We start from the raw sequence: 52,403 nt of genomic DNA, 5'->3' as shown, positions 1-52,403 counted from the left end.
ATAAGTAGACCAAGATATTCCCGTTAGGCGTTTGAACTGAGGATCAGTCAGTTTCTGTATATCAATATATTTCATGCATAAATTATGCATGAAATATCAAAAAATGTCGGTGCACAATTACAGCAAATGATTGTTCGGTTTATGAGTTATGCAAGTTGTCTATTATGAAATGTTAACAGACCCTAGTTTTATATAATTTGAATGGATACTATCCATGCTATTAGAGTTAAATACCTTGTCGCGTCATTTGACTATTGCTACATTCACATGAATTTTACGCGGGTTAAGTAGGAGATTATGTCACATCGTTTTGCCACTATGATTGGGCTATGTGCCATTTTGTTCTGGGCTTCTATTGTCGGGTTATTGAGACAAGTTACGGATGGATTTGGTCCAATTTTGGGTATCTGTTTAATTTACAGCTTAAGTTCTATTATTTTACTAATCTTATTTAAACCACCAAAATTGCATTTATTCCCTAAATCTTATCTGATTTTTGGCTCTATTTTGTTTGTTGCTTATGAATTATGCCTATCACTTTCTTTAGCATTTGCTCAAAACAATCAACAAGCCGTTGAAGTCAGTATTCTGAATTATTTGTGGCCAAGTCTGACAGTATTGCTTTTAATTTTAACCAAAGAGCAAAAGTTCCATCCTTTAGTGATTGTGGGAATGTTACTGACTTTATTTGGTATTATTCAAGTTCAAATCGGAAGTGGCGAGTTTAGTGTAAACCAGATTATACAGAATATTACGGTTAACCCCATCAGCTACGTTCTGGCATTTATTGGAGCTTTTATTTGGGCAGCGTATTGCATTCTCACGAAAAAAATTGGCAATGGTCAGAACGCGATTGCCCTATTTTTTTGTCTAACGGCTCTTGCATTATGGTTTAAATATCTTTGGATAGGCGATTTTGAAATCCCTGATCTTCAAGTCCAAAGTTTTATTTATTTGGCGGTTAGTGCTGCTGCATTTGGATTGGGTTATGCGGCTTGGAACATTGGAATCTTGCATGGCAATATTCAATTACTGACAGCTGCATCTTATTTCACACCGATTATTTCCTCATTAATTGCTATGCAGTTGCTTGATTTAGAGCTGTCATGGGCATTTTGGCAAGGTACTGCTTTGGTCACTTTAGGTTCGTTTTTATGTTGGTGGTCGACACGGACTAGGTCGTAAAAATGGGAGATGTCAGCATCTCCCATTCAGTTGATCAGTAATTGTTATGCAAAATTATTTCGGGAAAATGAAAGAGGCAATTAAACGGCCCCCCCATTCTTTTGCACTACCCGTCGTATCATCCGCCCAGTAACGCACACCACCACCCACACTGATCAACTGCCCATTTAAGTTTACAATTTTGGTTGCTGTCAAATTGATTGGTATAGTTGCATCTTCGCTGTTCCAGTCGTACGTGGCTTCACTATTCAAGCCAATAGTCAAACTACTTGGATAGGTATAACTGACAAAAGGTTGCAAGAATGTACTACTTACACCTTCAGCATTATCTTTATGTTCAACTGCCCAAATATGATTGGCCAATGCCCCAAAGGTCCAACCATCCATTTGTTTAAGTACAACGGCAGTTGGTCCGAGTCCCCATTGATCAGCACCTAAGGTTTTTTCAGAAGCGGTTGGTAATAGCATTGCAGGTCCAATACCCCAAATAATTCCTCCTGGGCCAGATTCAACTGGAGAGAAGAATAGGCTTTGAACGATATCGCCAGTGCCCCAATCATCATATTTAGCGCTATCACCATAAGTTTGATAAACCACGGGAAGGACGGTACGTGAAATTAAATTCCAATCCTCATTTAAACTGATTGGAATGACGGGCTGAATATTGAGTTGGTAGCGTTCAATATTTTCATCTGCACCAATCTTTTCATCATAATTTAACTGAAAAGGTGCGCTGACCATATTGGCGACTGGATTAGAAAGTTGTTTTGCTAAATCAGCAGTATCCGCAGCATGGACCTGGCTGATTGCAGCAAATAGAGAACAAAAACCGAAAAACAAACTTTTTTTCATATTCTACCTCTGGTTAACCTGCTTATATTTTTATCTTCTCACAAGGTATTAAGTGGGGTTAGCTGAAGAAAGCAGTATTAATTTGTTGTTTACTTAAATATTAAAAGGATCCCGTTTTTTGATATCGTCAAAGCATTTTAGGCGAGTGTTTTTGTCCTACCTTTATTTTTGCAGTGTTGTACTTATATAGATCTGAATTGATCATTGTTTGTCGTAGTATTGGTCAAAATTTATTGATTGTCTATAAAATAGACTGACTTTTATTAGAGATTCAGCATTTTCTCTATCTCTAATGCGGTTGGGGGATTTTTGATACACAAAGTGAGGCCGAGTAAGGGGAGTCATGAGTAGCAATAAAGTGGTGCATCTTTTGAGACATAAGCGTGGTTTTAAATGGTCGGATGAACGATGTGTACTGTTAGATAAGCTTTAAAGCATGCGTTTTTATTGTTGCATTGATCGTATTTTATATTTTTATAAGCATTTCTGATGAACGAATCAGTAGTCTATAAATAAAAAAGACATAAGAATTAAAAAATGCGCTAAAAAATGCACTGGATTATGTCATTTGTATTCAAATGCACTATTTTGGTTCCTTTTGTGGTTTGATTAATTTCTTAATAATGAAAATGATTGAATATGGTGCATTTCATTTTTCAAACAGTATAATAGGGTGGAAGCAAAGTTTATAAATCTTGTATTCTGATAAATAATTCAATGTTTTAGCTTTGTTTTTTTAAAGTTGGTATGAGAATTGCTTTATAACTGCCAACTACTAACACGCACTCCACAGGTGCAACAAAAAATCATCGGAGCAAAATGAGCATGGCGAACAAGGTCCTTCAACTCATCCAAGAAAGTGGCGCAAAATGGGTCGATTTCCGCTTTACTGATACTAAAGGTAAGGAACAGCACGTAACTTACCCAGCAGATACAATTGATGAAGATACTTTTGAAGACGGTAAAATGTTTGACGGTTCTTCAATTGCTGGTTGGAAAGGTATCGAAGCGTCTGACATGATTTTACGCCCAGATGCTGAAACTGGTTTTATCGACCCGTTCTTCGCTGAGCCTACAGTAGTTGTTACTTGTGATGTCATCGAGCCATCAACTGGTCAAGGTTATGACCGTGACCCACGTTCTATTGCTCGCCGTGCAGAAGAATACCTAAAATCTACAGGTATTGGTGATACTGCATTCTTTGGTCCTGAACCAGAATTCTTTGTATTTGACGAAGTGAAGTGGGAAATCGATATGTCTGGCGCACGCCATACATTAATCGCTGAAGAAGCTGCTTGGTCAACAAATAAAGACTACGAAGGCGGAAACTCTGGTCACCGTCCACGTGTTAAAGGTGGTTACTTCCCAGTTCCTCCAGTTGATTCTTCACACGACATGCGTGCAGAAATGTGTGCAAAAATTGAAGACATCATGGGCCCAGGTCGTGTAGAAGTACATCACCACGAAGTTGCATCTTGCCAATTAGAAATTGGTGTGAGCTTCAATACTATGGTTCGTAAAGCAGACGAAGTACAACAGTTCAAATATGCTGTTTGGAATGTTGCACACCAATATGCAAAAACTGCGACTTTCATGCCTAAGCCAATGGTTGGTGATAACGGTTCTGGTATGCACGTTCACATGTCAATCTCTAAAGATGGCAAGAACTTGTTTGCTGGTGATGAATACGCTGGTCTTTCAGAAATGGCGCTTTACTTCATCGGTGGTGTGATCAAGCATGCTCGTGCATTGAATGCAATTACAAACCCTTCTACAAACTCGTACAAGCGTTTAGTTCCACACTTCGAAGCTCCGATTATGTTGGCTTACTCAGCACGTAACCGTTCTGCTTCTATCCGTATTCCTTACGTTTCTAGCCCTAAAGGCAAACGTATTGAAGCTCGTTTCCCAGATCCAATGATGAACCCGTACTTAGGTTTTGCAGCATTGTTAATGGCGGGTATCGACGGTATCCAAAACAAGATTCACCCAGGTGAAGCTGCTGACAAGAACTTGTATGACCTTCCTCCAGAAGAAGAAGCAAAAATCCCTACAGTTGCTCATAGCCTAGATATGGCACTTGAAGCACTTCAAGCGGATAACGAATTCTTATTGAAAGGTGGCGTATTCACTAAAGAAATGCTTGATGCGTACATCGAACTTAAAACTGAAGAAGTTCGTCGTCTTAATACGACAACTCACCCAGTTGAATTCGATATGTACTACAGCTTGTAATTCTGAACTGAATTCCACTGTAAAAAACCCGCGCTCGTCGCGGGTTTTTTTTGTATTATCTGTTTTATTTAAAAAATAGATCAGCTTTATGGCACAGCGTAAGAAACATACCAGTTTTTATCCGTGGATTGATCCCAAAGACCATGACAAAGGTTTTAAACTGAATTTTTCAATGGTGACTTATGTTGAAGTTGGGCGTACACCAGAAGGTTATAAGCAGGCAGAGTTTGTTGCCCTGAAAAGCCCTGAGTTGGCACTCGACTATGATTATCCCCAAAGTTTTTACTTGAGCGCTGAAGGGTTTATTTTGGTGAAAACGCCGCAAGGTAAATTTGAAACCATTGCAAAAACAGATAATTGTTAAAGATTGATCCTAGAATTGAATCAACGACATTCTTCATAACGCAAAAAGCGTTTAAGCGCACAGCAGATCAATTAAACAGGTAAGGTTATGCAGCAGCAGATTCCAACTGAACTGAAAACATGGTTGTATGCTACAGGTTCATTGACGCAGCAACTCACGGATTTGGCGGGTGGAAAATTTAGGGTACAACCTATGAAAGAGCATTTTCAACGCCTACATTTTATTGATGCAAAATGGATGGAAATGCCATTTCAGCATACGTCATGGGTTAGAGAAAGTTTTTTATACGGCAATGATACGCAGCCTTGGGTTAAAGCGAAAAGTATTTTTCCGATTCTGAGTTTGCAAGGCCGTGCCAGACTTTTTAAACATATTGGCACAAAACCTATTGGCTGGTTTCTGTTCCAGCGTACCAATCCAGCATGTGAACGCCGTGTGATTTGGTTAGAAGATGGTTGGACACGCCAAAGTTGTTATACTTGGCATGGTTGTAAATTTATTGTGCAAGAAACGTTCTTACCTGCATTCGAGCAGTATCTACGCAAAACCAAATTATGAAATTGTTGAAGGATTTTCATGGCTACGGTGCAACATATTACTTGGCGTGAACGCTTAGAAGCTTATTATTATTTATGTCGTTTTGATAAACCTATTGGTACCGAATTGGTCTTTTGGCCAACCATGTGGGCTTTATGGATTGCGAATAAAGGCATGCCAGGTTTAGGAATTTTAATTCCAATGATTTTGGGCACTATTTTTATGCGTGCTGCGGGTTGTGCCATTAATGACTTCGCCGATCGTAAAGTCGATGCTCACGTAGAGCGAACCAAAAATAGGCCTTTGGCAACAGGTGTCATTAGTGCAAAAGAAGCGATTTATGTCTTTTTAATCTTGGTTTTTGCCAGCGCCTGTATGTTGTTTTTTTTACCGATAGAGACTTTTTATTGTTCTTTTGGGGCATTATTTCTGGCTTTTATCTATCCCTTTATGAAGCGCTATACCCATTTACCGCAGGTATTTCTGGGGGCTGCATTTTCATGGTCTATTCCGATGGCGTATACCGCAGTGGGTGAACCTTTGGGATTAACCTGCTGGTTATTGTATTTTGGGAATTTAGCTTGGACGGTTGCCTATGATACACAATATGCCATTACTGATCGTGAATATGATTTAAAGATTGGGGTGAAATCAACCGCGATTTTATTTGGTCGTTATGATATTCAAATTATTGGCATGTTGCAGTTGTTCAGTGTAATTTTAATAGGGACGGTTTTATTTTTAGAACAGTTATTCATGCCATTTGGCCTGCTTGCTTTAATGATCGTTGCAGGTGATTTTATTTATCAAGCTGCCAAAACCAAAGATCGTGATCCTCAGATTTGTTTTTGGGCATTCCGTCACAATCGTTGGGTAGGATTGGTAATTTTTATGGGAATTTTTTTAGAATTAACGATTTAAAATGACCATATGGTTAAAGAGTGTCCTATACAGGGCACTTTTTTTATGCCTTAATCATTCTGCATGTAGTTTCATGCCCAAAAAATAAAGATTAAAAAAAGGATATTTTATGAAGCACACGAAAATAGCTTTGGCACTTACATTGACACTTTCAAGTCTATTTTTAACAGCTTGTAATGATGATGACGATAATACGGTAGCCGATTCAAATAAAACCTATTTATCTGAAGGGAATTATTCTTTAGATACAGTAGAGAATAGCGCATCGATTAAAGTCATGACCTATAATATGACCAATGTTCAAGGGAAAACCACAACAGCCACTGCCATGGTTTTGTTTCCAAAAGCCATTCAGCCTAAAGATGGTTATCGTGTAGTGGTCTGGGAACATGGAACTGTTGGCGGAGGAGATGACTGTGCGCCAAGTAAAAATCTACTTAACCCTCGCTTTAAAATTCTAGTAGATACTTTATTGGCCGCGGGCTATGTAGTCATTGCACCGGATTATGAGGGGTTGGGTACACCAGGTGTACATCCTTATTTGAACTTATCTAGTCAGGCAAATTCCGCAATTGCATCAGTCAAAGCAGCAAAAGATCATTATGGTAAGCAGCTAAATGGCGCATGGATGTCAATTGGTCAGTCACAAGGTGGACATGCCTCATTGGGTACTGCTGAGTTTGCCAATACCGATAGCAGTTATAAAGGTGCAGTAGCGGGTGCACCAGCATCAAGTTTAGGTCGAATTATTCAAATTTATCTCGATCCGCAGTTGAATCTTGATGAAAATAATCAATCTAAGGGTGTGAATAGATTAGATGAGCAATTACTAAAAGTTCGATATGCAGTTGCAAACAACATCATTACAGCAGAACAAGGACAAGCGGCAATTGATCAAATTGCAGATGGTTATGCTGAATTGTTGGCTTATGCGGCACTGACCAGTTCAGGTATTAAAGCATATCAACCTAATTACGATTTAAAAAATATCTTTACAGCGGGTGCTGCGGATATTGCAGAAAAAGCATATGGCCGTACGGGTGATGATGGTGCATGTTTGGGTTATGCAGACCCGAATAGTGCGAATGGTTTGCAGGAGCTATTCAAAGTCGGCGTACTTGATTTCTTAAAAGATCCTACCCATTTAATTGCTCAATATGGCATTGATTTAAATAAAATTAAAACCGATCCTGTGGTTCAGAAATTTTTGATAGATAATCAACCAGCCACTAATGCAACCGCAGCAAAAGTGATTAAAACCCCTGTATTTATTATTCAGGGAGAGAAAGATCAGGCAGTATTGCCTGTAGTTACACAAGCTTTGTATGCAAATATGCAAGCACAGGCGACAAACTATTTCCCGCAAAATAATTATGCTGATGGTTACAAGCTGACGATCGTACCGAATGCAACACATACGCAAGCAATCGTATGTAAAAATGCAGATGCTGTTGATTTCATTCAGGCAAATATGTCCGCTGCTACAGGTATTGTATTGACTGACGCACAGAAAGACGCAAGTCAAAACCCACAATGTACGGGCAATTTCTAAGTCATTTTTAGATCAATCTTGGTGAAAAAGAGTCTCATTATTGAGGCTCTTTTTTGTTATATTGTTGCGTAATGAAGAATGCAAGATTTGAGTTAAATCACCTATGAGCCAACCAGAAGTGAACAAAAAGCCCATACCTTGGAAATTAATGGCATTTGGACTGTTTATTCCAGTGTTTATTCTTGGCATGGCACTTTTAGCTGCAAAAAGCGATGCAGAGAATAAAAAGCAATATGATTTAGAGCGTGCAGAAATTCAAAAGCGTGTTGAATTAAGGCAACAGCGCGAAGCTGCCGCGCAGGCAAAGAGTGAATAGGCTAAAATCTTTAAAGTTTTTGCAATCATTTTGAAAGGGTAGAGATTCACTATAGCTTGAAAACTTATAGTTATTATTAGTTATGCTCTATATGATAATTTTGCATATCAATATAATAAAACAAGCAATAGTTGTGATTAGTAAATCTCTATAATGAATATCAATTGTTGAATGTGTAATAAGCACGAATTAGTAATCGGTGTTGTCGATGTCAATAAATGAGGAAAGACTTACTCATCTTAAACAGCTTGAAGCTGAGAGTATTCACATTATTCGTGAAGTAGCTGCCGAATTTGAAAATCCGGTGATGTTGTATTCTATTGGTAAAGACTCAGCTGTCATGCTGCATCTTGCCTTGAAGGCGTTCTATCCTGCAAAACTTCCATTCCCACTATTGCATGTCGATACAGGCTGGAAATTCAAAGAGATGATCACATTCCGTGACAACATGGCGAAAACCCATGGTTTCGATTTGATCGTTCATCAAAATAAAGAAGGTAAAGATGCTGGGATCAATCCATTTGATCATGGCAGTTCCAAATATACCGACATCATGAAAACTCAGGGCTTAAAACAAGCACTGGACAAATACGGTTTTGATGCTGCCTTTGGTGGCGCACGTCGTGATGAAGAAAAATCACGTGCGAAAGAACGTGTGTATTCTTTCCGTGATAGCAAGCATCGTTGGGACCCTAAAAACCAACGTCCTGAACTTTGGAATCTTTACAATGGTAAAGTGAACAAAGGTGAAAGTATTCGTGTGTTCCCATTATCAAACTGGACCGAGCTTGATATTTGGCAATATATCTATTTGGAAAGTATTCCACTTGTACCTTTATATTTAGCTGCAGAACGTCCTGTGGTTGAACGTAGCGGTACACTCATCATGGTTGATGATGAGCGCATGCCTTTAAAAGAAGGCGAAGTTCCACAAATGAAATCGGTACGTTTCCGTACTTTAGGCTGTTACCCACTCACGGGCGCGGTTGAATCAACTGCCAATACCTTACCGGAAATTATTCAAGAAATGCTGCTTGCCACAAGCTCTGAACGTCAAGGTCGTATGATTGACCATGATGAAGCAGGCTCGATGGAAAAGAAAAAGCAAGAAGGCTATTTCTAATTTCCTGATGAAAGTCCCTCTTTATTAAAGAGGGATTTAGGGAGATTAAAACGATTTCAACGAATTTGTGGAGTTTGAGCAATGTCTCATCAATCTGACCTGATTAGCCAAGATATCTTGGCATATTTGAAACAACACGAAAACAAAGACTTATTACGCTTTTTGACTTGCGGTAATGTCGATGATGGTAAAAGTACTTTAATCGGTCGTTTACTTTATGATTCAAAATTGATCTATGAAGATCAATTGCAAGCCGTGACTCGTGACTCTAAAAAAGTGGGTACAACGGGCGATGCACCTGACTTGGCACTTCTTGTCGATGGTTTACAAGCAGAACGTGAGCAGGGCATTACCATTGATGTGGCTTATCGTTATTTCTCGACTGAAAAACGTAAATTCATCATTGCTGATACGCCAGGACATGAGCAATATACGCGTAACATGGCAACAGGTGCGTCTACTTGTGACCTTGCGATCATCTTAATTGATGCGCGTTATGGCGTACAAACGCAAACACGTCGTCACACGTATATTGCAAGCTTGTTGGGTATTAAGAACATTGTTGTTGCGATCAACAAAATGGACTTGGTTGAATTCTCTGAAACGCGTTTCAATGAGATTCAAGCGGAATATGGCAACTTCGTTAGCCAATTGGGTGACCGTAAGCCAAGCAACATCATCTTTACGCCTATTTCTGCATTAAATGGCGATAACGTGGTGAATGTTTCGGAACACACACCATGGTACAAAGGCGAAACCTTAATGGGTACGCTGGAGTCGGTACAAATTAACCGTGATACTGCGAAGCGTGATTTCCGTTTCCCTGTGCAATATGTAAACCGTCCAAACCTCGACTTCCGTGGTTTTGCGGGAACGATTGCCCTTGGTGAAATTAACGTGGGCGATAAAGTTGTTGCTTTACCATCGGGTAAGTCTTCAACGGTTAAAGAAATCGTAACTTTTGATGGCAACCTTGAACATGCATTTGCAGGTCAAGCGGTGACATTAACGCTAAACGATGAGATTGATGTATCACGCGGTAATATGTTGGTCCGTGCGGATCAGGGTATTCCTGCAATTTCTCGTTCTGTAAAAGCGACTGTGGTATGGATGGCGGATCAGCCACTCGTGATTGGTAAGTTGTATAACTTAAAAGTGGGTACTCAAACTGTTCCTGCGAAAGTGACTGCCATTAACTTCCGTACGAACGTGAACACACTTGAGCAAATGCAAGTAGATCATCTTGATCTAAATGCGATTGCCAATGTGACTGTTGAATTTGATGCACCAGTGGTGTTTGACCGTTATCAAGACAGCCGTTATACAGGTTCGTTTATCTTCATTGATCGTTTGAATAACGTAACGATTGGTGCGGGTATGGTGGAAGAATCTGTTGAGTGGTCAGCACATGCAAACCCTGTTTCTGCGGAAGATCGTGCTGCACGTTTAGGTCAAAAACCAGCAGTTGTGACTGTAACAGCAAAAGCACTTGAGCAAGCACAAATCTTAGAAAGCTTGTTGATTCAACAAGGTGTTGTGGCAATCGCTAAAGCAGGTTTAACCTCGGAACAAGTTACTTTATTGCGTGAAACGGGTGTGGTTGTGATTACAGACCTTACTGATGCAACTGATGTGAGCTTTACTGCTGAACAAGTAGAAGAACTTGCAGAACAAATTGTAAAATTGGTTCGTTTATAAGATCCAATGCTAAGAAACCCGCCATCTGGCGGGTTTTTTATGCTCTAACATTAGATTTTTTGTGCAAAGAGCGTAGCAAAGCGCTGTTTAATGCGTTGTCCTTGTTCATCTGTACGGTGTAGTTCACCAATATTTTCATTGTATTTAAGGATGGTCCAACTTTCATAATATGCTTTCAGCTCGCCTGCCTTAAAGCTAAAAGGAAAGTCGGACTGCGCTGGGTAATCTTCACTATCCATCGCACATACAATCAAGTTATAACCGCCAGACTTGGTCGCTTGCTGCATTTGTGCGATGAGCGGTGGAATGGTATGTGCTTGTAAAAACATCATCACCACGGTGCAATAGATAAAATCATATTGATCTTGAATCTGCTGATTTTCGTTTAAATCACGGAGCTGGGTATGAACCTGTTGTATGTGCTCAGCCGTAATTATTTGTTCCAAGCATCGTATGCTTTGTACATTTACATCCCATGCATCAACTTCAAAGTCATACTGAGCCAAAAAAAGTGCATTACGCCCTGAACCACAACCGACATCAAGTGCTTTGCCACCTTGAAGATGTGGAAGGGCTGCTAAAATTTCGGAATGGGTTGGCGTAAGTTGATATTTTTGAGTGAATAATTGATTGGCTTGGCAATAGAAACTGAGTTGGCATTCAATATCAGGGCTGAATGCCACAATACGATGCCAAGCTTGAGGTTCAATGAACGGCGGTTGTTTGGTTGGGCTAAAATGAAGTTCAGAAAGGATTTCTCCTTGTTCATTCAGCATGGCGAAGTCTAATTCGCCTTTTAAAATATTGAGTTTTGCCCATGTACCTTGTTTGGTATTATGAGCTTGCTGAAATGCTTGAGGAATGGTGTCATGCTTCCAAATGGGAAGTGTTTTATAGCAAAGCAGTGGTTGCATATTGGTATCCTTCTATTTGGTGCTTGATCTCGGCTAGAAATAAGTTTTATTCAATTATGTTCTTCATTCGATATTAGCTTGATTCAATGGCAAATAAAAACAGCGACCGAAGTCGCTGTTTTTAAATATTTCAATGATTAAGCCTGCTGAATACCAGCAACCAACCAATCTTGGGTTGAACCTGCAGGTTTAACAAAATGCCAGATTTCGGCAAATGGTTGCGGCAAACTGTTGAGGTCTTCACTGACAGTACCTGTAAATCGAACACTTACCACATACTGACCATTTTCAGTCGCAGAATCCGTCACCATTGCATTTAAGTTAGAGAACTCAGCAACATCTTGATCACGGTTGGTCATAATGTCGTTATACATTGATTGGTATAAATCTGGCGTGAGGTAACGACGGATTTCTTCAATATTGCTTGCGGTATTCATAGACTGAATATGATTAAAGCGTTGACGCGCAATACGTAAGAATGCAGCAGGTTCAGTACCATCAGGGAGTTGATTACCACTGTTGGTATAGGCTGAACCAAATGGTGCAGTATTGACAGGTGCTTGAGTTGCCGCACCGCCAGCTACAGATTGACCAAAAATATTGGTGTTGTCAGTAGATGCGCGTGGTGCAGCAGGTGCTTGACCAAATGGCGATGCAGCTTGACCGCCATTATTTGGTGCATACGGGTTAGCGGATGTTAATTTTTTTTTTGCGCCCATCTTGCGGAAAATGAAGAAGGCAGCAGCTGCAGCAAGTAAAATCCAAATCCAGCTTGGAATTCCACCTTTTTCTTCTGCTGGTGCAACGGCTTGGCTTGCTGGATGATCATCTGCAAGTGCATTTGCAGCAACTGCACCAATAGCAGCACCTGCAACACCCGCAGCAACCATACTACCTACGCCTGGACCAGATTTTTGTGGTGCAGTCGCAGGGGCAACAGGTTGTTGTGCAGGTGTCGCTTGACGAGGTTGTTGATAAGACTGGGTTGGTGTGGCAGAACGGCTCATGCCATGACTTTTACCACCACCCGCACGTTTAGCCTCAGCCAAAGGTGCTACCAATAACATCGCTGCTAAAATACCTGCAACTAAACTACGCTGTCGAACTTCCATTCAATTTTCCTATAAAAATGATAAATAGCCCTGTATTTATGCAGGCATTTGTCAATTTTTTCAATAAGAAAAAGCAATTTTTTTGTTTAATTTTGCACAGTTAAATTTTAACAGCGGCGTTTGGCTATTCTGATAGATTCATCGCTTCGGTTAATGCTTCATGTAGTCGTGCCACTGCAATAATCTGTACGCCTGCAATCGTTTTTTGTGGCGCGTTGGCGCGCGGCACAATAATGTATTTAAAACCGTGTTTAATGGCTTCTTTCAAGCGTTCTTGACCGTTAGGTACGGGGCGAATTTCACCAGATAATCCAACCTCACCAAAGACAGCCAATTGTTGTGGTAATGCTTTACCTCTTAAACTAGAAGCACAAGCCAGTAGAACGGCTAAGTCCGAGCCTGTTTCGGTAATTTTCAAACCACCTACGACATTGACATAAACATCTTGTCCAGAGGTTTGCACACCACCATGACGGTGCATAACTGCGAGCAACATATTTAAGCGGTTTTGTTCTAAGCCCAAAGCAACGCGGCGCGGTTGCCCATGTGCATCATCAACCAACGCTTGTACTTCAACCAATAGCGGACGTGTGCCTTCACGACTAATCATCACAATTGAACCTGGAATAGCTTCGTCATAGCGACTCAGGAAAATAGCCGAAGGGTTGGCGACTTCACGAAGACCTTTATCGGTCATGCCGAAAACCCCCAATTCATTCACCGCACCAAAACGGTTTTTAACGGCACGAATCATGCGATAACGTGAGTCGGATTGTCCTTCAAAATACAGCACGCAGTCGACCATATGTTCAAGTACACGTGGACCTGCCAAGGCGCCTTCTTTGGTAACATGACCGACAAGAAAAAGTGCAGTGCCACTGTTTTTAGCAAAACGTGTGAGTAATGCCGCCGATTCTCGAATTTGCGAGACTCCACCCGGGGCAGATTGTAAGGTTTCTGTGTAAAGGGTTTGAATAGAATCGAGAATGGCAACAGCAGGACGTTCTTGTGCTAAAACTTCACAAATGCGTTCTACACAGGTTTCTGCCATGACTTTTAATTGGTCGGTGGGCAAATCTAGACGTTGTGCACGCAGTGCAACCTGCGATAGTGATTCTTCGCCTGTAACATAAAGCGCAGAACTTTTAGCAGCCGCCATGTAAGTTGCTGTCTGTAAGAGAATGGTTGATTTACCAATGCCGGGATCACCACCAATCAACACCACAGAACCTGTCACCAACCCTCCACCAAGTACGCGGTCAAATTCACCAATCCCTGTTGCAAGACGGGTTTCGTGTGAAACGGAGACCTGATTTAAAGTCGTGATATTGGCTGCTTGTCCTGCATAACCTCCGCCTATTTTAGGCTGGGCGCGATGCGTCACCACAGGTTCAATACGGACTTCGACCAGACTGTTCCATTCGCCACATTCAACACATTGTCCAGCCCATTTAGAGTGGTCTGCGCCACATTGTTCGCAGCGATATACAGTTTTAATTTTTGCCATAAATAAAATTGAAAATAATCTGTAAATTAGATAAAAGTAATAGTTGCGAAAACTATTAAATAGAGCGAATGCCATTCTTAAGGAATAAGAGGCGAAGCGGTTTATCGTAATTACGGGTTAAAGGGAATTGCTCAGAAAAATAACATGATATAAGACTTTTACAAGTAAGAAACAGTGTGTTTTTGAGTTAAGAGATTTGTTCAGTTCACTTTTTCCATGGAAGGAGTTTGAGCATTTGATCATTTCTTGTCATGACTTAGAAGTTTGATGGCATAGATATTGCTCATGCTCAGACAAATGAAAATAAAGCAGTTGCAACATTTTCAAATTATATAAAAAGGTAGATGTCTATGAGTGCAGCAGAAATTGTTGATTGGGTTAATAGTATTATTTGGAGCAAAGCTCTTATCTATTTGTGTTTAGGGGCAGGTTTATTTTTCTCTATTTTGACGCGCTTTGTTCAAGTTCGCCAAATGAAAGAGATGGCAAGATTATTAATACACGGTGGCTCTTCAGAACAAGGAATTTCCTCATTTCAAGCATTAGCAGTTTCACTTTCAGGACGTGTGGGTGTAGGTAATATTGCAGGGGTAGCGGCAGCAATTGGTTTTGGTGGTCCAGGTGCCGTGTTTTGGATGTGGCTCGTGGCTTTCTTGGGGGCAAGTACAGCGTACGTAGAATCTACTTTGGGTCAAATTTATAAGGTGGAATACCAAGGTCAGTACCGTGGTGGACCTGCTTTTTATTTTGATAAAGGTTTAGGGCAGCGTTGGTTGGGTGTGGTATTTGCGATTGCTGCCATTGTTGCTTGTGGTTTGTTCCTACCGGGAATTCAAGCCAATGCGGTGGGGAATGCCTTTACACAAATTACAGGTGAAGGGTCTATCGTCTTTGGGAATGTAGGTTCATTCAAATTAGTCGCTTTAGTAGTGATTTTATCTTTGCTGGCCATCATTATTTTTGGTGGTATTAAGCGTATTGCACGTTTTGCTGAGTTTGTCGTTCCATTTATGGCGCTAGGCTATATTTTAATGGCGCTTGTAATTGTCGGAATGAATATTCACGAATTGCCACGTGTGCTGCAACTTATTTTTGACGATGCGTTTAGCCCAATGGCAGGACTGGGTGCTGCCATTGGTTGGGGTGTTAAACGTGGTGTTTATTCGAATGAGGCTGGTCAGGGTACTGGTCCACACGCCGCGGCGGCAGCAGAAGTACAACATCCAGCGCAACAAGGTTTTGTACAAGCCTTCTCAATTTATGTTGATACATTATTTGTTTGTTCTGCAACAGCCTTCATGATTTTAATTACAGGCATGTATAACGTTCAAGGCACTTTAGAAGCAGGACAATTTATTGTTCAAAACGTTGCAGGTACTGTCGAAATTGGTTCACCCGCATTTACTCAAATGGCGGTGAGTACTGTCTTTGGTGGTTTCGGTCAAATCTTTGTTGCTTTGGCGGTATTCTTCTTTGCTTTCACAACGATTGTTGCGTATTACTATATTGCGGAAACCAACATTACTTATCTCAGTTATATCACTAAAGCACCATCGTTATTGTTTATTACTAAATGTTTTATCATGATTTCAGTCGCTTACGGTGTAATTAGTGCAACGGGTTATATCTGGGGAATCGGTGATATTGGCGTGGGCTTAATGGCGTGGATTAACATTGTCGGTATTATTGTGACCTACTTTGTATGGAAACCAACCATCAAAGCATTGAAAGATTATGAGCAGCAACAAAAAGCTGGGGTAACAGAATATACCTTCGATCCTGTGAAACTGGGTATCCGTAATGCAACGTATTGGGAAGAGCGTTTAAAGAAACAACAGAACAATCAACAGAATAATTAAGTGTTGATGTGAAGTAAAACTTAAAAAAGCAGCCAAGCTGGCTGCTTTTTTTATTGAATGGTATAAGATTTATATGAACTGATGTGTCCAAAAGGTGCATTGTATTGCATTGATGTAGTGCGTATTATCGGCCCCAATTGTATAAGGCTTGAATGCTGAACGATACAGATAGAGTTGTTTAGCTTAGATTGACCCAAAAACTTACATGGCGAAGGCGTGCTTAAAAATAGTGCAAATGTGTAATTTGGATTAATTTGGTTAAAAAATCTTAAAGGATTAATAGAGAGTTTTTATAGCGATGTTAAATCAAAACACGAATGAGTCGGCTGCACAAGGCGAACTGCATCGTAGTTTGTCGAATCGACATCTACAACTAATTGCGATTGGTGGTGCAATTGGTACGGGTTTGTTCATGGGGTCGGGCAAAACCATTAGTTTGGCAGGCCCATCAATTTTATTTATTTATATGATCATCGGTTTAATGGTGTTCTTCGTAATGCGTGCATTAGGGGAACTACTATTATCTAACCTCAAATATAAGTCGTTTATTGATTTCTCGACAGACTTGATTGGTCCTTGGGCGGGTTATTTTGTTGGTTGGACTTACTGGTTGTGTTGGATCACCATTGGTATCGCGGACTTGTCTGCCATTATTTATTATCTGCAATTCTTCAACAATGGACTACCATTTAGCCCAGTTGAAGGTGCCATGATCAGTGTTGCTGCCATCGTCTTCATTATGGGTTTAAATCTCATGACGGTGAAGCTATTTGGTGAGCTTGAGTTCTGGTTTGCTTTGGTCAAAATCATAGCCATTGTGGTCCTCATTGCTGTTGGTTTGTGGATGATTTTTACAGGCTTTACCTCAACCACGGGTGAAGTTGCATCATTCACGCACTTATGGGCGAATGGCGGGATGTTCCCGACGGGGATGAGTGGTTTCTTGGCAGGTTTCCAAATTGCAATTTTTGCCTTTGTTGGGGTGGAATTGGTGGGAACTACAGCAGCAGAAACCAAAGATCCTGAGCGCAACTTGCCTAAAGCAGTGAACTCAATTCCAATTCGTATTATCTTTTTCTACGTGTTGGCATTGGTGATTGTGATGTCTGTGACACCATGGAATAGGATCAATCCAGAAGTTAGCCCATTCGTGAATTTGTTTAGTCAGGCAGGTATTGCAGCCGCGGCGATTATCATGAATCTTGTGGTGTTATCTTCTGTGATGTCATCTATGAACAGTGGAGTATTCTCGACCAGCCGTATGCTGTTCGGTTTATCGCGTGAGAAGCAAGGGCCACAAGCTTTTGGTCATTTGAATAAGCGTGCAGTTCCTGCAAATGCTTTATATTTCTCTGCAATTTGTTTGTTGGGTGGTGCTGCCTTACAGTACTTTGTGCCAAATACGGTTGAAGCCTTTACTTTGGCAACGACATTATCAACGATTCTGTTTATTTTGGTGTGGTTGATTATTTTGTGGAGCTATTTGGTTTACTACAAAACACGTCCAGAATTACATGCGAAATCGACTTTTAAATTGCCTGGTGGTCCTTTGACGTGTTGGGTGGTGATAGTGTTCTTTGTTGGCATGATTTACGTGTTGTCATTAGAACCAGATACCATGAAGGCGCTAATGGTCAGCCCAATTTGGCTCATCATTCTTGCCATTGGTTATTTCTGTTTCTATAAGCCAAAACATAAATAATCGCGGCATATACAGAAAAACGTCAGTTTAGAACTGGCGTTTTTTTATGTCTGGGGATAATCTCTAGCGTTTAATGCTTTGGTCAATGCGTTGATCAGGTTATACTTTGTTAAAATTTGAGATAGGTGGTCAGATGCGTCACGTCATTTGCTGCATAAGTGTATTGGTATTGGGATCTTCATTAGTCGGTTGTGGTCAATCGGGTGCATTGCAATTACCAAGCGATTCAAATTATGACAAACGTGCAAAATATTTGTTATATCCAAATGTAGAGTCTGCTCAAGAAAAAGAGCAAGTCCAAACGACTGAATCGGTTGAACAACAGACAACTACAGAATCAAAATCTTCTACCCCTTAACTTGTCATTGAAAGGACATCTTCCATGAGTTTTACCCGCATTAATGGGGTATTGCACGCAGAGCAGTGTTCCCTAGAACAGCTTGTGCAGCAATATGGCACGCCACTGTATGTTTACTCAAAAGCAACTTTTGAAAAGCATTTTTTAGATATGGACCGTGCTTTTGGTTTTATCGATCATCAAATTTGTTTTGCGGTAAAGTCTAACTCAAATATTGCGGTACTCAGCGTGTTAGCCAAATTAGGCTGTGGCTTTGACATTGTGACGGGTGGTGAGTTAGCCCGTGTGTTAGCTGCAGGTGGTGATGCATCTAAAGTTGTCTTTTCAGGTTTAGGTAAAACTGAAGCGGATATTCAAAAATCATTGGAAGTCGGCATTGCATGTTTTAATGTTGAATCTTATGCCGAATTAGATCGTATTCAGAAAGTGGCGGCGGCGTTAGGCAAAAAAGCCCCAATTTCATTACGCGTTAACCCAGATGTCGATGCAAAAACGCATCCTTATATTTCAACTGGATTAAAAGAAAACAAGTTCGGTATTCCTTCAGATACGGTATTTGAAACCTATCAATATGCAGCCAGTCTACCGAATTTAGAAATTATCGGTATCGACTGCCATATTGGTTCACAGTTGACTGAAACCAAACCGTTTGTCGATGCACTTGATCGTGTCATGCTCATGATTGAGCAACTGAAAGAGCTTGGTATTGAATTAAAGCATGTCGATATTGGTGGTGGTTTGGGGGTGACTTATAAAGATGAAGTTCCTCCAACCGTTGAAGAATATGCCAATGCTTTGAAACCGGCTTTAGAAAAGTTAGGTCTAAAAGTGTATATGGAACCAGGGCGCAGTATTTCAGCCAATGCAGGTGTGTTGCTGACCAAAGTAGATTTATTGAAACCGACCAATCATCGTAATTTTGCCATTATTGATGCAGCAATGAACGATTTGATTCGTCCAGCTTTGTATGAAGCATGGATGGATATCCAATCTGTAACGCCACGACACGATGTTGAAACTTTGCAATGGGATGTGGTGGGTGCGATTTGTGAAACGGGCGATTTCTTGGGTAAAGAACGTGATTTAGCACTCCGTGAAAACGATACACTTGCAGTGTTAGGGGCAGGTGCGTACGGTTTTGTCATGAGTTCAAATTACAATACGCGTGGACGTGCGGCTGAAGTCATGGTCGATGGCGCGAACTCACATCTCATTCGTGAACGTGAAACCATCGAATCACTTTGGGAAAAAGAGCGTTTATTGCCTTAAGGAGTCACTAAAAATGTTTTTAGAATTTACTAAAATGCATGGTCTAGGCAATGACTTCATGGTTGTAGATTTAATTAGTCAGCGCGCTTACTTAGATGCACTGACCATCCAACGTCTTGCCGATCGACATTTTGGTATTGGTTTTGATCAATTGTTAATTGTTGAACCACCTGATATGCCAGAAGCGGATTTTAAATATCGTATTTTTAATGCCGATGGTTCAGAAGTTGAACAATGTGGGAATGGCGTGCGCTGTTTTGCTCGTTTTGTACATGAACGACAATTGACGACGAAAACCAAAATTAAAGTACAAACCAAAGCAGGCATTGTTGAACCTGAATTGGGTTCAAATGGTTGGGTACGCGTCAATATGGGGTATCCAAAGTTCCTGCCACAGGAAATTCCATTTTTGGCCGATGAACCAGCAAGTCTGTATGATCTAGAGTTGGCAAATCAACAACAGATTCAAATTGATGTGGTGAATATGGGTAATCCACATGCTGTGACCATTGTTCCAGATGTGATTACGGCTGATGTGGCATCAATCGGACCACAAGTAGAGTCGCATGCGCGTTTCCCTGCACGTGTGAACGCAGGCTTCATGCAGATTATTGATGAAACACATGCACGTTTACGTGTCTTCGAACGTGGTGTCGGTGAAACCTTAGCCTGTGGTACAGGCGCATGTGCTGCTGCTGTTTCAGGCATCCGTCGTGGTTTATTGGCGAATCAGGTTGAAATTGAATTGGCGGGTGGGAAATTACAAATTGAATGGCGTGATGGCGATGTGGTCTGGATGACAGGTCCGACAGCCAACGTTTATGAAGGACGTATTGACCTGCGTTATTTCCAAGGCTAAATCTGTATTGATGTTAAAAAAGCACTGTCTCCATGATGGTGCTTTTTTATGGATTAAAATCGGCTATGCTGAAGCCAAAGATAAATAGATATAAAGTGTAGACATGCCAAATTTAATTTTTCTACCAGGCGCATCGGGAAGTACTACGTTCTGGAATCCCTTAATCAATAAATTATCTCATGCAGAATCTAAACAAGTGATTGCCTATCCGAGTTTTGGTGAGGAACCAAGCCAAGAGAGTGTTTATGATTTTGCCAGTTTGTCGAATTATGTTTTGCAACAGATTCAGTCTGAATCTATTTTGATTGCACAGTCTATGGGCGGAATTTTTGCTGTACAGGCGGCAATAGCACGTCCAGATTTGGTCAAGGGATTAGTGCTTTTAGCAACTTCGGGCGGAATTGATTTAACTCCATTTCAGGTACTGGATTGGCGAACCGCCTATCAACAACAATATCTTAACTATCCAGACTGGTTTATGGCTACACAGATAGATTTATCTCAACACCTTGAAAAGATCAGGATACCAATATTGTTATTGTGGGGTGATCAAGATCTAATTAGTCCCATAGCCGTTGGACAAACATTGCAGCAAAAACTGCCACAAGCACAGCTACACCTGATTCATGGGGGTGATCATGCCTTTGGGGAGCACCATGCAGAAGAAGTTGCAGCACACATTCAACAGTATTTAACTCACTTTAATTTTAAAGTTTAGGATGGGTATTATGTCTGTAGAATCCCAACAATTATTAGCCATGTGGTTGAAAGCACGGGAAATACAAAATCAGTCCAAATTAACTTTACTGGCGTATGAGCGTGATGTTGGTGATTTTTTACAGTTTTGTGATCAGAAAAAATTGCTGTTACAAGATATCGAAACGTCAGATTTGCGTGAATATTTGGCAGTAAAAGTAGAGCAACAGCAATTAAGTTCTAGTAGTTTACAGCGATTATTGTCTGCGATTCGTCAGTTTATGAAATGGGCAAAAGAAGGGAATTATCTGACGTTTAATCCATCCGATGATTTCCAGTTAAAGCGCCAACCGCGACCCTTGCCGGGTATGGTGGATATTGAAACCATTCAGCAAATTTTAGATCAGACGAAGCCTGAAAAAGAGTCAGATCAAGAATTGTGGCTGCGTGATAAGGCAATTTTAGAATTATTGTATTCAAGTGGATTACGACTAGCTGAAGTACAAAGCCTTAAAATTAAAGATATTGATTTTAATCGGCTTTTATTGCGGATTACGGGTAAAGGTAACAAAACCCGTGTAGTGCCTTTTGGTTCCAAAGCTAGAGATGCGTTAATGGAATGGCTAAAGTTGTATCCATTGTGGCATGGTGATTTTGTTCCTGATGCACATGTCTTCATTAGTCGTAAAGGTAATCCACTGAGTGCGAGACAAATTGAAAATCGGGTTAAGTTTCAAGCGCAACGTGCAGGGGTGAGTGTTGATTTACATCCACACTTGTTAAGACATTGCTTTGCGAGTCATATGCTTTCAAATAGTGGTGATTTAAGAGCTGTGCAGGAAATGTTGGGGCATAGTAATTTAAGTACCACCCAAATTTATACTCATGTCGATTTTGATCGGCTGGCCAATGTCTACGATCAAGCACATCCGCGTGCTCAATTCAAAAAACAGTAACAATTTCAGTGTAGATATATGCTCATCATTCTGCTGAATGCTTTTGTTTTGGTACGGAACTTGCTGTAGTCATGGCATAAGTAAAATGCAAAGGAGCCTATTTGTACTATTGTAGAATAATAAAAAATCAAAAGATGCAGTATAAGTGTCGCTTGGCATGCGGTATTAAACATAAATATACCGATTGTGAATTTTGAACGTAGAATGAAAGAGGATTGCAAGCCATGATTTCAAACATACAAGAAAAATATAATCAATTAAATTCAGTGCAAAAGGATATTTTTGCAGGATATGGTTTGCGCCAGATTAAACATTTTATTGAATATTGCTTACCTGAAGTACAACCATTATTGCCTGAAAATTCAGTGATTGAAGGGGTTAACACCTCTGGCATGGTACAAGCTTTACAACAGAAGACCCTCAAGTGCTATGTCTGGGATGGGACAACGTGGAATGTATCTGCAAGCTATATTCCAATTATGGATACGACCGATGACTTTCAATCGGTGTGGGAAATTTTTGATTTGTCCCTTTATGAGTTGATTGAACTGAGTCATGTACATCGCGACTTTTTAGGTAATGTGCACGTCTGAGCTAAATTCACTTGAATCAATGCAATACAGTACGTGCTTCTGCAAAATATTGTCGGTGCTTAGTGCAGGATGTAGAAATTCTTGTTGATATAGCATACCTAACCTTTTCATTACCGCTTGTGAAGGGTGATTAATTGAGGCTGTGAAAGCAACGACTTCCTTTAAATTGAGTGTTTGAAACGCGAAATCTAAAGCAAGTTGCGCTGCTTCTGTCGCATAGCCTTGCCCCCAATAATCTTTATGTAAGCGCCAGCCAATTTCGGTACACGGTGAAAAACTAAATTGATTGGGTTGATCATGCAATCCTGTCATACCAATCAAACGTTGTTCAGATTTTAATTCGACCGCCCAAAAACCCCAGCCACGCTGTTCAATTAACGCTTGGCATTTATCGATGAGCAGATCACTTTCAGCACGAGACAAGCATTTCGGAAAATAACGCATGACGGCAGGATCAGCATTGAGTTGAGAAAATGGCAACCGATCAGTCTCTTGCCATGGACGTAAAATTAAGCGCGTACTTTCTAGAGTATTCTGCATAGCATCTCTTATAAATCTTCAAGTGGAAGTTGAAAGCTTTGCTTAATAATTTGGCTAGGCAAATCAGTTTTTACACTGGTGATGCCATTTTTCTTGGTCAAATGGGTAGACTGAAATTTTCGATAGTTTTCTAAATCAGGCACTACCACTTTCAGCATGGCATCACACTCACCCAAAATAATATAACACTCCATGACTTGGGGCAGTTCTTTCATGGCTTCAATAAAACGATCAATGGTTTCCGCATCTTGTCCCACCAACCAAATACGTGAAAACAAAATCAGTTGAAAACCAATCTTTTGTGGATCAACCACAGTGGTGTAATTCTGGATTACTCCAGCTTCTTCCAATAGTTTGACCCGTCTTAAACAAGATGAAGGTGACAGCCCAACTTCTTTGGCTAAATCATTATTTTGAATACGACCATTCTGCTGCAAAGCACGAATGATACTTTTATCAATGCGATCGAGTTTGATTAAAATATTCTTGGAAGATGATTTCATAAAATAGAATTAAATTCGAAAATTAAACCTAATTATAGAATATTTGCAATCCTATTTTGTATAAATTCGCAGATACTAATTTTCACTTTCAGCCTATTCGAAAGGGAAAAGGATATGTCTGTATATTTATTGTTTGCACTGACCGTTTTGCCTCTGGTTTTTACCCCTGGTCCCGACATGCTATTTATCTTTTCACAAGTCATGTCGAAAGGGGTAAAGGCTGGAATTATGGCAACCCTTGGTATTTGCATGGGATATTTAATACATTCAGTTTTGGTTGCAGTCGGTATTGCGGCAATTCTTATTTCTTTTCCGTTATTGTTTGAAACAATTCGTTGGTTAGGTATCGCGTATCTGTTGTATCTTGCTTTCAGCTTATTAAAGTCGGTTTTTAATACTAAATCGCTGCAAGTGCCGAAAGCACAAGCGGGTAGCCCAATTACCAAAGGTTTTTTTACAGCATTACTGAACCCCAAAGGCATGCTCATCTACTTTGCAATTTTGCCACAATTTATAAACCAGTCAGAAAATACAGTCACTCAAGGTCTTATTTTATCGTCTATTTTTATTGGTTTATGTTTAGTGGTGTATAGCGGGTTGAGTTTTGCGGTGGCCAAAATTACACAAAATGCCCAATTAGATGCCAAAAAGCAAAAATGGATTGATGCAGGATCGGGTGGTTTATTGATGATAGCTGCGACTTGGTTAATTGCCAATTAATTGAAACTAAAAAGCATGCTCTTGATTAGTGTGCTTTTTTATATGTACAACAGCAGATTTTTTATAATGTCGGAGCAATAAGTTTGATTGGACTGCTGCTCTAACGTGGCTGGGGAATAAAATTTTAATCAGGAATATGGTTCTGTCAAAACTGACAAGTCATTTGTTTGATTTTGCAGCCGTGCTTGGTCACTTATCCGAACAGATAAAGCAGAAATTTAAGGAATTGATCAGAAAAAATTATGTAGTAAATAAAGTAAAAAAATAATAAAAATCAATGTTTAAAATTAGTACACTAAAACCACTATTTTAGAATCAAAATTCATGCAAATAAAACTTTGAACGCAACGTTCAGCCCTTTTTACGCATTTTTACAGTGGATTCAGTAATTGTGACTTGACCGAAATGCCATACAATTGCAAGATAGGACACCTAAAAAATTTTAAGTGAAGAGTTAATATAACTTTTCTCAACATTTACTTTTGCTAAAACAGCCGAGGATTACATGAAGGCTCTTGTTGCTGTAAAACGTGTGGTTGATGCCAACGTTAAAGTTCGCGTTAAACCGGACAATAGTGGGGTAGACCTTACTAACGTTAAGATGTCAATTAACCCATTCTGTGAAATCGCAGTGGAAGAAGCGGTTCGCTTAAAAGAAAAAGGAACTGTTTCAGAAATCATCGTTGTTTCTATTGGTCCTAAAGAAGCTCAAGAACAAATTCGTTCTGCAATGGCACTTGGCGCTGACCGTGGTATCTTGGTTGAAGCTGATGACAGCCAACTTGGTGCTTTGGAAGTTGCTAAAATCCTTAAAGGTGTTGTTGAAGCTGAACAACCACAATTAATCCTTCTTGGTAAGCAAGCAATTGATGATGACTCTAACCAAGTTGGTCAAATGCTTGGTGCGCTATTGGGTGCAGGTCAAGGTACATTCGCATCTGAAGTAAAAGTAGATGGCGACAAAGTACAAGTGACTCGTGAAGTTGACGGTGGTTTACAAACTGTTGAATTATCACTTCCAGCAATTATCACCACTGACTTACGTTTGAACGAGCCACGTTATGCTGCGCTTCCAAACATCATGAAAGCGCGTAAAAAACCGCTTGATATGAAGTCACCAGCTGATTTTGGTGTTTCTACTGCAACTAAGCTTAAAACAGTTAAAGTTGAACCACCTGCTGACCGTAAAGCGGGCGTACAAGTGAAATCTGTTGATGAGCTTGTTGAAAAATTGAAAAACGAAGCGAAAGTGATCTAATACAGAAGGATAAAATCATGAGTATTTTAGTTATCGCTGAGCACGACAACAAGACACTTAACGGTGCAACTTTAAACGTTGTTGCTGCGGCACAAAAAATCGGTGGTGATATCACTGTATTGGTAGCTGGTTCTGGCGCGCAAGCAGTTGCTGATGCTGCTGCAAAAGTTGCAGGCGTAAGCAAAGTATTACTTGCTGACAACGCTGCTTATGCAAACCAATTGGCTGAAAACGTTGCAGCTTTAGTTGCTGATGTAGCGAAAGGTGGTTTCAAGCACGTATTGGCTGCTTCTACAACGACGGGTAAGAACATTCTTCCACGCGTTGCGGCGCTTCTTGACGTAAGCATGATCACAGACATCATTGCGGTTGAATCTGCAAATACGTTCAAGCGTCCAATCTATGCGGGTAACGCAATTGCAACTGTTCAATCTGATGAAGCAATCATCGTGGGTACAGTACGCGGTACAGCGTTTGATCCAGTCGCTGCTGAAGGCGGTGCTGCTGCGGTTGAAGCTGTAAGCGAAGCAAAAGATGCTGGTATCTCTAAGTTTGTTTCTGAAGAGATCGTGAAATCTGAACGTCCTGAATTAACAGCTGCACGTATTGTTGTTTCTGGTGGTCGTGGTGTAGGTTCTGGTGAGAACTACCATAAAGTACTTGACCCATTAGCTGACAAGCTTGGTGCTGCACAAGGTGCTTCACGTGCAGCGGTTGATGCTGGCTTCGTTCCAAACGACATGCAAGTGGGTCAAACAGGTAAAATTGTTGCTCCTGACCTTTACATCGCTGTAGGTATCTCTGGTGCGATTCAGCACTTGGCGGGTATGAAAGACTCTAAAGTGATCGTTGCGATCAACAAAGACGAAGAAGCACCAATCAATGCAGTTGCTGACTACTGGTTAGTTGGCGACTTGAACACTGTTGTTCCTGAATTAGTATCTAAAATCTAATTTCTGAACTTGTGTTTGAATAAAAAACGCTCCGAAAGGAGCGTTTTTTTGTGTTAAAAAACAACAAATAAACGGAGGATTGTAGATGAATTATAGCTTTAAAACCTATTTTCTAATGTTAGCTCATTATAATCAGTGGGCAAACCAGAGGTTATTTTCTATTTTAACCACGCTAACAGAAGAACAGTTAAATCAAGATTGCAAAGCCTATTTCAAATCGCTTATGCAAACGGCAAATCATCTACTGGTAGGTGATTTACTTTGGTTTGAACGTATTAAGGGGGGAGTGGCCTCCAATTACGCCTTAGATGAGATCCTTTACCCTCAGATCAGTGCGTTGATACCTGCAAGGTTTGAGCATGATCAGCGTTTAATTGGCTTTCTCAATGAATACGACGAAGCTGCATTTAACAGGCTTATTACCTACATTCGTCGTGGTCAAGCTTATACTGAACCGTTAATCGAGATATTAGCGCATCTATTTAATCATCAAACTCATCATCGAGGACAGATGCATAGCATGGTTTTTCAACTGACCGGTAAATCGTTAGAGTTGGATTTAATTTTTTTCCAAAGAGAAAATGCCCATTTCCATAAATGATGGTTTTTAATTTACGCTGACTTTTTCTATTAGAAAGAGCGTTATTTTAGATTAAAAAATAAGCGTTTATTCTGTTCGTCAAAAAGTAGAAAATTAGATTTTTAACTTATTAATTCTAATAAACTTTTTATTGTAAAAAAATGCTATTTTTCAGATTACTAAACTCCCTGTTAGTGAGCCTTTTATGCTATAATTTACGGCTGTATTTTAGTTTTTTAGCTCAATTCCCTGAGTTAAATTTTTGCAAGATTTAAGATATAAATGCGGGCAGAATTCCTGCTTGTATAACAAGGAGTATGCATGAGCGTATCGGAAATTAGACCGATTGCCATTGAGGATGAACTCAAGCACTCGTATTTGGATTATGCAATGAGCGTGATTGTATCACGCGCTTTACCTGATGTACGAGATGGTCTAAAACCTGTTCATCGTCGTGTGCTTTTTGCAATGCACGAATTGGGTAATGACTACAACAAAGCATACAAAAAGTCTGCCCGTGTTGTCGGTGACGTAATCGGTAAATATCACCCGCATGGTGATTCTGCTGTTTATGAAACTATTGTTCGTATGGCGCAAGATTTTAGTTTGCGTTATATGCTTGTAGATGGTCAAGGTAACTTTGGTTCTGTCGACGGTGATAGTGCAGCAGCAATGCGTTATACCGAAGTTCGTATGCAAAAGCTTACCCATGAAATTCTGGCGGATCTCGAAAAAGATACCGTAGACTGGGAAGACAACTACGACGGTTCAGAACGTATCCCGCAAGTGATGCCAACGCGTATTCCGAATTTGTTGATTAACGGTACGACAGGTATTGCAGTGGGTATGGCGACCAATATGGCGCCACATAACATGACTGAAGTCGTGAATGCATGTCTGGCTTATGCTGAAAACCCAAATATCAGTATTGAAGGTTTAATGCAGCATATTTCGGGTCCAGATTTCCCGACTGGCGGCATTATTTATGGTAAATCGGGTATTGTAGATGCTTACCGTACGGGTAAAGGTCGTTTGCATATCCGTGGTAAATACCACTTTGAGGAAGATCAAAAAACAGGTCGTACGACCATTGTCTTCACTGAAATTCCATATCAAGTCAACAAAGCGAGAACTATCGAGCGTATTGCTGAGTTGGTAAAAGAGAAGAAACTCGAAGGTATTTCAGAACTACGCGACGAATCTGATAAAGACGGGATGCGTATCGCGATTGATTTAAAACGTGGTGAGAATGCTGAAGTTGTGGTGAACAACTTATTCTTGAATACGCAACTCGAAAACTCTTTCAGCATTAACATGGTGTGTCTGGACAACGGACAGCCAAAATTAATGAATCTTAAAGATATCATTGCGGCATTTATTCGCCATCGTCAAGAAGTAGTCACTCGCCGTACCATGTTCGAATTACGTAAAGCACGTGAACGTGGTCATATCTTAGAAGGTTTAACGGTTGCCTTGGCGAACATCGATGCCATCATCGAAACGATCAAGACCTCTGCTAACCCAGCTGAAGCGCGTGAACGTTTACAAGCAGGTGAGTGGGCTGCGGGTGGTGTGGTTGCACTCCTAGAAAAAGCTGGTTCGGTTTCCGTTCGCCCTGAAGTGATTGACGGTGAAGATCTGAACCGTCCATTTGGTTTAGATGGTGATATGTATCGTTTGTCTCCGACCCAAGTCGGTGCGATTTTAGAGCTACGCTTGCACCGTTTAACAGGTTTAGAGCAAGACAAACTTCATGCTGAATACACCGAAATTTTAGGACAAATTGCTGAGTTAACAGCAATTTTGAATGATTTTAATTTGTTGATGGCAGTAATTAAAGAAGAGTTGGCTTTGGTTCTTCAGCAATATGGCGATGCTCGTCGTACGGCAATTGTAGAATCGCGCATTGACTTCTCTCGTGAAGATTTAATTCCAGAAGAGCAAGTTGTATTAACTGTTTCGAAAACAGGTTATGCGAAAACTCAACCATTGTCTGACTATGCTGCACAACGTCGTGGCGGACGTGGTAAATCTGCGACGTCAATGAAGGAAGATGATTACATTCAGCATTTGATTGTTACCTCAAACCATGCGACGGTTTTATGCTTTACCAATGTGGGTAAAGTATATCGCCTGAAAGTGTTTGAAGTGCCACAAGCTTCTCGCGGTGCAAAAGGTCGCCCAATGGTGAACTTACTGCCGTTAGAGGCAGATGAAACGATTACTGCAATTTTGCCTGTAATTGATGCGCCGAAGAAATTTAAAGATCGTTTAGCCGATTTTAAAGCTTTCGTTCGTGCTCATGTGGTGAAACTACGTGAAAACAGTATCATCGAAGCACATTATGATGCGTTAAAAGCATCATTTGATGGATTGGCTGAAGATGCGGATGAATTATCAGATGCATTGCGTAAACAATTAAAAGAGTTGGGTGTCGAGCTTTCTGCAACAGATCTTGATGATGAAATTGTTGCTGAATTTGCAGAATTGACTGAAAAGTTACGTAAAAACTTCTTTGTATTTATGGCAACTGCATCAGGCACCGTGAAACGTGTAGAGCTGGAACAATTCAGTAATGTACGTTCAAATGGTTTACGTGCAATTGAGCTGAATGAAGAAGATACCTTGATTGGTGTTGCGATTACTGATGGCGAACAGCAAATTATGTTGTTCTCAAATGAAGGTAAAGCAATTCGTTTTGCTGAAACTGATGTACGCGCAATGGGTCGTTCTGCCAAAGGTGTACGTGGTATGCGTGTCACGATTGGTTCGGCCCAAGCAGATGAGTCAGAAGAAGTTGAATCGGATGACGATGATGCAGATGCAAACTTCATTAGCCGTATCGTGTCTTTGGTAGTCGTTCCTGAAACAGGTGAAGTGTTGTGTGCTTCTGCTAACGGTTATGGTAAACGTACCCCAGTTGGTGATTTCCCAACCAAAAAACGTGGTGGGAAAGGGGTAATTGCCATTAAGACCTCAGCGCGTAATGGCGAATTGGTCGGTGCAGTTTCTATTGATGAAACCAAAGAACTGATGCTGATTTCAGATGGGGGTACCTTAGTGCGTACTCGCGCTTCAGAAGTGGCTCAAACAGGTCGTAATGCACAAGGTGTTCGTCTTATCCGCTTAGGGGAAGATGAAACATTGGTGGGTGTAGAAGCGATTGATGCTGTAGAAGAAGATGAAATCGAAACTATAGAATCAGTATTGGCTAATGAAAAGTTAGTTGATGAAGAAATGATTGTCGATGAAACTGAAAATGAATCAGATTTGAATGAATCTGAAGAAGAATAAGTCATGGTCTAAAACAAAAAGGACGCTTAGGCGTCCTTTTTCTATATGATTTGTTGCATAAATAATGGGAAAACAACGATGATGAAGATGAAATATGCGGTTTTAGCATCGGTATTGGTGTTCAGTGGATGCGATAAGCTGGGACAGCAGGCGAATATTGCTGACCCGAGTAAGGAGCAAGCACAAGTTGCTCAAGACGCTTATGATAATTTACGTGCACAGAATTTTGACCAATTGATGACGCATTTTGAACCTGAGCTGCAAGCGCGTTATCAAGGTGATCAGAAGAACATGCAAAAATTTGCACGCGGTTTACCTCAAGAGAATTATAAAACCAAGAAAATCGTGTCAAAAAAATTACTGAATGACAGCAATCAGCCAAGTAAATATACGGTGACCTATGAATATGCCTATGATAAAAACTTAGTACAGTATGACGTGAGTTTTGATAAACCCAATGGCAGTAGCAAAATTCGAGACATTAGCGTGTCAGTATTTGGCGAGAAAATTGAATAATCAAAAGCTATGTTAAATAAAAAAGGACGCCGCAGCGTCCTTTTTTATATGCAATTTAAATTACAAAGTATCATTCAGTTGTACATTGTAGTTCTTTTGCTTTTCCGTATCGAATTGGCCTTCCCATTTACTGATCACGAGAACAGCTAATGCGTTACCAACGACATTCAATGCAGTACGTGCCATATCTAAAATACGGTCAATACCCGCAATAAATGCCAGACCTTCAAGTGGAATCCCAACACTGCCTAAAGTCGCCAATAGCACCACGAAAGAAACACCAGGTACACCTGCAATGCCTTTAGAGGTAATCATTAAAGTAAGTACTAAAATGATTTGCTGACCCAAGCTTAAGTCAATGCCATAGAGCTGAGCAATAAAAATCGCGGCAATACTTTGATACAGTGTTGAACCATCCAAATTGAACGAATAACCAATTGGAATGACAAAACTGGTAATTGTTTTTGGCGCGCCATATGCTTCCATTTTTTCCATAATACGTGGAAGAACGGTTTCTGAACTGGCAGTTGAGTAAGCTAAAATCAATTCATCTTTTAAGATTTTGATAATGGTCCAAATGCTGAATCCGCAAATTTTGGCAACAAACCCTAATACAATAAAAGTGAAGAAGAAAATAGCTGCGTAAACCAATATTGCAAGTTTTACCAATGGAAGTAACGAGCTAAAGCCAAAGTTTGCAACGGTCGCAGCGATTAAGCCGAATACACCTAAAGGTGCAAACTTCATGATCATGTGTGTAACTTTGAACATTGTCTCAGAAACACCATGCAATACCTGAATTAGCGGTTGTTTAGTTTCTTTAGACAAAGAACCTAAGCCAATACCAAACAATACCGAGAAGAAAATAATCGGCAGCATTTGACCGCTAGTTAATGCAGCAAAGATGTTCGGTGGAATTAGCGACAAAATGGTTTGTACTAAACCATGAGAATGTTGGCTAACTTCATGACTGGTTTCTTGATATTTAGAAATATCGACTTGAGTGAGAGTCGACATATCAATACCAGCACCTGGCTGGAATACATTTGCAGCAACCAAGCCAACAATAATGGCAATGGTTGTAATGATTTCAAAATATAGAATAGTTTTGAAACCTAGTCGACCAACATTGGTACCATGACTTGTATTTGCAATGCCTAGAATAAGCATTGAAACCACAAGAGGGATTACAATCATTTTGATGAGGCTAATAAATATTGAACCTAGTGGGCTCAATAAATTAGTTACAAAGGCATCACGATATTCAGGAGAATAGTGCAGAAAAGAGCCTAAAAGTACACCTAAAATGAGTGCAATTACAATTTGCCATGCAAGGCTTATCTTAATTTTTTTCATACTCAGCTCAGAAAAAAAATTAGGGGCAAAAAAATATCTGCAAGAACTCTTATGCTGCATCAAGATGCGGTGGCATGAAAAAAAGAAGAATGCTGGCAGATGGAAGGTGGCTATTGTGAAGTTATTATGAAGAATGAGCGATCTTTTTTTAATTTATTATTATTGATTGATTATTATTTAATCTGTTTTATTTAATAATTCGATTGTTCTTAAATTTGTCATTAGTTTGTTAAATAAAAATGATGAATAAGTGATTAGTTGCGTGCATTACATAAACGATAATATGCCCAGCTTAAACAGACACCTGCAAAAACACTCAGATAAATGAGCTTAGGTATAAGCATTTGCGTAGGTACACCCATCTGATTCAATTGAATAAACATTTGAATGGCTTGAGTCGATGGTAAGGCTGAGCCTAAGTATTGCATCCATTGAGGCATAGCGGCATGTGGCCAAGCTGTGCCCGAAAGTAAAAATAGCGGAATGGAGGTGAAGACAATAACATGACCTGCACGTTCTGGAATATCTAAATAAGAAGCCAAGACAAGGCTCAGCCCAATCACACTGCTTATAAAAATTGGAACAGCAATTAGCATGCCCCAAAAATTTCCGCCACGTGGGTAGTCATAAAGCCAAAAGGTAAAGCCAAATAAATAAAAGCAGCCCAAACAACCAATGCTCAGCGCAGCGGCAAATAATCCCCAAAACTCAGTTGTTTTGCTCCGCCAATTTGAGTTGCGATAACCTGCAACCAGCATACATAAGCCCAATACAATGGTTTGATGAATAATTAAGGGGGCAATGGCAGGAAAAATATAACTGCCATAGCCTGAAAGTGTATTAAATAATGGAATTTGATGAGCTGAAAGGGCGGGTGAAAAATGTGAAATCTGACCAAACTTTTCTGCACGTTCGGCTAAGGTGTTTTCAATGGCTGTTGCCAACCCCAAACCAATTTGTTTGGTTCTTAAAAAATAAGCAGCACTTAAATATAATCCAACCCCACCAACTTCACCCCGATGAATACTATTAGATAAATTATTTGGTAATAGCAAAATACCATCGGCACGTTGTTGCTTTACCCAAGCTTCCGCTTCAGCAAAATTTCCTGTTACAGCACGAACCTGAATATTTGGACTGTTGCTCGCTGCATTAATGATACTGGCAGTTAATGTACTTTGTTCTTCGTCCACAATAATGATGGGTAAGGCTTGAGCGTGTTGTGCTTTGTAGGCTGTTGGGTAGAAAAAACTATAAAAGAAGATAGAAAGCACCATCGTTGTGAGAATGGAGCTATTTTTTGCAATATCTTTGAATGTTTTTACAAAGTAAAAAATAAATGACTTTAATGTTTGTTTCATTCCTGTACCTCTACACGACGTTTTTTTAATAACAGGAAAGAAGTTGTCCAATAGAAGAGACAATAAAAACTCAGAATTGCTAAAGAGATAAAGGAAAGTTGTGCAGGACTACCAATGACCCATTGTTCAGTTTGTAGCTTGGCATAAGGTGTATACGGAATAATATTGGCCCAAAATTTAGTAAATGCAGGGGCATTATTTAAGGGGAGTGTCACACCTGCAAAACTTAAGGATGAACCGCCATATACCGCAATAAAGCCAAAAGTTTTGGCCAAATTATGGGTAGCTAATACTACAGTTGCACTAATTAAAGCGTAGGCAAAATAAAATAAAAACTGAGCTAAAAGTAATAGCCAGAGTTGACCAGCCACAAACCACCCTCGAATTTCTATAAGCCAGAACATCCATAACCATGTCCAAATACTGAAAATAAAAACATACACAAGAGCTTTACTGAGTAACGCTGTCCATATTGTTGAAGATTTCAGCCAGTCTTTTGTAGACCCAAATTGAAATTCTTGACCTACGGAAAATGCCACACAACAACAGAGTAATAAATGCAGAACAGCAGGAATGACAAAAGGTTCTAAATAAAATTCGTAACTGAGACTCGGATTGTAGAGTGGCGAGATTTTCACATTAGGGGTAGGGATGTCTAAATAGGGAATATTATTTTCTAAATAATTTTGTCCCATGTAATTTGCCATGGCTTGCACAGTACTGCTGAGCATGGCTGAAGAAATAGAATTTCCGACACTGAAGTAGCTTTGATTAAATGCAAGAGCAATTTCAGCATCCTTGGCTTGAACCAGTCGTTGTTCTGCACCTTCAGGAATCAGTACATAACCCCAAATTTTTGTTTCATTCAGTAGGCGTTCAGCTTCATTGGAATCGGGCGTTACGGTATAAATAGCCAAGCTTTGATTGCTGGATATATATTTTTCGATATTTCGACTCAGACTACTCTGATCTTGATCAATAATCGCAATAGGTAAATGTTCAGGCTTTCCCTGTGCAAACATGCAGCTAAATAGCACAATGACACATAGCGGGGCGAGTGTAACTAAACACAAGTCCCATTTGTGTGTGGCTAAATAGCGGAGTTCACGCCAGAGACCAGCCCACATCAGGATTGCTCTTTGACTTTAAATAACACACTCATGCCAACCTTAAGATCTGGGATGGGTGTACTTGGTGTTAAGTGGAGCTTAAAGCTACGTATGTCGTAACCCCCAGTTTGTCGCGTTGTTTTGATGGTCGCAAACTCACCCTCTGCATCAATGTTTTCAATTTTAAATTGTGCAGTTTTATTTAAAGCGGGAATAAATCCTTCCAAAGTTTTGGCTTGATAGACTTGAGCATACTGATCTTCACGAACATTTAAGCTCACCCAGAGCTCATCGTCTAAAATAATACTCATAACAGGCACGCCAATCGCGACTAATTCTGAGACTTTGCCGTAGGTTTTGGAAATCGTACCATTTACAGGTGAAAATAATTTTGTCTCAGCATCTAGCGCATTGGCCTCCGCAACAGCAGCTTTGGCGATTTCGACCTGTGCATCCGCTGTGGATTTCTGTTCAGTTGTGCTTCCACGTTTTGCCCGAGCATATTGTTGGTAGGCAGCTTCAGTCAACTGAGCAGCGGATTGTGCAGCAGCCTGCATTTCATCACAACGCTGACGTGAAATAACACCTTCTTGAAAGAGTTTCGCCCCACGTTGGTAAGTTGTTTGAGCCAAGTTTTGTTGAGCTTTCATGGCTTGCCAGTTGGCAAACAGCGTATCAATATTTTCTTGTTGCGAACCACGATCAGCTGTCGATTGCAGTGCCAGTGCCGATTGCAAACCCGCTAGCGTTTGCTGCTTTTTAGCATCAATTTCAGGGCTATATAAACGCACGAGCAGCTGGTTTTTTTGAACTTTTTCACCATCATGTACATAAAGTTCTTCAATTCGGCTTGGTATTTTGGTACTGATATGAATAGTTTCCGCTTCAACTCTTCCTTGTATTTCAACTATTTGGGGTTGGTAGCTTTTCCACAAACCAAATGCAATGAACCCAAGCAGTAAGATGGCTAGAATAATACCTGTGCTTTTCAGAAGTTTAGTTTTAGGTGTTGGATCAGTCACTTTTTCAGAGACATCATTTAAGTGTTCTGCTGAATTTTCTGTCTCAGTATTACTGTCGGTCAGTTGCTCTGATAGATCCGTTTCAGATTTCCCTGTATTTTTTTCCTCCAATGAGGAAGCATTAGGTTCTTGATCAGGTGTTGATTGATCTTGATGCATGTGGTTTCCCCATTAAAGTTAACGAATAAATTGCGTATTTTTTTGATTTACGTAGCTTTGAAACTCAGCAATCGAACCATGGCTTTGTAGTAAAGTGGCTAATGACATGACGTATTTATACGCATTCAGTGCCATTTCAGATTTCAACGCGGTCATGGCATTTTGAGCATCGATCACTTGAGTGGCTGTGCCCATATCTTCTTTGAAAGAAAGTGTTTGAATGCGTAAATTTTCTTGTGTGGCTAACATGTTTTGTTGCAGTAGAGCATGGCTTTGTTGAGCGGTTTCAAGCTCGCTATATGATTTATAAATCATATTTTCTATTTCTTGTTTAGTACGCTGAGTAGTGAGCTGTAGAGCGTATCTTTGTAACTCAGCAGCTTGTATATTTTTTTGTTTGTCGATGCCTGAAAATAAATTGTACTGAGCTGCAACGCCAACAATCCAATTTTGATGTTCATCTAAGCCGTATTCACCGAATGCAAATACAGTCGGTTTTTTGGCGGCCGATTCTGCTTTCACTTTTACCCCAGCAAGTTCAGTATCTTTTTGCAGTTTTTGAACCAGAGAGGATTGTTCTGGATAACTCGTTAATAATTGATGAATAGAATGATTTTTTGCTGTATTGACAAAAAGAGGCGTGCTTAATTCTGTTATTTCACTGCTTTGCAGGAGATTATTCAATTGAAATAAACTGGCTTGTAGGTTGGCTTGGGCATTTTGTGCTAAACGTTCAGCATTGTTTTTAGCAACTTCAAATTGCATACGTTGCCCTTTGCTTATAAAGCCTTGTTGTTCTAATTTCAGTGCATTTCGATAATGGCTTTGCATTGCTTGAGCATTAAAACGACTTGCCGCTAATAATTGTGTTTGTAGCTGCGAGTTAAAATAAGCCTGAATAATTTCGAAACGCTGAAGGTCTTGTTGCTGTTTATTATTGATAACGCTGCGTTCGGACTGAATTTTTGCCATTTGTTTGGCGTTAGTGGTCAGTCCGCCAGTATATAAAGGCATGAATACTGAAACGGTCGGGCGTATAACTTGGTCATCCAAATTGATCGTCGTCTCATTGGGAATTAATCCAACGCCACGATCAATGACGTTGCCGACACCATCTTTCAATGTATCGGTTATGTCATTGGGTATTCCACTATTATTTTGCCATTGATCAATTTGATTATTTATACCCTGAGTCAGGGTATTATCTAAATTGTTTTTTAAGGAATTTAGCGGCACATCCACTGCATTATGAAAGGCATAAGCACGAACATTTAAATCAATACGCGGCAGTCCGAGACCTTTCACTGCTTCGGCTTGCAGTTGTGCGGATTGTTGTAAGGCTTGAGCAGCTTGAGTGCTATAGGATTGAGTCAGTATGCTTTGTTCAGCTTCTATATAGCTGATCGATTTTGCATAACTTGGATGAAGAAATAACGCACTCGCACATAAGCAAATAAAACCAGGAAAAACGGGATTCATCCTAAGCGTTAATTTTCTTGATTTTAATTGAAAACGCTGTGGCATTAATCAAACTCGCATTGTCGTTGTAATGAATTATACAGATGTTTATTTTATTGGTGTAAACGCGCGCGTTTACATTTTGAGTGCTGCTCACGCTAGACTCATTTTTCTATAAATATATAATACGATAAATTTAAACTTTAAAAAAATTACATAGATAAAAATAGTAATGACTGAATATGTTCCCAATTTGCAAGTGCAGGCATCAATACAATTAGAGCAGATGAGTATTCATCATGCGTTAGATTTATTTTATCAAAACAATGGTTTTGCCCCGATCCAAGCCGAACAAGAGCCTTGTACTGTTCATGTTTATAATGGTTGCTTACTTGTACCGCTTCCAAATATTGCAGTAAGACATAAATATCTAAAATATCATGACTTACACCATATTTTAACAGGTTATAGTGTCGGTAGAATTGGTGAGGGAGAGGTCAGTGCTTGGGAGTTAGGAACGGGTTCTATGTTGAATCATCCCATACTTGGCATCATGAATTTAATAGCACTTTCGACGGGTTTTTTCTTAAAACCACAACAAATGTGGTTGGCATTTCAGCGTGGGGTGTTTAGCCAAAATTTGTATGCTCAATCTACACGTCACTGGATTGATGTACATAGTGAAACATTATTGAAAGATTTAAAAGCACGACATCTTGCTGAACCGAAAAAGAATAAAATTCAGGTATGGCGTTATGTGGAGTTTGGCTGTTATTTAATGGTAGCAATGTTGATTCATGCAATTGTGGTAATTCCAGCATTAATTGTGCGTATAGTCAGTTACTTAGTGGCTGGTGAATCTTTCATTAAAGCCATTCAACCTAAAAAAAGAACTGATCTTTATTGATGTTTTGACTTTAAATACCCGATTGCATTGAAATATTTTCAGGATAATTTACTGCAAGCCTGAGCAAGATATGATTAAATGCCATCATTTTATTGTGTTTCACCTCTGAAAGGAAAAATCATGCGCGCGTACAATTTCTGTGCTGGTCCTGCTGCATTACCTACTGCCGTTTTAGAAAAAGCTCAACAAGAGATGTTGGATTGGCATGGCAAGGGATTGTCCATTATGGAAATGAGCCACCGTAGCAAAGACTATGTTGCGGTTGCAGAAAAAGCAGAAGCTGACTTACGTAAGCTCATGAACATTCCTGAAAATTACAAAGTTTTGTTTTTACAGGGTGGAGCATCATTACAGTTTTCTGCCATTCCTTTAAACTTGTTAGGTAAAAATAATAAAGCTGACTATATCCATACAGGTATTTGGTCTGAAAAAGCATTGCAAGAAGCGCAACGTTATGGCGATATTCATGTTGTAGAAGCTGGAACAAAAATTGACGGCAAACTTGCCATCACGCCACAAAGTCAATGGAATTTATCAGCCGATGCTGCTTATGTGCATTATGCAGATAATGAAACGATTGGGGGTTTGCAATTTGCGGGTATTCCAGAAACAGATAAACCATTGGTCTCTGATTTGTCATCAAGCATATTATCTGCACCGTTAGATGTGTCTAAATTCGGTTTGATTTATGCTGGTGCACAAAAAAATATTGGTCCAGCAGGTTTAACACTGGTCATTATTCGTGAAGATTTATTGGATCAGGCGAAGCCAGAAATTCCAAGTTTGCTAAAATACTCAGCGCAAGCTAAAAACGATTCTATGGTAAATACCCCATCGACTTATGCATGGTATTTATCTGGTTTGGTATTTGAATGGTTACTTGAAAATGGTGGTGTAGATGCCATGCATCAAGTGAATCTACAAAAAGCCCAATTACTTTATGGCTATATTGATGCAAGTGACTTCTATGCAAATCCAATTGTAGAAGCTAACCGTTCAATCATGAATGTACCATTTACTTTGGCAAATCCTGACTTAGAAAAGTTATTCCTGAAAGAAGCTGAAGAAAACCACTTGTTGAATTTGGCAGGTCACCGCTCTGTCGGAGGCATGCGTGCAAGTATTTATAATGCTGTTCCTTTAGAAGGGGTGCAAGCATTGGTTAACTTTATGGATGACTTCGCAAAACGTAATGGTTAATCCCAATATGCAAAAACCCATCTGAATAAGATGGGTTTTTTTATTTTAAGCGTAAAATTAAAGAATAAAGTGGTGCAGAATATAAGCCGATGACATCATGCCAAAAATAAAAAAAATGCATGACATCATATCAAGTGGGTAGCGTTGTTCAAGTTGTGTTTCAACGCGCTGTAAATTTTCTTCTTGTACGATTTTCATAGATATTTCATTCCGATCTATATTATCGTTAAATCCTATTGCTTGTTCATATTATAAGCATAAAAAATTGACTAAATAAAGTACTAATTGGCATTAATTCGCAAATCCGTCATATTTAAAACTTAAATAAATCATCCATATTAGATAAATCGTATATTAAATGAATATTATAATAACTCTATGTTTTAATTTATCTTTTTATTTTAATTTGAATGAATAGGTAAATAAATTTAAAACTGTGGATAACTCAGCTTTATTTGAATTTAAAAAAGAATCTTAAAATAAAAAATGTGGATAAAATATAAGTAGAAATATGAGACTATGCTTTTGATGAGAATAAATACGAAAGAACGGAATACAGATCGTCATTGAGCAATGATGCTTTGTATTCCGTTCTTTTAACGCTATCTTAATGAAAAAACTAATTTTTTGAGTGAATACTCACTTGAACCCAAATATTGCCACGAATGTATTGACCAATATTAAAATGTTTATATTGATCATCTTTGGTCGCAATACGAATCAGCGTGGCTTCTTGGTTTTCATCATGAATGAGCGTGACATCATAGAGTGTATATTCTTGTCCCATAAATTGTAGGCTGGTTTTGCCAACAATATTACCTTGGAACCAAGCTTCATCTTCCTGCCCCATTTTTTCGCCATACAAATAAGCAACCATTTTGGAGAAATCTACTGTGACAGGTGCTTTGTCATCTTCACACTTAGGTTCCCAAGCATCGATTTGTTCTTGTAGGTTGGCTGGTGCAATGCCATCATTGGCTGCAAGAATATCGTTCAAGGCACGATGGTGCTTAATTGAAGCTGGATCATCTACAACCAGTTGCTCATGTTCAGAAACTGCTTCTAATTCATAGGCCCATGCATTTAATTGGACTAAGTACGTTTGATCTTTTTGGTATTGATCATGGTTCACGCTATAGAGGCTATCAAAGGCATAGACAATGCTGTTGTCACCTAAATTTAAACGCAGTACCGCTTGAGTATTGGATTCACAGGTAATAATACGCTCAATTGAGGCTTTGACTTTGTAGGGGCTTTCAAAACTTGGAAAAGCAGTTTTAACCGCTTTAGGTTTGTTGTTTTCCACTGCAATGACTTGGCATAGTTGTACTTTTTCTTTGCTCGGACCTTGAATCAGCCATACAGATGCATCCATATCACATTCTTCACGGCAAAGTCCCATCGGCATAATGGGTGCATCAAGTGCCAGACCTAACCATTTGGGAACTTCAGTGGTTGGATTTTCTGTCAGCAGATTCCAATGCTCTACATGGCTACCGAAGTTTTGATCTTCGATGCTGATCATTTCTGGTCTGTTTTGATTTTTCATAAGCACAATTTTGAATGTTCAGTGGCTTTAATCTATTAATCGAGGGTGATTTGAAGATTTCAAGTCTATCTGAATGAAAATAAGGATAAAAATATAAACTAAGTGATGAATCTGGACTGAGAAGGGAAAGCATGTTGTATATTTGTGATTATCCTGATTTTAAATAAACGATTTGTTTTCATTTACTTTTTTAATAATATTATACTTTTCAAGTATATTTAAAATGAACAGCAGAGTAATGCTTGGCTTTTTGCTACACTGAGTGGAATTTTTTAATATCGTAGATGCCTGTGCTGCCTTTTAAACTTTGGGTTGATGCCGATGCATTACCAAAAATTTTACGTGAAGTCATTTTACGTGCTTCAGATCGCTATCAGTTAGAAGTAACCTTTGTTGCCAATCAAAACGTGGGGATTACGCCTTCTGTCCGTATTAACTCCATACAAGTGATGAGTGGTGCAGATGCTGCCGATCAAGAAATTGTGTCGCGTATGCAAGCCAATGACATTGTGGTGACACAAGATATTCCTTTGGCGGCTCAGGTGATTGAGAACGGGGGAATTGCGATTCATCCTCGGGGTGAAATTTATACGACGGCTAATGTCAAAGCACGCTTACATTTACGTGATTTTATGGACACCTTGCGAGGGGCGGGCGTACAAACTGGCGGACCACCACCAATTTCAGAGCGTGATAAACGCGAATTTTCGAGCAGTCTTGATCAAACTATTCAAAAGCAAAAGCGCAAAACAAGCGTTTAAGTGGAATTGACTATGCCATCCAAAGCCAATTTGGCGTCTACTTATGCATTATTGGTATTCATTTGGGCAACAACGCCTTTAGCCATTGTATGGAGTGTTTCTGATTTACATTTAATGTGGGCTTTGGTGTTGCGCTTTTTTATTGCATTGCCGTTGGCTTTAGGACTGGTTTATGTTCTTAAAGTTCATCTGCCCTTTGATCGCATGAGCTTACAAAGCTATTTCGCAGGTGCCGCGAGTTTTATTGGTTCGCAAATTTTTACGTATATGGCGACCCAATATTTATCATCGGGGATGATTGCCTTAATGTTTGGCCTAGCTCCCATTATGGCGGGGCTGATAGGTCGCTTTGCTTTTCAGCAGCATTTACATCGTCTGCAATGGATGGGCATGACCATTTCGGTGTCAGGTTTAGCGATTATTTGCTTTACAGGCAGCCAGCAGCATGTACATCCGATTGGTATTCTATTGATGCTGATGAGCGTATTTATTTATGCTTTATCGATGTTCTGGGTTAAAAAAGTTAATGCGCCCATTAATCCGATTGCACAAGCAGCAGGATCGATTCTGATTTCAAGTATTGCGGCAGCGTGTTTGATTCCTTTCATTTGGCAGTATGCACCCACGCATATGCCACAAATGAAATCGGTGTTGGCATTGTTGTATACCGTGATCATGGCATCCCTGATTGCAATGTTTTGTTATTTTAAATTGGTCCAAAACTTACAACCGACCACAATTTCATTAACCACCGTCATGACGCCAATTTTAGCGATGTTGATTGGGGCAATACTGAATCAGGAAATGTTGTCATTCATGGTTTTTGTGGGGGCGGGTATTTTATTGTTCGGTTTATTTATCTATTTTTATCGAGATTTAAAAGCGAGCAAAGAACTCGCTCTTAAATTAAAGCGAACCAGATAGTCCATGAGTCTAGTCGTGAGATTGTTCAAAGCTGACACATTCAGCCAGTTTGACTCGATCTTGCGGATGTAGGGTAATAAAATATGCACCTGTACGGTATTTTCCTTTCCCTTCATCACGGCTATATACCACTTGCGCAGTCGCAGCAATATGAAAGAAGTTTTCAGGATGACTTAAGGTAACATGGATATAAGTACCTTCCTGAATTTCACGATCACTATGAAAACTAAATCCGCTCTCTGAAAAATTGACATGTTCGGGTACAGGTAACATGGACTGTACAATTGCATCGTATAAAGACCCTGTAATCAGGTTTAATTTTTGATTGAATAAGGATAATATTCGAGCAATTTGTTGATCTTTTTCAGTTAATTGTTCTAATTCGTAGTTTAATGCCAGATCAAATTGATCTAATTCTGCGAGTAGTAGAAAATAGCGGGGCAAGACAAAATTTGGATCGTAAGGATCATTAAGAGCAACATCATCAGAAATAATCTGATAATTAATTCGCAAGGCAGCATCGATACGTGACATAACGCGACGTTCCGCTGAGGCGCTTTGATGCTGTAAATTTTCCATAATGTATTACCTCGGACTAGATGGTATGTTTAAACCAATCTCGCTGTACATCGGGCTAAGATATACTCGCGCACGGCGTAGCAACCACTTTATTTCTTTTATTGCTCTGGTTTCAATGATCGGTCTCACATTAGGTGTGGCTGTCCTCATTACAGTTTTATCTGTGATGAATGGATTTGACCGAGAATTGAAAAACCGTGTACTGGGCATGATACCTCAAGCCACTGTTTCATCAACACAAATTTTAACAGATTGGCCCGAACTTGCAAAAAAAGTTGAACAGCATGAGCATGTTAAAGGTGTTGCACCCTTTACGCAGTTGCAGGGTATGATCACTGCCCATGGTCAGGTTTCTGGTCTTATGGTGACAGGTATTGAGCCAAAATACGAGAAAAAAGTCTCGATTATTCAAGACCACATGGTCGAAGGTAATATTGATCAATTAAAAAAAGGTGAGTTTGGTATCGTTTTAGGCAAGCAGTTAACGGATGCGTTGGGCTTGGGTTTGAATGATAGTGTTACTTTGGTCTTGCCGGAAGCGACCCCTTCACCAGCAGGTGTGGTACCACGTTTCAAGCGGTTTAAAATTGTCGGTATTTTTAGTATTGGTGCGGAAGTCGACTCCATGATGGGTTATATCGCACTAAATGATGCTTCAACGCTTCTTCGCCTACCCGATGGTGCACAAGGGATTCGCTTAAAGCTGGATGATATTTTTGCTGCCCCACAAGTGAGTAATGATATTGTACGCGAATTGCCTGGTAACTATTACGCTTCTGATTGGACGTATACGCATGGTAATTTGTTCAGTGCGATTCAGATGGAAAAGGCAATGGTCAGCCTGCTGTTGTTCCTAATTGTTTTGGTTGCAGCATTTAATATTGTCTCTTCACTGGTGATGGTGGTGACTGACAAGAAAGCGGATATTGCGATTTTGCGAACTCTCGGTGCTTCACCTGCCACTATTACTAAGATTTTTATGGTGCAGGGTACCGTTATTGGGGTCATTGGTACTGTAGCCGGTGCCGTTTTAGGTATTATTTTGGCGACAGGAATCAGTGGTTTTATTGACTGGGTGAATACGACACTCGGTTTACATTTATTTGATGCCTATTTCATTAACTACTTACCATCCTATTTAAGATGGCAAGATGTGGTGATTATTGTCGGTCTTTCTTTAATTTTAAGTTTCTTAGCGACGATTTACCCAGCGTTACGTGCTGCTAAAATTCAACCTGCGGAGGCTTTACGTTATGAGTAACGTGGTATTAGAAGCCAAAAATGTGGTCAAACATTTTACGGATGGCAAATCAACGGTTGAAGTGATTAAAGGCTTATCTTTAAAAGTCCATGCTGGTGAGTTTATTTCAATTGTTGGGTCAAGTGGTTCGGGTAAAAGTACCTTGCTGCATGTATTGGGTGGATTAGATCGTCCAACAGAAGGACAAGTCTGGCTCAATGATCGTCGCTTCGACCATATGGGGGAGGCAGAGCGGGGGTATTTACGGAATCAGCATCTTGGTTTTGTTTATCAATTTCATCATTTATTGCCTGAATTTTCGGCTTTAGAGAATGTTGCGATGCCCTTAATGTTGCGTGAAGGGACGAATTATAAAGATGTCAAAGCACAGGCAGAATATTTATTAAACCGTGTTGGGCTATCGCATCGTTTAACGCATAAGCCAGGCGAATTGTCTGGTGGCGAACGCCAACGTGTCGCGCTTGCACGTGCATTGGTGGCAAAACCAGCTTTAATGATGGCGGATGAGCCTACAGGTAATTTAGATCGGAAAACTGCGGTTAAAATTTTTGAATTACTCAGCGATTTACGTCAAGAATTTAACATGGCAATGTTAATTGTGACTCATGATGAGCAATTGGCACAAACGGCAGATTCTATTTTGCATATGCAAGATGGGCTTTGGGCGGACTCTCAATAAAATTTAAATTATTCTGTTGTACTTGAAGCCCACCTCGGTGGGCTTTATGATGTGCGGCACTCATAAAAACAATATGAAAAATAATGATGTATTACGTACTGATCGCTTGGATTCTGGGTATTGCAGGAATGGGGGAAGTTTGGGCGTTCACAGGTCAAACTTGTGTTTTATTGGCAATTGTTTGGCTGATTGTTCAAGGTCTTCTCTTTAAGTTTCCACAATTCAATTTGCACTTGATTCAATTCATACAGCGAAGTTTGTTGTGCTTGCTTAGTTTTAATTTGGCTTATTTATATGCAGACAGTGCGTTAACACAGCGCCTATATTTACGTGAATTGACTGTAAAACCTGCCGAAGTGATTGTGCACGTAAAATCATTGAATCAGCTTCAATCCAACCATATTCAACAACAGATTGTTGTACTGAATGATCGAAAGCAACCTGTGAAATGGTTAGCTTATATCCATCCATCATCGGACACTTCGCTCGAATTGGGGCAATATTATCGATTGCATGGAAAAGTTTTACCCGCACATAGTTATGCGATTGCAGGTGCTTTTGATCAAGAAAAATGGTTTTTACAGCAGAACATCATGTCTGCATTTCAAGTGCAAAGCGCAGAAAAGCTAACCGAGCAACAGCTTTATGCTATGGGGTTGATGTCCTATGTAAGGCAGCAGCAGCGGATGGTTGCAAAAATACTATTGGCTATTGAGCAGCAAAGATTAACTTTGCGAAATACATTACAAAAGCAATCATTACATCATTCAGGGTTACTTTTGGCTTTGTTAACGGGCGACCAAAGTTTATTAAGTCCCGAAGTGGAAGAACTATTTAAACGTATGGGACTGAGTCATTTATTGGCAATTTCTGGCCCCCATGTTTTGATTTTTGCAGCAATGTTGTGTTGGATGATTCATCGGTTGATTATCCGTTTTGCACCAAGTTGGTATTTGCATTATCCCAGACCCTATTTATTGGCGATTCCATTTTGTATGGGAGTATTACTGTATAGCGCTTTTGTTGGGTTTGAAATTCCTGCATTAAGAACGCTGTTAACTAGTTGTATTCTTGCTGTATTGATTTTATTGAGATTCAAATTACAAGCCTTGCAAGTACTCCTCCTCAGTGCTGCAATTCTACTATTTTTAGATCCATTTAGTATTCTGTCCGCTGCCTTTTGGTTGTCTTATTGCGCCTGTTTAGTCTTGTTAAGAATTTATCAAACCCTACAACAGCAGCCCGAGCAATTAACGCTAACGCGCTATGCACAGCTTAAATTATATATAGGCATATTGTTTGAATCGCAATGGAAAATATTTTTAGCGCTATTGCCATTAATGTTGATCTTTTTTCAACAGGTGGTCTGGATTGCACCTTTCAGCAATCTGCTGGCGTTACCGTGGTTGAGTCTCCTTGTTGTTCCATTAAGCATTATTGCAACCTTGTGTTTGTGGGTTATTCCTCCATTAGGAATTCTGTTATTTAAATTGAATGATCTTGGTGTGTCTTTTTTACTTTCAATCTTAAATACTGGCGATCAGATATTTGGTTCAACGGTACAAAATATTGCCATGAACTGGACCGTGATGTTTGGGCTGATTCTCGGGTTGATTATTTTATTTCTACCTCGGGGAGTCGTGCCCAAAAGTTGGAGTATTGTCTGCTTTTTACCAATTTTTATACTGGATGAATCACAACATCCCTTTGAATTACAAATTCTAGACGTTGGGCAAGGGCAAGCCGTTTTCTTACAAAATCATGATCAGCAGATGATGATTGATATGGGTGGTCATTATGATGAGCAAAAATTTAGTGTAGGACAGCAACTCATCCGTCCTTTTTTAAATAGCCGAGGCATATCTGATCTAGATCAGTTGGTATTGACTCATTTAGATCAGGATCATAGCGGCGCCTATTTTTCTTTACGTTCTAGTTTGCCTATTCAAACGATTTACAGTAATGAGCAGGTTCAAGTAATGCCTGAATCTCAATTCCACTATTGTCATTCAGGGCAAGTATGGCAATTAGATGGTGTTAAGATTCAGGTGTTATCACCACAACAGCAGCAATTAACTGAAGTGCCTAACAATCAAAATGAACTTTCTTGTGTGCTCTATATTCAAGTGCAAAATGCTCAACCCTATGCCAATTTTTTACTTATGGGGGATGCTGGATGGGAGGCAGAGTATCAGATTCTAAAGGGCTATCCAGATCTAAAAGTAGATGTTCTGGTTTTAGGTCATCATGGCAGTAAAAATAGTTCGGCTTATGGTTTTCTACAACAACTGAAACCTAAAGTTGCGATTGCCTCTGCTGGATTTAATAACCGTTATGGGCATCCGAGTCAGCTGACACAACAGCGATTAAAGGAGCTCAACATTCCACTTTATAGCACAGCCAATAAGGGCAGTGTTCAATTTATTCAGACTCAGGATCAAACAATGCAATTGCATTTTTATCGTGATCAGCAGCGTTGGCTGAGTCGCTAGTCTGCTGTTGTCTAACTTCGGTAACCAGCTGCATGGCTTGTTCATGAGGAAGATTATATAGATTGCGTAGTGCAGGATTCGCTTTAAAGCGCTTATAGCTCCAATGATAATGTTCAGGAAAACGTTGAATCAGGTTTTCAATTTCATGATGAATGATTCGTGTACCATCATTTGCCGTACCCTGGTAAATTTCATCAGAGATTCGTTCTATATACATGTCAAAGCCATGTGCATCATTACGAATTGTATAAAGTAACAACGCTTTAGCTTTGGTTTTTTGAATCAGTTTTGCACTTAAGTTACTAGACTCTAAGGGTAAGCCAAACAACGGGATAAGTTCCCCACCAACATTGGGAGTGTGGTCAGGTAAGATAACGGTCGTTCCACCTTGTTTTAAGGCTTTAAAAATTTGTCGCACACCCGTTTCATCGGTCGGAACCAGATGCGCTTTTTCTCGGCTACGTGCACTGCGCACAAAATTATCCGCTGATGGGTTTTTGACAGGTTTGTATAAAATCGTCATTTGGGTGAATTGTGCAAGCCAAGCGTTCATGACTTCCCATGTTCCAAAATGTGGAACAATTAATACCACGCCTTTTTGTTCGACAAGCGCATCATGTAAATATTGCTCTCCAGTAATTGAATGAATACGTGAAATATTTTTCTGACTTTCAGATCCCCAAATGCTAAAGAACTCGAAATAAGAGATGAGTTCATTTCGAATGGCTTGTTGAGTGATCTGTTCACGCTGGCTATCACTGAGTTTGGGTAAGGCAATTTCAAGATTTAGACGAATTGTTTGTGATGTTTTAGAAATTTTTAATACGTTCACTAAACCCGCGAGTGAACGGGCAATCATTCGAGAAATTTGAATAGGTTGTCGACTTACAAATTGGAGTAAACGATCAGTCATTGTTTTTGGAATTTTATCAGTCATTGCCTAAAAATTATGGGGATAAGAAATATAAAACAGTAATTATTATAGGCGAAAATACAGGGTTTAAATAGTTTATTGCGTCTGCATGTATATAATGAGAGTAATTTTATTCATTATTGGATCATCTTAAATGTCCGATTGGCCACCTAAACCACAAAACGAAAGTCAAACAACACAACAAAATTTAGAAAAGCATGCTGGAAAAGAATGGAAAATTCTTGAGAAAGCTGTATTAGCTTCGGTTGAAGAGCAACGCCGTGCACGTCGTTGGAGTATTTTCTTCAAGCTACTGACCTTTGCTTATCTTCTCTTTATTTTGGTAATTTTAGGTAAAAGCTGTAGCACTGCCCCTACAGATGTCAGTTCGACTACAGGTTCACATATTGCGGTGGTTGATATTATTGGCACAATTGCCGCAGATAAACAGAGTGTGAATAGCGAAGATACCATCAAATCTTTGAAGAAAGCATTTGAGAACAACAATACTAAAGCTGTTGTCTTAAATATCAACTCACCAGGGGGTTCTCCTGTTCAGTCAGATGAAATTTGGCAAGAAATCCAATATTTAAAACAACAGCATAAAGATAAAAAACTGTATGCCATTATTGGTGATACGGGTGCATCGGGTGCTTATTATATTGCTTCAGCAGCAGATGAAATTATTGTTAATCCATCGAGTTTGGTCGGCTCTATTGGGGTAATCATGCCGAATTATGGCGTGAATGGCCTCATGCAAAAATTAGGGGTAGAAGACCGCACCATGACTTCAGGTGAGAACAAAGCCATTTTATCAATGACGCAACCTGTTGATACTGCACAGAAGGCACATGTACAAGCCGTATTAGACAATGTACATGATCACTTTATTGCGGCGGTTAAAAAAGGTCGTGGTAATAAATTGAAATCGCAAGATCCTGCAATTTTCTCCGGATTGTTCTGGACGGGCGAACAAGCGGTGAAGCTAGGGATTGCTGACCGTACAGGTAGTCTAAATAGCTTGAAACGTGAATTGAAAATCGATAAAACAGTGGACTATACCGTTCAATATAATCCATTGGATTCTGTTCTGGGGCGTATGGGAAGCTCAATCGGGCAAGGTTTTGCCACTTCACTTTCTCAACAGGTTCAAGCTGAGCAAACGACAAAACTACAATGAAGCCATTAATCCATTTTGCGCACGCCAATGGCGTACCATCTAAAGTCTATGAGAAGCTGTTTAATCTACTTCGAGATGACTACGATATTGTGTATGTACCTTTGATTGGGACGGATCAACGTTATCCGATCACGAACCATTGGCCACGCTTGGTGGATCAACTGACTGACAGTATTGTACGGCAAGCACATGGGCGACCCGTGATCGGGCTTGGTCATTCACTGGGTTCAGTGTTAACGATGATGGCAGCTTATAAGCGTCCTGAATTATTTCAGCAAGTGATTATGCTCGATCCACCACTGATTATGGGCAAGGCATCTTTGCTGTTTCATACGGCAAAGCTATTCAAACCAAAGTGGGTTGATCAAATTACTCCTGCGGGATTAAGTAGTCGTCGACGTGATCATTGGAATTCCCGTGAGCAGGCAGGTGAAATACTCAGACCTAAAAGCTTATATCAAAGATTTGATTCCGAGTGTTTTCAAGCTTACTTAGATCATGCTTTAACCGAAGATATGGAACGGGGAGGAGTTACCTTGACCATTCCAAAAGTAGCGGAAGTTGCGATATTTCGAAACACACCGTCTTGGTGGTGGTTGCCAATGTCTAAGCCGCAAGTACCGATGCATTTGGTTGTTGGAGATCAAAGCGAGTTCTTAAAACGTGGTTTTCCGCAAGTTGCTAAGAAAAAAGTGGGTATTCCCTATAGCGTAGTGGAGGGTGGGCACATGTTTCCATTAGAGCATCCAGAAGCTACGGTAGAATTCATAAAAAAACTGATTCAACAATAAAGCAGAATCCAAAAAAATGCATCCGAGGATGCATTTTTTATTTGAACGATTTTATTTATAGTTTGCAAAATTGAATCGGTGCATCTAACGGTTGATTTCGATAGAGAACAGTATTGGCATTCTGATATTGCAGTGCACCTGTACAAATCCACTCTACGACTTGAGGATAGATTAGGTGCTCAAGTTCATGCACGCGTTGCGCCAATTGTTCAACCTGATCCTGATGACCAACTTTCAATACGCCTTGTGCAAGTGAATGACCTGCATCTAACTCAGCTGTCACATAGTGTACTGTACAGCCATGATAGACATCACCAGTATTTAATACGCGTTGGTGCGTATGCATACCTTTGTAATGAGGCAACAGAGAAGGGTGAATGTTGAGCATTTTCCCTTCCCATGCATGGACAAATTTGGCGCTCAGAATACGCATGAAACCTGCCAATACTACTAAATCAATATTCCAATCCAATAACTGTTGATGCATCGCATCATCAAATATTTCACGAGTTGGATATTGCTTGTGCTCAATGACAGCAGTCTGAATGCCTGCTTGCTGAGCACGTTTTAGCGCATACGCTTCAGGCTTGTTGCAAATAACACCTACAATTTGCCCTGATAGACGGGCGTCTATCAGCGCTTGTAAGTTACTGCCACTTCCTGAAACAAGGACAGCAATTTTCATTATGCAAAGATTACGCGGACTTTCTCGTCAGCGCCTTCAACAGATTCGGCATTGTCTACGATGTGACCCATAGCCCATGCTTTTTCACCTTGTTCGGTTAAAAGTGCAATGGTTTTATCAGCATCGTTTGCATCAACAGCAATGACCATACCTACGCCACAGTTAAATGTACGGTACATCTCGAACTGTTCAACACCACCTTCTTTTTGAAGGAGTTTGAACAATTCTGGCCATTCCCAAGAAGATTCATTAATAATCGCTTGAGCACCATTTGGTAGTACGCGAGGTAAATTACCCGGTAAACCACCACCAGTGATGTGTGCCATTGCATGTACGTCAACTTGTTTGCAAAGTTCTAGAAGCGGTTTTACATAAATACGCGTTGGTTCCATTGCTGTATCAGCAAGTGGGCGACCATCTACAATTTGAGTAAGATCTACGTTTTTCACGTCTAAGATTTTGCGAAGCAGAGAGTAGCCATTTGAATGAGCACCGCTTGATGCAACACCAATTAAGATATCGCCAGCTTTTACTTTAGAGCCATCAATGATTTTGCTTTGCTCAACTACACCTACACAGAAACCTGCAAGGTCATAATCTTCGCCTTCATACATGCCTGGCATTTCAGCAGTTTCACCACCAACCAATGCACAGCCAGCAAGCTCACAGCCTTTACCAATACCTGTTACAACATCAGCAGCAACATCAACATTTAAGTGACCTGTTGCATAGTAGTCAAGGAAGAATAAAGGTTCTGCACCACACACTAAAAGGTCGTTTACGCACATTGCAACTAAGTCTTGACCAATCGTGTCATGACGGTTTAAGTTCAAAGCTAAACGTAATTTTGTACCTACACCATCTGTGCCAGATACAAGAACAGGCTCTTCATAGCCTTTAGGAATTTTACATAGTGCGCCAAAGCCACCTAATCCGCCCATCACTTCAGGGCGAGTTGTACGCTTAGCGACAGATTTGATTCGATCGACAAGTGCGTCGCCCGCTTCAATATCGACACCTGCATCTTTATAGCTTAAACCAGTGT

Annotated in this window: 48 protein-coding genes and 1 pseudogene (1 of these 49 only partly in view); 32 read left to right on the top strand and 17 right to left on the bottom strand. The window is 40.0% G+C overall.

Annotated elements, in window-relative coordinates; genetic code table 11:
- Positions 1-297 precede the first annotated feature (297 nt).
- Positions 298-1,185 carry an aromatic amino acid DMT transporter YddG gene (gene yddG / locus E0H82_RS06420; RefSeq protein ID WP_131263873.1) on the top strand — a complete coding sequence of 296 codons (888 nt, stop codon included), beginning with the start codon at positions 298-300 and terminating at the stop codon, positions 1,183-1,185.
- Between the two features lie 54 nt (positions 1,186-1,239).
- Here the strand turns inward: yddG and E0H82_RS06415 are convergent, their stop codons facing one another.
- Positions 1,240-2,037 (bottom strand): transporter, encoded by a 798-nt coding sequence (locus E0H82_RS06415; RefSeq protein WP_131263872.1) that lies wholly within the window; start codon positions 2,035-2,037, stop codon positions 1,240-1,242.
- An 819-nt stretch (positions 2,038-2,856) separates the two neighbouring features.
- Here E0H82_RS06415 and glnA point away from each other — a divergent pair.
- The 8 genes from glnA to cysN all read left to right on the top strand — a co-directional run bounded on the left by glnA (position 2,857) and on the right by cysN (position 10,783).
- Positions 2,857-4,272 (top strand): type I glutamate--ammonia ligase, encoded by a 1,416-nt coding sequence (gene glnA / locus E0H82_RS06410; RefSeq protein WP_171304935.1) that lies wholly within the window; start codon positions 2,857-2,859, stop codon positions 4,270-4,272.
- A gap of 88 nt (positions 4,273-4,360) precedes the next feature.
- The gene (locus E0H82_RS06405) at positions 4,361-4,636 is read left to right on the top strand and encodes a hypothetical protein (RefSeq protein WP_131263871.1); all 276 of its coding nucleotides are present in this window, start codon (positions 4,361-4,363) and stop codon (positions 4,634-4,636) included.
- A gap of 87 nt (positions 4,637-4,723) precedes the next feature.
- Positions 4,724-5,194: a chorismate--pyruvate lyase family protein gene (locus E0H82_RS06400; protein ID WP_116759414.1), complete on the top strand. Its 471-nt coding sequence runs from the start codon at positions 4,724-4,726 to the stop codon at positions 5,192-5,194.
- 18 nt (positions 5,195-5,212) lie between these two features.
- On the top strand, positions 5,213-6,094 hold the full coding sequence (ubiA, locus tag E0H82_RS06395) for a 4-hydroxybenzoate octaprenyltransferase (protein ID WP_131263870.1): 882 nt from the start codon (positions 5,213-5,215) through the stop codon (positions 6,092-6,094).
- A 109-nt stretch (positions 6,095-6,203) separates the two neighbouring features.
- A complete protein-coding gene (locus tag E0H82_RS06390) occupies positions 6,204-7,646 on the top strand; it encodes an alpha/beta hydrolase family protein (RefSeq protein WP_131263869.1) in 1,443 nt (480 codons plus the stop codon).
- 103 nt (positions 7,647-7,749) lie between these two features.
- Positions 7,750-7,962 carry a hypothetical protein gene (locus tag E0H82_RS06385; protein ID WP_116759408.1) on the top strand — a complete coding sequence of 71 codons (213 nt, stop codon included), beginning with the start codon at positions 7,750-7,752 and terminating at the stop codon, positions 7,960-7,962.
- 214 nt (positions 7,963-8,176) lie between these two features.
- Entirely contained in the window at positions 8,177-9,085 is a 909-nt protein-coding gene (gene cysD / locus E0H82_RS06380) for a sulfate adenylyltransferase subunit CysD (RefSeq protein ID WP_171065359.1), read from the top strand.
- Between the two features lie 81 nt (positions 9,086-9,166).
- Positions 9,167-10,783 carry a sulfate adenylyltransferase subunit CysN gene (gene cysN, locus E0H82_RS06375; protein ID WP_131263868.1) on the top strand — a complete coding sequence of 539 codons (1,617 nt, stop codon included), beginning with the start codon at positions 9,167-9,169 and terminating at the stop codon, positions 10,781-10,783.
- Positions 10,784-10,833: 50 nt separating this feature from the next.
- Here the strand turns inward: cysN and tehB are convergent, their stop codons facing one another.
- The 3 genes from tehB to radA all read right to left on the bottom strand — a co-directional run bounded on the left by tehB (position 10,834) and on the right by radA (position 14,316).
- The gene (tehB, locus tag E0H82_RS06370) at positions 10,834-11,697 is read right to left on the bottom strand and encodes an SAM-dependent methyltransferase TehB (protein ID WP_131263867.1); all 864 of its coding nucleotides are present in this window, start codon (positions 11,695-11,697) and stop codon (positions 10,834-10,836) included.
- A 137-nt stretch (positions 11,698-11,834) separates the two neighbouring features.
- Positions 11,835-12,809, bottom strand: a complete 975-nt coding sequence (locus tag E0H82_RS06365) for a Tim44 domain-containing protein (RefSeq protein WP_131263866.1) — start codon at positions 12,807-12,809, stop codon at positions 11,835-11,837.
- 124 nt (positions 12,810-12,933) lie between these two features.
- Positions 12,934-14,316, bottom strand: a complete 1,383-nt coding sequence (gene radA, locus E0H82_RS06360) for a DNA repair protein RadA (RefSeq protein ID WP_131263865.1) — start codon at positions 14,314-14,316, stop codon at positions 12,934-12,936.
- Between the two features lie 350 nt (positions 14,317-14,666).
- Between radA and E0H82_RS06355 the strand changes: the two genes are divergently transcribed.
- The 8 genes from E0H82_RS06355 (at position 14,667) to E0H82_RS06320 (ending at position 22,608) form a co-directional block, all read left to right on the top strand.
- Positions 14,667-16,175, top strand: coding sequence for an alanine/glycine:cation symporter family protein (locus tag E0H82_RS06355; protein WP_131263864.1), 1,509 nt, complete (start codon positions 14,667-14,669; stop codon positions 16,173-16,175).
- 298 nt (positions 16,176-16,473) lie between these two features.
- Positions 16,474-17,877: an amino acid permease gene (locus E0H82_RS06350; RefSeq protein WP_131263863.1), complete on the top strand. Its 1,404-nt coding sequence runs from the start codon at positions 16,474-16,476 to the stop codon at positions 17,875-17,877.
- A gap of 133 nt (positions 17,878-18,010) precedes the next feature.
- The gene (lptM, locus tag E0H82_RS06345; protein ID WP_131263862.1) at positions 18,011-18,235 is read left to right on the top strand and encodes an LPS translocon maturation chaperone LptM; all 225 of its coding nucleotides are present in this window, start codon (positions 18,011-18,013) and stop codon (positions 18,233-18,235) included.
- A gap of 24 nt (positions 18,236-18,259) precedes the next feature.
- The gene (lysA, locus tag E0H82_RS06340) at positions 18,260-19,504 is read left to right on the top strand and encodes a diaminopimelate decarboxylase (RefSeq protein ID WP_131263861.1); all 1,245 of its coding nucleotides are present in this window, start codon (positions 18,260-18,262) and stop codon (positions 19,502-19,504) included.
- 13 nt (positions 19,505-19,517) lie between these two features.
- On the top strand, positions 19,518-20,363 hold the full coding sequence (gene dapF, locus E0H82_RS06335) for a diaminopimelate epimerase (RefSeq protein ID WP_131263860.1): 846 nt from the start codon (positions 19,518-19,520) through the stop codon (positions 20,361-20,363).
- A gap of 103 nt (positions 20,364-20,466) precedes the next feature.
- Entirely contained in the window at positions 20,467-21,081 is a 615-nt protein-coding gene (locus E0H82_RS06330) for an alpha/beta fold hydrolase (protein WP_131263859.1), read from the top strand.
- 10 nt (positions 21,082-21,091) lie between these two features.
- On the top strand, positions 21,092-22,015 hold the full coding sequence (xerA, locus tag E0H82_RS06325) for a site-specific tyrosine recombinase/integron integrase (RefSeq protein ID WP_131263858.1): 924 nt from the start codon (positions 21,092-21,094) through the stop codon (positions 22,013-22,015).
- 224 nt (positions 22,016-22,239) lie between these two features.
- On the top strand, positions 22,240-22,608 hold the full coding sequence (locus E0H82_RS06320) for a hypothetical protein (protein ID WP_131263857.1): 369 nt from the start codon (positions 22,240-22,242) through the stop codon (positions 22,606-22,608).
- On the opposite strand, the gene E0H82_RS06315 is transcribed toward E0H82_RS06320, so the two are convergent.
- Both E0H82_RS06315 and E0H82_RS06310 read right to left on the bottom strand, forming a co-directional pair.
- On the bottom strand, positions 22,588-23,148 hold the full coding sequence (locus tag E0H82_RS06315) for a GNAT family N-acetyltransferase (RefSeq protein WP_131263856.1): 561 nt from the start codon (positions 23,146-23,148) through the stop codon (positions 22,588-22,590). The genes E0H82_RS06320 and E0H82_RS06315 overlap by 21 nt on opposite strands.
- A gap of 8 nt (positions 23,149-23,156) precedes the next feature.
- Positions 23,157-23,651 carry an Lrp/AsnC family transcriptional regulator gene (locus E0H82_RS06310; protein ID WP_131263855.1) on the bottom strand — a complete coding sequence of 165 codons (495 nt, stop codon included), beginning with the start codon at positions 23,649-23,651 and terminating at the stop codon, positions 23,157-23,159.
- 114 nt (positions 23,652-23,765) lie between these two features.
- Here E0H82_RS06310 and E0H82_RS06305 point away from each other — a divergent pair, with 114 nt between their 5' ends.
- From E0H82_RS06305 to E0H82_RS06280, 6 genes are all read left to right on the top strand, one after another.
- Complete coding sequence (locus tag E0H82_RS06305) at positions 23,766-24,371, top strand: LysE family translocator (protein WP_131263854.1); 606 nt, start codon at positions 23,766-23,768, stop codon at positions 24,369-24,371.
- 505 nt (positions 24,372-24,876) lie between these two features.
- On the top strand, positions 24,877-25,629 hold the full coding sequence (locus E0H82_RS06300; protein WP_131263853.1) for an electron transfer flavoprotein subunit beta/FixA family protein: 753 nt from the start codon (positions 24,877-24,879) through the stop codon (positions 25,627-25,629).
- A 17-nt stretch (positions 25,630-25,646) separates the two neighbouring features.
- Positions 25,647-26,582, top strand: coding sequence for an FAD-binding protein (locus E0H82_RS06295; protein ID WP_131263852.1), 936 nt, complete (start codon positions 25,647-25,649; stop codon positions 26,580-26,582).
- 85 nt (positions 26,583-26,667) lie between these two features.
- On the top strand, positions 26,668-27,183 hold the full coding sequence (locus E0H82_RS06290; protein ID WP_131263851.1) for a DinB family protein: 516 nt from the start codon (positions 26,668-26,670) through the stop codon (positions 27,181-27,183).
- A gap of 300 nt (positions 27,184-27,483) precedes the next feature.
- Complete coding sequence (gyrA, locus tag E0H82_RS06285; protein WP_131263850.1) at positions 27,484-30,456, top strand: DNA gyrase subunit A; 2,973 nt, start codon at positions 27,484-27,486, stop codon at positions 30,454-30,456.
- A gap of 78 nt (positions 30,457-30,534) precedes the next feature.
- On the top strand, positions 30,535-30,972 hold the full coding sequence (locus E0H82_RS06280) for a DUF3887 domain-containing protein (protein ID WP_228258629.1): 438 nt from the start codon (positions 30,535-30,537) through the stop codon (positions 30,970-30,972).
- Between the two features lie 60 nt (positions 30,973-31,032).
- Here E0H82_RS06280 and gltP read toward each other — a convergent pair whose 3' ends face one another.
- The 5 genes and pseudogenes from gltP to E0H82_RS06255 all read right to left on the bottom strand — a co-directional run bounded on the left by gltP (position 31,033) and on the right by E0H82_RS06255 (position 37,458).
- Positions 31,033-32,328: a glutamate/aspartate:proton symporter GltP gene (gene gltP / locus E0H82_RS06275; RefSeq protein ID WP_131263849.1), complete on the bottom strand. Its 1,296-nt coding sequence runs from the start codon at positions 32,326-32,328 to the stop codon at positions 31,033-31,035.
- A gap of 254 nt (positions 32,329-32,582) precedes the next feature.
- Positions 32,583-33,689 carry an ABC transporter permease gene (locus E0H82_RS06270; RefSeq protein WP_131263848.1) on the bottom strand — a complete coding sequence of 369 codons (1,107 nt, stop codon included), beginning with the start codon at positions 33,687-33,689 and terminating at the stop codon, positions 32,583-32,585.
- Positions 33,686-34,816 (bottom strand): ABC transporter permease, encoded by a 1,131-nt coding sequence (locus E0H82_RS06265; protein WP_131263847.1) that lies wholly within the window; start codon positions 34,814-34,816, stop codon positions 33,686-33,688. Before E0H82_RS06265 ends, E0H82_RS06270 begins: the two co-directional genes overlap by 4 nt.
- Positions 34,816-35,763: pseudogene (locus E0H82_RS06260) on the bottom strand (HlyD family secretion protein); the annotation flags it as partial. The pseudogene E0H82_RS06260 and the gene E0H82_RS06265, both read right to left, overlap by 1 nt.
- Before the next feature lie 234 nt (positions 35,764-35,997).
- A complete protein-coding gene (locus E0H82_RS06255; protein WP_228258631.1) occupies positions 35,998-37,458 on the bottom strand; it encodes a TolC family protein in 1,461 nt (486 codons plus the stop codon).
- A 211-nt stretch (positions 37,459-37,669) separates the two neighbouring features.
- Here E0H82_RS06255 and E0H82_RS06250 point away from each other — a divergent pair, with 211 nt between their 5' ends.
- Entirely contained in the window at positions 37,670-38,344 is a 675-nt protein-coding gene (locus E0H82_RS06250) for a hypothetical protein (RefSeq protein WP_131263844.1), read from the top strand.
- Positions 38,345-38,464: 120 nt separating this feature from the next.
- Positions 38,465-39,544, top strand: coding sequence for a 3-phosphoserine/phosphohydroxythreonine transaminase (gene serC / locus E0H82_RS06245; RefSeq protein ID WP_131263843.1), 1,080 nt, complete (start codon positions 38,465-38,467; stop codon positions 39,542-39,544).
- A gap of 57 nt (positions 39,545-39,601) precedes the next feature.
- On the opposite strand, the gene E0H82_RS16530 is transcribed toward serC, so the two are convergent.
- The gene (locus E0H82_RS16530; RefSeq protein ID WP_165492926.1) at positions 39,602-39,742 is read right to left on the bottom strand and encodes a hypothetical protein; all 141 of its coding nucleotides are present in this window, start codon (positions 39,740-39,742) and stop codon (positions 39,602-39,604) included.
- Positions 39,743-40,163: 421 nt separating this feature from the next.
- Complete coding sequence (locus E0H82_RS06240; RefSeq protein WP_116759362.1) at positions 40,164-41,093, bottom strand: hypothetical protein; 930 nt, start codon at positions 41,091-41,093, stop codon at positions 40,164-40,166.
- A 284-nt stretch (positions 41,094-41,377) separates the two neighbouring features.
- Here E0H82_RS06240 and E0H82_RS06235 point away from each other — a divergent pair, with 284 nt between their 5' ends.
- Together E0H82_RS06235 and E0H82_RS06230 are read left to right on the top strand one after the other, a co-directional pair.
- A complete protein-coding gene (locus tag E0H82_RS06235; protein WP_171304933.1) occupies positions 41,378-41,854 on the top strand; it encodes a YaiI/YqxD family protein in 477 nt (158 codons plus the stop codon).
- Between the two features lie 12 nt (positions 41,855-41,866).
- Positions 41,867-42,778 (top strand): DMT family transporter, encoded by a 912-nt coding sequence (locus E0H82_RS06230; RefSeq protein WP_131263842.1) that lies wholly within the window; start codon positions 41,867-41,869, stop codon positions 42,776-42,778.
- A 9-nt stretch (positions 42,779-42,787) separates the two neighbouring features.
- Here E0H82_RS06230 and E0H82_RS06225 read toward each other — a convergent pair whose 3' ends face one another.
- Complete coding sequence (locus E0H82_RS06225) at positions 42,788-43,357, bottom strand: PilZ domain-containing protein (RefSeq protein WP_131263841.1); 570 nt, start codon at positions 43,355-43,357, stop codon at positions 42,788-42,790.
- Positions 43,358-43,382: 25 nt separating this feature from the next.
- Between E0H82_RS06225 and E0H82_RS06220 the strand changes: the two genes are divergently transcribed.
- The 3 genes from E0H82_RS06220 (at position 43,383) to E0H82_RS06210 (ending at position 47,789) form a co-directional block, all read left to right on the top strand.
- The gene (locus tag E0H82_RS06220; RefSeq protein WP_131263840.1) at positions 43,383-44,618 is read left to right on the top strand and encodes a lipoprotein-releasing ABC transporter permease subunit; all 1,236 of its coding nucleotides are present in this window, start codon (positions 43,383-43,385) and stop codon (positions 44,616-44,618) included.
- Positions 44,611-45,297: a lipoprotein-releasing ABC transporter ATP-binding protein LolD gene (gene lolD / locus E0H82_RS06215; RefSeq protein ID WP_131263839.1), complete on the top strand. Its 687-nt coding sequence runs from the start codon at positions 44,611-44,613 to the stop codon at positions 45,295-45,297. The genes E0H82_RS06220 and lolD overlap by 8 nt, the downstream gene beginning before the upstream one ends.
- Before the next feature lie 83 nt (positions 45,298-45,380).
- Entirely contained in the window at positions 45,381-47,789 is a 2,409-nt protein-coding gene (locus E0H82_RS06210; RefSeq protein WP_131263838.1) for a DNA internalization-related competence protein ComEC/Rec2, read from the top strand.
- Here E0H82_RS06210 and E0H82_RS06205 read toward each other — a convergent pair.
- Positions 47,719-48,726: a lysophospholipid acyltransferase family protein gene (locus E0H82_RS06205; protein WP_131263837.1), complete on the bottom strand. Its 1,008-nt coding sequence runs from the start codon at positions 48,724-48,726 to the stop codon at positions 47,719-47,721. The genes E0H82_RS06210 and E0H82_RS06205 overlap by 71 nt on opposite strands.
- A gap of 130 nt (positions 48,727-48,856) precedes the next feature.
- On the opposite strand from E0H82_RS06205, the gene sppA reads away from it, so the two are divergent.
- On the top strand, positions 48,857-49,882 hold the full coding sequence (gene sppA, locus E0H82_RS06200; RefSeq protein WP_131263836.1) for a signal peptide peptidase SppA: 1,026 nt from the start codon (positions 48,857-48,859) through the stop codon (positions 49,880-49,882).
- Positions 49,879-50,673, top strand: a complete 795-nt coding sequence (locus E0H82_RS06195; RefSeq protein WP_131263835.1) for an alpha/beta fold hydrolase — start codon at positions 49,879-49,881, stop codon at positions 50,671-50,673. Before sppA ends, E0H82_RS06195 begins: the two co-directional genes overlap by 4 nt.
- Before the next feature lie 55 nt (positions 50,674-50,728).
- Here E0H82_RS06195 and purN read toward each other — a convergent pair whose 3' ends face one another.
- Together purN and purM are read right to left on the bottom strand one after the other, a co-directional pair.
- A complete protein-coding gene (gene purN, locus E0H82_RS06190; protein WP_131263834.1) occupies positions 50,729-51,361 on the bottom strand; it encodes a phosphoribosylglycinamide formyltransferase in 633 nt (210 codons plus the stop codon).
- Positions 51,358-52,403, bottom strand: partial view of a phosphoribosylformylglycinamidine cyclo-ligase gene (gene purM, locus E0H82_RS06185; RefSeq protein WP_116759343.1) — the 3' portion only. The gene runs 25 nt beyond the window's last position; the window shows 1,046 of its 1,071 coding nt (coding positions 26-1,071); its start codon lies beyond the right edge, outside the window — the gene reads right to left on this strand; its stop codon occupies positions 51,358-51,360. Before purM ends, purN begins: the two co-directional genes overlap by 4 nt.

Source organism: Acinetobacter sp. ANC 4910 (assembly GCF_004331035.1).
In the GTDB taxonomy this organism is placed as follows: Bacteria; Pseudomonadota; Gammaproteobacteria; order Pseudomonadales; family Moraxellaceae; genus Acinetobacter.
This window is presented reverse-complemented; position numbering and strand designations above follow the sequence as displayed.

What these genes read in the sequence shown, in the direction of transcription:
- tehB (WP_131263867.1), bottom strand. Translation starts at nt 11,697, where the DNA reads ATGCAACCACTGCTTTGCTATAAAACACTTCCCATTTGGAAGCATGAC.
- E0H82_RS06195 (WP_131263835.1), top strand. Translation starts at nt 49,879, where the DNA reads ATGAAGCCATTAATCCATTTTGCGCACGCCAATGGCGTACCATCTAAA.
- E0H82_RS06230 (WP_131263842.1), top strand. Translation starts at nt 41,867, where the DNA reads ATGCCATCCAAAGCCAATTTGGCGTCTACTTATGCATTATTGGTATTC.
- E0H82_RS06315 (WP_131263856.1), bottom strand. Translation starts at nt 23,148, where the DNA reads ATGCAGAATACTCTAGAAAGTACGCGCTTAATTTTACGTCCATGGCAA.
- E0H82_RS06350 (WP_131263863.1), top strand. Translation starts at nt 16,474, where the DNA reads ATGTTAAATCAAAACACGAATGAGTCGGCTGCACAAGGCGAACTGCAT.
- gltP (WP_131263849.1), bottom strand. Translation starts at nt 32,328, where the DNA reads ATGAAAAAAATTAAGATAAGCCTTGCATGGCAAATTGTAATTGCACTC.
- lolD (WP_131263839.1), top strand. Translation starts at nt 44,611, where the DNA reads ATGAGTAACGTGGTATTAGAAGCCAAAAATGTGGTCAAACATTTTACG.
- E0H82_RS06355 (WP_131263864.1), top strand. Translation starts at nt 14,667, where the DNA reads ATGAGTGCAGCAGAAATTGTTGATTGGGTTAATAGTATTATTTGGAGC.
- E0H82_RS06405 (WP_131263871.1), top strand. Translation starts at nt 4,361, where the DNA reads ATGGCACAGCGTAAGAAACATACCAGTTTTTATCCGTGGATTGATCCC.
- E0H82_RS06390 (WP_131263869.1), top strand. Translation starts at nt 6,204, where the DNA reads ATGAAGCACACGAAAATAGCTTTGGCACTTACATTGACACTTTCAAGT.
- E0H82_RS06300 (WP_131263853.1), top strand. Translation starts at nt 24,877, where the DNA reads ATGAAGGCTCTTGTTGCTGTAAAACGTGTGGTTGATGCCAACGTTAAA.
- E0H82_RS06235 (WP_171304933.1), top strand. Translation starts at nt 41,378, where the DNA reads ATGCCTGTGCTGCCTTTTAAACTTTGGGTTGATGCCGATGCATTACCA.
- xerA (WP_131263858.1), top strand. Translation starts at nt 21,092, where the DNA reads ATGTCTGTAGAATCCCAACAATTATTAGCCATGTGGTTGAAAGCACGG.
- yddG (WP_131263873.1), top strand. Translation starts at nt 298, where the DNA reads ATGTCACATCGTTTTGCCACTATGATTGGGCTATGTGCCATTTTGTTC.
- ubiA (WP_131263870.1), top strand. Translation starts at nt 5,213, where the DNA reads ATGGCTACGGTGCAACATATTACTTGGCGTGAACGCTTAGAAGCTTAT.
- E0H82_RS06265 (WP_131263847.1), bottom strand. Translation starts at nt 34,816, where the DNA reads ATGTGGGCTGGTCTCTGGCGTGAACTCCGCTATTTAGCCACACACAAA.
- E0H82_RS06205 (WP_131263837.1), bottom strand. Translation starts at nt 48,726, where the DNA reads ATGACTGATAAAATTCCAAAAACAATGACTGATCGTTTACTCCAATTT.
- radA (WP_131263865.1), bottom strand. Translation starts at nt 14,316, where the DNA reads ATGGCAAAAATTAAAACTGTATATCGCTGCGAACAATGTGGCGCAGAC.
- E0H82_RS06330 (WP_131263859.1), top strand. Translation starts at nt 20,467, where the DNA reads ATGCCAAATTTAATTTTTCTACCAGGCGCATCGGGAAGTACTACGTTC.
- sppA (WP_131263836.1), top strand. Translation starts at nt 48,857, where the DNA reads ATGTCCGATTGGCCACCTAAACCACAAAACGAAAGTCAAACAACACAA.
- E0H82_RS06225 (WP_131263841.1), bottom strand. Translation starts at nt 43,357, where the DNA reads ATGGAAAATTTACAGCATCAAAGCGCCTCAGCGGAACGTCGCGTTATG.
- E0H82_RS06250 (WP_131263844.1), top strand. Translation starts at nt 37,670, where the DNA reads ATGACTGAATATGTTCCCAATTTGCAAGTGCAGGCATCAATACAATTA.
- E0H82_RS06295 (WP_131263852.1), top strand. Translation starts at nt 25,647, where the DNA reads ATGAGTATTTTAGTTATCGCTGAGCACGACAACAAGACACTTAACGGT.
- E0H82_RS06305 (WP_131263854.1), top strand. Translation starts at nt 23,766, where the DNA reads ATGTCTGTATATTTATTGTTTGCACTGACCGTTTTGCCTCTGGTTTTT.
- E0H82_RS06280 (WP_228258629.1), top strand. Translation starts at nt 30,535, where the DNA reads ATGATGAAGATGAAATATGCGGTTTTAGCATCGGTATTGGTGTTCAGT.
- dapF (WP_131263860.1), top strand. Translation starts at nt 19,518, where the DNA reads ATGTTTTTAGAATTTACTAAAATGCATGGTCTAGGCAATGACTTCATG.
- E0H82_RS06320 (WP_131263857.1), top strand. Translation starts at nt 22,240, where the DNA reads ATGATTTCAAACATACAAGAAAAATATAATCAATTAAATTCAGTGCAA.
- cysN (WP_131263868.1), top strand. Translation starts at nt 9,167, where the DNA reads ATGTCTCATCAATCTGACCTGATTAGCCAAGATATCTTGGCATATTTG.
- E0H82_RS06400 (WP_116759414.1), top strand. Translation starts at nt 4,724, where the DNA reads ATGCAGCAGCAGATTCCAACTGAACTGAAAACATGGTTGTATGCTACA.
- E0H82_RS06310 (WP_131263855.1), bottom strand. Translation starts at nt 23,651, where the DNA reads ATGAAATCATCTTCCAAGAATATTTTAATCAAACTCGATCGCATTGAT.
- E0H82_RS06220 (WP_131263840.1), top strand. Translation starts at nt 43,383, where the DNA reads ATGTTTAAACCAATCTCGCTGTACATCGGGCTAAGATATACTCGCGCA.
- E0H82_RS06255 (WP_228258631.1), bottom strand. Translation starts at nt 37,458, where the DNA reads ATGAATCCCGTTTTTCCTGGTTTTATTTGCTTATGTGCGAGTGCGTTA.
- glnA (WP_171304935.1), top strand. Translation starts at nt 2,857, where the DNA reads ATGAGCATGGCGAACAAGGTCCTTCAACTCATCCAAGAAAGTGGCGCA.
- E0H82_RS06210 (WP_131263838.1), top strand. Translation starts at nt 45,381, where the DNA reads ATGATGTATTACGTACTGATCGCTTGGATTCTGGGTATTGCAGGAATG.
- lptM (WP_131263862.1), top strand. Translation starts at nt 18,011, where the DNA reads ATGCGTCACGTCATTTGCTGCATAAGTGTATTGGTATTGGGATCTTCA.
- E0H82_RS16530 (WP_165492926.1), bottom strand. Translation starts at nt 39,742, where the DNA reads ATGAAAATCGTACAAGAAGAAAATTTACAGCGCGTTGAAACACAACTT.
- E0H82_RS06385 (WP_116759408.1), top strand. Translation starts at nt 7,750, where the DNA reads ATGAGCCAACCAGAAGTGAACAAAAAGCCCATACCTTGGAAATTAATG.
- E0H82_RS06270 (WP_131263848.1), bottom strand. Translation starts at nt 33,689, where the DNA reads ATGAAACAAACATTAAAGTCATTTATTTTTTACTTTGTAAAAACATTC.
- lysA (WP_131263861.1), top strand. Translation starts at nt 18,260, where the DNA reads ATGAGTTTTACCCGCATTAATGGGGTATTGCACGCAGAGCAGTGTTCC.
- serC (WP_131263843.1), top strand. Translation starts at nt 38,465, where the DNA reads ATGCGCGCGTACAATTTCTGTGCTGGTCCTGCTGCATTACCTACTGCC.
- E0H82_RS06240 (WP_116759362.1), bottom strand. Translation starts at nt 41,093, where the DNA reads ATGAAAAATCAAAACAGACCAGAAATGATCAGCATCGAAGATCAAAAC.
- E0H82_RS06290 (WP_131263851.1), top strand. Translation starts at nt 26,668, where the DNA reads ATGAATTATAGCTTTAAAACCTATTTTCTAATGTTAGCTCATTATAAT.
- E0H82_RS06365 (WP_131263866.1), bottom strand. Translation starts at nt 12,809, where the DNA reads ATGGAAGTTCGACAGCGTAGTTTAGTTGCAGGTATTTTAGCAGCGATG.
- gyrA (WP_131263850.1), top strand. Translation starts at nt 27,484, where the DNA reads ATGAGCGTATCGGAAATTAGACCGATTGCCATTGAGGATGAACTCAAG.
- E0H82_RS06415 (WP_131263872.1), bottom strand. Translation starts at nt 2,037, where the DNA reads ATGAAAAAAAGTTTGTTTTTCGGTTTTTGTTCTCTATTTGCTGCAATC.